Genomic DNA, 56,170 nt, shown 5'->3' on the forward strand with positions numbered 1-56,170 from the left:
ATGGCCTTCGCGCAGGGCGCCGGCGTCGCGGAATTCGTTGAGGACGTCTTCAGTGTTCATGAGAGCGTCCCTTAGACCCTGGAACCTTCGCCCTCAAGCGACCGATCTACGTCAGGTCGCAGTTCGGCTTCACTCCACCTTCCAGCAGCTTCTCCCAGACCGCCTCGGCGTCGTCGGCGAAGGTGAACAGCGCCATGTCCGAGGCCTTGACCATGCCGTGTTCGATCAGGGTGTCGAAGTTGATGACCGAGCGCCAATAGGCCTCGTCGAACAGGACGATGGGGATCGGCGGCGCCTTGTCGGTCTGGCGCAGGGTCAGGATCTCGAACAGTTCGTCCAAGGTGCCGAAGCCGCCGGGGAAGACCACCAGACCATTGGCCCGCATGGCCAGATGCATCTTGCGCATGGCGAAGTAGTGGAACTGGAAGGTCAGTTCCGGCGTCGACCAGGGGTTGGGGACCTGCTCGTGCGGCAGGGTGACGTTGAAGCCGATGGATGGAGCGCCCGCTTCGTGCGCGCCCTGATTGGCGGCCTGCATGATGCCCGGCCCGCCGCCTGTGGCGATGACGTTGTCGCGTACCTCGCCCGGCGAGCCGCGGAAGGCCCCGCCCCGCTCAGAGGCGATGCGGCCGAACAGACGCGCCTGCTCGTACCAATAGGCGTGGCGCCCGCCGCCGTTGGCGCCGACGCGGGCGCTGCCGAACACCACCAGGGTCGAACGCACGCCCCAGGCCTTCAGCGCCTCCTCGGCCTTCTCATACTCCATCAGGAAGCGCACGCCGCGCATCGACTCGCCCAGCAGGAAGTCCTGATCCAGGGCGGCCAGACGATAGGAGGGCGACGCCAGTTGAGCGGCGTTGGCGAGAGCTTGCTGTTCGGGAGACATTTCGGCCTTCAGTCAGACGCGCGGGCGATCAGCCGCGCGCGCGGTCCACGGTGTCGACGGACGGGTTGGCGCGCAGCGCCGCGATGATCATGGTGGCGTGACGCGCGTCCTCGACTTCCACGTCGATGTCCACATCGAAGAAGTCCTGCTGACGATGGGCCATCGACAGGTTCAGGATATTGCCGCCGGCCTCGCCGATAATGGTCGCCACCTGCCCCAACACGCCGGGCGCATTGCGGATGGTGGCGCGCAGGCGAGCCGAGGCCACGGCGTCCTGCTCGGCCTGCGGCGTCCACTGCAGATCCTGCCAGACGCTGTCGTCGTCGGCGAAGTCGGCCAGGGTCTGACAGTCGATGGTATGGACCGTCAGCCCCTTGTCAGGCTCCAGGATGCCGACGATGCGGTCGCCCGGCACCGGGCTGCAACAGGCGCCGAAATGGATGCTGACGCCGGGCGTCAGGCCGCTGCCGCGCACGAACAGACGCGCTTGATCATTGCCGATGCGTTTGCGCTCCGGCCCGGCCTTCAACTGCCCCTTCAGCGCCGGGAACATGGTCTCGGCGATCTTGGTCGCGGCCAGGCGGCCCCGGCCGATGGCGTCGAACATGTCCTCTTCGGTGGCGATGGCGTGGGTTTCCAGCACCGGCTTCAGCGAGACCTCGGCCAGCGACTTGCCCGCCCGTTCCAGCGTCTGCTCCAGCGTCGCCTTGCCCAGACGCACGAACTCGTCGCGCTCGGATGTGCGGATATGACGGCGGATGGCCGAACGCGCCCGGCCGGTGACCGTCAGGCTGCGCCAATCGGTCGGCACCTCGCGCTTGGTGCCGCGAATGATCTCGACCACGTCGCCGTTCTGCAGCGCCGTGCGCATCGGCTTCAGTTCGCCGTTGATCTTGACGCCCACCGCCGTGTCGCCGACCTCGGTGTGGACGGCGTAGGCGAAGTCCAGCGCCATGCCGCCGCGCGGCAGGGTGATCAGCGCCCCCTTGGGCGTGAAGACGAAGACCTGATCCAGGTACATTTCGAGCTTAGCGTGCTCGACCCAGTCCTCGCCGCCCTCGCCGTGCTCGATGACCTGAACCAGATGGCGCAGGTTCAGCAGCGGGTCGCGCCCGCCGTCGGCCTCCATCGCCTCGCGGTCAAAGCCGTAGGAATGGTTCTTGTAGGCCCAGTGGGCCGCAACCCCGTCCTCGGCCACGCGGTCCATGATCTCGGTGCGGATCTGCATCTCGATGCGCAGGCCGCCCGGGCCGACGACCGTGGTGTGCAAAGAGCGATAGTTGTTCGACTTCGGCGTCGAGATGAAGTCCTTGAACCGCTCCGGCACCATGGGCCAGGCGCGGTGGATGACGCCGAGCGCGCGATAGCAGTCGTCTTCGGCGTCGACGATGACCCGGAAGCCGTAGATGTCGGACAGGGACGAGAAGCCGACCGACTTGCGCTGCAACTTGCGCCAGATCGAATAGGGCGTCTTTTCGCGGCCCTTCACATGGGCGTGGATGCCGGCCTCGCTGAGGACCGTCTCGATTTCACGCGACACGCCTTCGATGGCGCGGCCGTGCTCCAGCTTCAGCGCCTCCAGACGGCGCTGGATGGCGACCCGCGCCGTGGCGTTCAGATGCTCGAACGCCAGTTCCTCCAGCTCCGAGGCGATGGAGTGGATGCCGATGGAACGGCCCAGCGGCGCATAGACCTCCAACGTCTCGCGGCTGATGCGCTCGCGCTTCTCCGGCTTGACGTACTGCAGGGTGCGCATGTTGTGCAGGCGGTCGGCCAGCTTGACCAGCAGGACCCGCACGTCCTTGGAAATCGCCAGGATGAACTTACGCAGGTTCTCGGCCTGGCGCGTGTGCTCGGCCTGAAGCTCCAACCGCGACAGCTTGGTCACGCCCTCGACCAGGACCGCGACCTCCTCGCCGAACATGGCGGCGATGTCGTCGCGCGTGGCCGAGGTGTCCTCGACCACGTCATGCAGCAAGGCGGTGACGATGGTCGCCGTGTCCAGCTTGTAGTCGGTCAGGATGCCCGCGACCTGGATCGGATGAGCGAAATAGGGATCGCCCGAAGCCCGCAACTGCGAGCCGTGCATCTTCATCGCATAGACATAGGCGCGGTTCAGCAGCGCTTCGTCGGCGGTGGGGTCATAGGCCTTGACCGCCTCGATCAGTTCGAACTGGCGCATGATCGGGGCGCGCTTGGCTTCAGACACTTGAGACTCGGAGACTTCAGACGACAACGGCGCCGCCCCGGAAAGGAGCGACGCCGTCTGGTCTATCTGATTCGCGACTTGGTCCGACGACGGGTCCGCGAGGGATCGCGCCGGAAGAATAGTTACGCCGTTGACTGGCTCAGCCGTCAGTAGCGTTCCTCCTGGCCGCCGTCCCGGTCGCTTTGCAGCGCGCGGATCAGTTCGGCTTCGGCCATGTTCATGTGCTGCGGCTCGGCCAGCAGGGCCACGACTTCGGCCTCATCCTCAGCCTCGGTGCGCTCGTCGACGCGTTGCAGCGTGGTGATGATGTTCTCGCGCAGTTCTTCCGGGACGACGGTGTCGTCGGCGATTTCGCGCAGGGCCACGACAGGGTTCTTGTCGTTGTCGCGGTCCAGCGTCAGAGGGGCGCCGTTGGCGATGTTGCGGGCGCGGTGACCGGCCAGCAGAACCAGACCAAAGCGGTTCGGAACCTTCTCGATGCAGTCTTCGACAGTGACGCGGGCCATGAAATTCCTCTGGCGGCAGGGAGAACCGCACAAAATATAGGGTTAGGCGTGATTGTGCAACGCCGCGAAGGCCGGAATGCGGCGCAAAACGCCTCAGTTCTTCCTTTGGGCCAGCGGATAGCTGATGATCAGCACCAGGTCCACCTCTCCCGTCTGACGGATGCCGACGACATTGCCGTCAAACAGATAGGCCGCATCCCCCGCACGCATCCTCGTCGTCACCCCGTCCGACGTCACCTCACCCTCGCCGCTGACGACGTAATAGACCTCGTCGTGGGCGATCGGGTGCAGACCAATGGCCGCGCCCGGATGCATGACCCGCTTGCGGAACTCCATCGCTCTGTTCGGCACGCCGTCGGAGATGCGATAGGCCGTGCTCATGCCCTCCCCGTTATGCGGCGGAACCTGACGAACCATGGTCTCCGCCTCGCGGATCACCACGCCGGTTCCCGACGGGGGTGAGGCGGGCTGGGCCTGCAGGACGACCAACAGGGCAAGGGTTGGCAGAAACATAACATTGTCTCCCGGTGTCATTTCTGACGAAGCTAGCCTGCTCCGGGATCAGGTCAACGGTTCAAAGGTCGCGCATCGACGCCGACGGTCGCCTGAGCCGCCAGGGTCGCCGCGTCGCCCTCGACCGTCGGATGCCGCCACGCCGGGGCGATCTCGGCCAAAGGCCCCATGACGAACAGGCGCTCGGCTGCGCGCGGATGCGGCAGGATCAGGCCGTCCAGATCGCCGCTCAACCGTCCATAGGCGATCAGGTCCAGATCCAGGGTGCGCGGCGCGTTGCGGACGCTGCGACGCCGATCGAAGACGTCCTCCATGCGCGACAGCTTGCTCATCAGGACGCCCGGATCATGATCGGTGCGCACGATGACCACTCCGTTCAGGAAGGGCGGATCGGTCGGATCAGGCCAGGCCTGCGAGGACCACCAGGACGAGCGGGCCAGAATATCGACGCCCTCAGCCCGGAAACGAGCCAGCGCGGCCTCCAGCGACTCTTCGCAGGACGCCCAGACGCCCTTGTCATTGCAGCCCAGGGCGACGATGACTGCGCCGTCCAGATCGAGGTCGCCTTCGGGGATTTCGGTCGGGACGCTCATATTCTCGACCATTTCCACGGACCCATACTTCATGACCGGCCACACGGGCGACCGCATCGCCTTGTTCATCGACGGCGCCAACCTCTATTCGGCGGCCCGCGCGCTCAACGTCGATCTCGACTTCAGAAAGCTGTCCGACTGGTTCGGCCAGAAGGGCCAGCTGGTGCGCGCCTATTATTACACGGCGGTGGTCGAGGGCGAAGAGTTCTCGCCTATCCGCCCCCTGGTCGATTGGCTCGACTACAACGGTTTCGCCGTGACGACCAAGCCGGTCAAGCGTTTCACCGACGCCCAGGGGCACAGCCGCATCAAGGGCAATATGGACATGGAGATCGCGGTCGACATGATGGAGCTGGCCCCCCGCCTGGACCACATGTTCCTGTTCTCGGGCGACGGCGACTTCCGCCGACTGGTCGAGGCCATCCAGGCCAAGGGCGTGCGCGTCACCGTGGTTTCCACCACCCGCAGCCAACCGCCCCAGATCGCCGACGAACTGCGTCGTCAGGCCGACGCCTTCATCGACCTGGCCGACGTCATGGTCCATTTCAGCAAGCCCAAGACCGCCATGAACCAGGGCGTCGCCCGCACCCTGGACCGGAGCGACCGGGCGTGAGCCGCGCCCTGAACCCGGAGCCAGCGCGCGACTGCCCCCTGTGCCCGCGCCTGGTCGCCTATCGTCAGGAAAACATTCGCCAGAATCCCGACTGGTGGAACGGCCCCGCCCCGTCGTTCGGCGATCCCAACGCCCGCCTGCTGATCGCGGGTCTGGCGCCCGGCCGCATGGGCGCCAACCGCACCGGCCGCCCCTTCACCGGCGACCACGCCGGCTGGCTGCTGTTCGACACCCTGAGGAAGACCGGCTTCGCGCACGGGACCTATGACCCCGACGGCCACGACGACCTGACCCTGGTCGACGCCATGATCACCAACGCCGTGCGCTGCGCCCCGCCGCTGAACAAGCCGACGGGCGATGAGGAAAACACCTGCCGTCCCTTCCTGATCGACCGACTGGCCGCCCTGCCCCGGCTGAAGGTGATCGTCACCCTGGGCGACGTGTCCCGGCGCAGCATCCTCAGAACGCTCGGCTATCCCGGCACGGCCATCCCCGCCGGGCACGGCGTCGAGGGCAAGGTCGGCGGCTACACCATCATCAACAGCTATCACTGCTCGCGCCTGAACACGAACACAGGCCGCCTGACGCCAGAAATGTTCGAGGAGATCTTCCATCGCGCCAAGGCGGCGCTGGAAGGCTAGATCAGCCGCCGCCGGCGACCTCGCCGGCCACCATCACCGGCGCCGAGGGTTCGCGGAAGTAGCGGTCGATGCCCTCGGCGACCGAACGCATCAAGCGACGGCGGGCGCGTTCGTCGGTCAGGACGCGCTCGTCCTCGGGATTGGTGATGAAGCCCATCTCCAGCAGGATGGCCGGCACGTCGGGCGCCAGCAGCACGGCCAGGCCGGCGTCGCGGTGGCTGCGGCGCAGCAGCGGATGGCTGTCGCCCTCCAGGTGGGTCAGCAGGATCCGCGCGAACTGGGCCGAGCGGTTCTGGGTGGCGCGCTGGGTCATGTCCAGCAGGATGCGGTCGACCGAGGGGTCGCGGCCCGGAAGGCGCAAGTCACGCTGCCAGTCGTCGCCGCGCGTATATTCACGCACCGCACGGCCCGCCCCCTGTTCCGACAGGGTATAGACGCTCGCCCCGCGCAGGGCCGGATCGGTTCCGGCGTCGGCGTGCAAGGAAATGAACAGATCAGCCCCCGCGTCGCGGGCGATCTGCACGCGGCGGCCGTGAATGACATAGACGTCGCTGTCGCGCGTCAGGCGCACGCGATAGCGGCCGGTGCGCTCGATGGCGGCCTTCAGGTCGCGTGCGGCGGCCAGGGTGACGGCCTTTTCCTGGGCATGAACGCCCTGAGCGCCCGGATCGCGGCCGCCGTGCCCGGCGTCGATGACGATCAGCGGCTTTTCCCGGCGGGCCTGCTCCCGACGCGGCGGCGCGCCGGCGGCGACCGCTGCGGCGGCGCCCGTGGCCTTCAGGTCGATGACATAGCGATAGTGCGAAACCCCGTCGCCCGGCGGCAGCAGGAAGCGGCGCTCGATCTCGGCGCCGCGCGCCAGGTCCAGACGGACGCGCGACGACGCGCCCGCCGATGTGACTTCATAGCCGCGCACCAGGCCCGAACCGGCGCCGTCCAATCCTCGCTTCGGCGCCACGTCCGACAGGGCCACGATGACGCGGCCGGTCGTGCCGTCCTCGATCACCTGGCCGCGCGTGGTCTTGCCCATGTCCAGCACGACCCGCGTGCGCTGGGCGTCGCCGCCGAAGCGGATGCCGGAAATCTGACCGTCCGGCCCAAAGGCCAGGCCGCGCCCAGCCGTCAGCACGACGGCGCAAATCACGACGAAGGCCAAGCCCGTCATCGCCCATTCACGCACGCCCCAACGGGACAGACTGTTACGCCACCGGCCGTACATGGACGGACTTCACCCTTCTGGTTCAGAAGGCGATCCTGAGCGGCGCGACTAAGGATTCCGTTAACACCTGTAACGGTTGTGGTTCTTTTATTTTCCGCCACATATGCCTATGATCTAGTCCGCTCGCGAACGATCGCGCCCTCTGCATGTTACCGCAGGGTCGGGCGCGCCCTCCTCGCAGCGCTGACTTTCACCTCATTCCGAGGATCGCCCGGCCTGGCCGACGATCCGAAGAACGGGTCCGGGGCGCGGCCTTGAACGGCGCGTTCGGACCCAGGACCGACAGAACCTCATGGGCCGACCCGCCTGCGCTCCCGACCGGCAGACCATTGCCGCTCTCGCACTTTGCGAGGGGATGACGCGCGCCCTGGCCCCCATTTCCATTCGGCGAGCCGCCCCCTTGTCCGCGGATGCATCCGCAGGGCCCGGCCTGGCGCGCCAGAGAGAGACTTTCCATGTCAAAGACAATGCTGATCGATGCGGCGCACGCGGAAGAAACCCGCGTCGCCATCGTGGACGGACGTCAGGTTGAAGAATTCGACTTCGAATCCACGGCCCGCCGCCAGCTTCGCGGCAACATCTATCTCGCCAAGGTCACTCGCGTAGAGCCCAGCCTGCAGGCGGCCTTCATCGAGTATGGCGGCAATCGTCACGGCTTCCTGGCCTTCAACGAAATCCACCCGGACTATTATCAGATCCCGGTCGCCGACCGCGAAGCCATCATGGCCGAAGCGAACTCGGACGACGACGATCACGACGATCTGGGCCGTGAAGGCGACGACGAGTCCGAAGGCGGACTGGCCGACGAGGAACGCCTGAAGCGTCGCCTGATGCGTCGCTACAAGATTCAGGACGTCATCAAGCGCCGCCAGATCCTGCTGGTGCAGGTCGTCAAGGACGAGCGCGGCGCCAAGGGCGCGGCCCTGACCACCTGGCTGTCGCTGGCTGGCCGCTACTGCGTCCTGATGCCCAACACCGGCAAGGGCGGCGGCATCAGCCGCAAGATCACCAACACCTCGGACCGTCGCCGCCTGAAGGCCGCCGCCTCGGCGCTGAAGGTGCCCAAGGGCATGGGTCTGATCATCCGCACGGCCGGCGCCAAGCGCACCAAGGCCGAGATCAAGCGCGACTATGAATACCTGCTGCGCCTGTGGGAGACGATCCGCGAGACGACGCTGAAGTCGAACGCCCCTGCCGTCATCTACGAAGAAGAAAACCTGGTCCGCCGCGCCGTGCGCGACATGTACGACAAGGACTTCGACGGCATCCAGGTCGAAGGCTTGGAAGGCTTCAAGGAAGCCCGCGACTTCATGCGCGTGCTGATGCCGTCGCAGGCCAAGAAGATCCACCTCTATCAGGGCTCCAAGCCGCTCTTCGCAGCCAATGGCATCGAAGAGGTCCTGACCCAGATCCACCAGCCGGTCGTGCCGCTGAAGTCGGGCGGCTATCTGGTCATCAACCAGACCGAGGCCCTGGTCGCCATCGACGTCAACTCGGGCCGCTCCACCAAGGAGCGCAATGTCGAGGCCACCGCCACCAAGACCAACCTGGAAGCCGCCGTCGAGGCCGCCCGCCAGCTGCGTCTGCGCGACCTCGCCGGCCTGATCGTCATCGACTTCATCGACATGGATGAAGGCAAGAACAACCGCGCCGTCGAGAAGGCGTTGAAGGACGCACTGGCCAAGGATCGCGCCCGCATCCAGATGGGCCGCATCTCGGGCTTCGGCCTGATGGAGATCAGCCGCCAGCGTCGTCGCCTGGGCGTGATCGAAGGCGCCACCGAGGTCTGCGCCTGCTGCCAGGGCGCTGGTCGCATCCGCTCGGCGGAAAGCGCCGCCCTGACCACCCTGCGCGCCGTGGACATCGAGGCGGGCCGCAACGGCGCCGGTTCGGTCAACCTGCGCGTCTCGACCGCCGTCGCCCTCTACATCCTGAACCACAAGCGCAGCTATCTGCAGCGCCTGCTGGAACAGCGCGGCCTGAACGTCGTCATCCAGATCGACGACAGCCTGGCTCAGGGCGAGCACGCCATTGAGCGCACCTCGACCAACGAGGACTTCATCCCGGTCGTCACCCATATCTCGGCCGCCGAGCTGGACGACGGCTTCGACGACAGCGCCTTCGACCATGAGGACGAAGACGAGGACGACGAGGTCATCGAAGGCGACGACGAGGACGACGCCGATCTGGACCGCGAAGACGGCGACGACGACGAAGCCCGCGAGCGTTCCGAGCAACACGACGGCGAAGGCCGAGGCCGTGGCCGCCGTCGCCGCCGTCGCGGCGGTCGCCGTGACGAGGAAACTTCCGACGAAGCCGGCTCGACCGACGTGGTCGCCGCCGAAGACGAGGACGACGACAGCGAGGCCGGCCGTCGCCGTCGTCGCGGCCGTCGCGGCGGTCGCCGCATGCGTGAAGACGGCGAACGCGACGCCTTCACCTGGGTACGCGGCCGCACGCCGTCGCTGGACGACCCCTACGTCTGGTTCGACCCGATCAACCCCGCCCCGCGCGGCGAACGCACTCCGGTCGAGGCCTCGGAAGCCGGCGACGTCATCGAAGCGACCGCCGAACGTCCCGAAGGCGAACGCGCCGAGCGCGAAGGCGGCCGTTCGCGCCGTCGTCGCGGTCGCGGTCGTGGTCGTGATCGCGGCGGTCTGCCCCACGAGGCCAAGGTCGAGGACCGCGCCGTCAACGAGGGGCTGCCCCCCGTCGGCTCGCCGGACACCCCGATCGCCACCGTCATCCCGACCGAGGACGTCGTCGCTGATGCGCCGGAACCCGTCGCCGAGATCATCGAAGCGCCCAAGCGTCGCCGCGTGCGCCGCAAGGCCAGCGCCGATGTCGCCGGCGAGGCCGTGATCGAAGCCCCTGCCGAGGCCGAAGTCGTGGCGGAAGCCCCGGTCGAGGCTGAACCGGTCGCCGTTCCGGCCCAACTCGACGTCGAGCCGGTGGTCGCCGCCAAGATCGAAGCGGCAATCGAACAGGCGCTCGAGCCAGAAACTGTGGCCGAAACCGCGCCCGAACCGGTCGCCGTCATCGAGCCGACGCCCGAACCGACCCCCGAGGTCGACGTGGCCGCCATCATCGCCGAAGATCCCAACCAGATCATCGCCCCGCCCGAGAAACCGAAGCGCGGCTGGTGGCGCCGTTGATCGGACACGATTAGGCTTGAAGACACGGGGGAGACTGTCGCTCTGGAGTACGTCATGACCAGGCTTCCCCGTGTCGCTACGCGTGTCGCAACCCGCATCCTCGTCTCGGCCACGGCCGCGGCGGCGATGCTGGCGACGGCCGGATCGGCCTCGGCCCAGAGCCTGATCCGCGACACCGAGATCGAGGGCATCATCTACGAATGGTCCGAGCCTGTGCTCGACGCCATGGGATTGGACCCTGCCGAAGTCGAAATCCTGCTGGTCAACGACAATGACCTGAACGCCTTCGCCACGCGCGGGCGCATCATGGGCCTGAACACCGGCCTGATCCTGCAGACCAAGACTCCCAACCAGCTTCTGGGCGTGATCGCCCACGAGGCCGGTCACATCAAGAACCGCCATACCCTGCGCGACGGCGCTCAGAACGCCGGCATGCAGCCGATGATCATGACCATGGCCCTGGGCGCCCTGGCCGCGATCGCCGGCGCGCCGGACGCGGGCGCGGCCCTTCTGGCCTCCAGCCAGTATTTCGGCACCCTGGGCGCCCTGCGCTACATGCAGAGCCAGGAAGGCGAGGCCGACATCACCGGCGCCCGCGCCCTGGAACGCGCCGGGGAATCCGGCCGGGGCATGGTCGAGTTCTTCGAGAACTTCCGTTCGCAGGAAGTCTTCTCGGACCAGCGCCGCTACCCCTATTTTCGCAGTCACCCCCTGTCGTCGCAGCGCATCGAATCTCTGCGCCGTCCGGTCGAAGCCGCCGCCCACTACAACCACCAGGACAGCCCCGAGCGGATGGCCCAGCACGCCCTGGTGGTCGCCAAGATCCGCTCCTTCATGGAATCGCCCAACGCGGCGCTGCGCGACTATCCGTCGTCCGACACCTCCCTGCCCGGCCGCTACGCCCGCGCCATCGCCTGGTATCGCGACGGCCAGACGGACAAGGCCCTGGACGCGGTCGACGCCCTGCTGACCGAACAGCCCGCCAATCCCTACTTCTGGGAGCTGAAGGGCCAGATCCTGTTCGAGGAAGGCCGCCCGGCCGAGGCCATCGGCGCCCATCAGAGGGCGGTTGAGCTGAAGCCCGACGCCCCCCTGTTGAAGATCAACCTGGCCCACGCCCTGATCGAGACCAATGATCCCGCCAATCTGGACGCCGCCGTGGATCAGTTGAAACGCGCGGTCGCCCTGGAGAAGGACAACTCCCTGGCCTGGCGCCTGCTGGGTCAGGCCTACGCCAGCCAGGGCAAGGAGGGCGAGGCCCGCCTGGCCTCGGCCGAATACTGGTTCGCCCTGGGCCGCACCGAACAGGCCAACCAGTTCGCCATGCGCGCCCGCGACATGCTGGACCGCAACTCCATCGAATGGCGCCGCGCCACCGACATCGTCCTGTCGTCCGGCGCCTCGGAAAAAGACATCACCGACGCCGAGCGCCGCAACGAGCAGCGCAACAATCGCGGCGTCATCCTGCCCAACACCTGACGCCGCCTGGCCGACCGATACCGAGACCCTCATGACCGACGACGCACGCCCCGACACGCCTCAAGCCCCGACGCCCGCCCCCAAGGGCAGCCTTCTGTCGTCGCTGTCCGGCAAGACGCTGGGCGGTGCGGCCCTGGCCGTCTCGGTGCTGGCGCTGGGCGTATCCGCCGTTCCCTATCTGACCGGCGGCGACTTCGGCGGACGCGTCCGCGCCTATCTGATCCAGAACCCGCAGGTGCTGGACGAGGTCCTGGCCGCGCGTCAGGCGAATGAGGAACAGTCCCGCGTCCAGACCATCAACGCCGCGGTCAAGGCCAACCCGGCCCTGCTGGCCCATGACGCGCGCGACCCCAGCTTCGGCCCTGCCGACGCCAAGGTGACGGTGATCGAGTTCTTCGACTTCCGCTGCCCGGGCTGCAAGGCCGTGGCCCACGACTATCGCGCCCTGATGGCCGCCCACCCCGAGGTCCGCTTCGTCTTCAAGGACTGGCCGATCCTGGACCGGGGCGACGACGTCACCTCGCAGTACGCCGCCCGCGCCGCGCTCGCGGCCCATCAGCAGGGCAAGTATCTGGAGGTCTACGACGCCCTGATGACCGAGCGCGCCCTAGAGCGCGCCGCCATCGACGGCATCCTGGCCCAGCACGGCGTCGACATGGCCAAGGCCCAGGCGGCCATCGCCTCGCCCGAGATGACGCGCCACGTCACCGACATCCACACGGTCGCCGCCACCATGGGCCTGCAGGGCACCCCGACCTTCTTCATCAACGGCAAAGCCAGCGCCAGCATCGAGCCTGCCGCCGTCGCCAAGATGATCGAAGACGCCAAGCGCTGATCTTTCCCGTCACCCTCGGGCTTGTCCCGAGGATGACGTCGCGCGGGTTAGGGCGCTAAGCCGCCGCCAGCGTCCGTTCGCCGCCGATCCATTCGACGTTCGAACGTCGGGTCGCTTCGGCGGCGGCTTCGGCGTTCCCCAGCGTCTTCTCAGCCTCGGCCAGGACGAAGTAGCTGTAAGGATCGCTGGGCCAGTCCTTCAGCAGTTCCTCGATCTTGGCCTTGGCCCCGGCCGCGTCGCCGCTGGCCAGCAGGGCGGCCGCCAGGCTGCGGCGCGTCGGATACCAGATGATCGGCGGATCGCCGCCCTCGTCGTCCATGGCCTGGATCTGCGCGGCGCGGGTGAAGGCGACGACGGCGGCGCTCGCATTGCCCTCGATCATGGCCGCCCGGCCTTCCAGAATGCGCTGGGACAGTTCGGTGAAGACCGCTCGCTGCTCGGCCATCGGCCCGGTGAAGGGCGTGGCTTCGCGCAGGGCCTTGATGGCCTCCGCCTCGGCCCGCACGGCGACGGCGTCGCCGGCCCGCGCCGCCGCCTCGCCCCGCGCATAACGCCAACTAATGCGCAGCAGAGGATGGGTCGCCGGCGGCTCCTTCAGCGCCGCCACCTGTTCCGGCGTGCCGAAGCGGCCATAGAGGGCATAGGCGTTGTTGGCGACGATCTGGCGCCAGTATTCCTGGGTCCCAATGTTGGGATAGGTGGCCAGGAACCAGTCGGCGAGCTTCAGCCCCTCCTCGCCGCCCCCGGCCATCAGGGCGCCGCCCATGCCGAAGTGGATGTTGTGGGCGTGCAGCCGCATCGCCGGCACCCCGCCCGGCGGCTTGGCCAAGGCGTCATAGCGCCGGTCCAGCGCCACGGCGTTGACGTTGCTCTCCATCGCATCCCGATAGCGGCCGACGCGGTAATAGGTATGGGACGGCATATGCACCAGGTGGCTAGCCGCCGGGGCCAGCAGGGCCAACCGCTCGCCGTAGGGAATGGCCTTGTGCGGGTCGTCCGACCATTCCGTCAGGTGGATATAGAGGTGGATCGCACCCGGATCGTTTGGGTCCTTGGCCAACGCCTGCTCCAGCAGGCCCATGGCACGCGGGATGGCCGGATCAGCCGCCTTGCCCTCATCGTCCCACCATTCATCGGCGGCCAGCAGCCAGGCGTCGGCGGTGATGTTGGCGATGGCGACGTCGTCGGGATTCTGACGCGCGATTCGGTCCATACGCGTAGCGAAGCGGTCGGCGCGGCTCTTTTCCGAACCGGAATAGCGCTGGATCAGGGCGTCGATCATCTGACGCTGCACCGGCGTGGCGTCGCGGGCCAGACGGCGGGCGTCGCGGGCGGCGCGGCGAGCGGCGTCTATGGAGGCCTTGTCCTGCCCTCCGCCGTTCAGATTGGGACCGATGGCCCAGCCCTCGCCCCAGGCGCACATGCCGCAGGACGGGTCCAGCGCCCGCGCCTTGCGGAAGGCCCGCACCGATTCGGTATGTTCAAACGCCCAGCGCAGCCGCACGCCCTGGTCGAACCAGGCCTGAGCCTCGGGGTTGGTTGTATCGACCTTGAAGCCGCCGGTTCCAAAACCCTCGACCATGACGATCTCGCTGACCGGCGCAGTTTCGAGAGCCGAGCCGCCAGGACCGCAGACCTGCGGCTGGTCCAGCAGGTCGCGCACGGCCTTGTCCGCCGTCGCGTCCGCCACCGCCATCGGCCCAATCATGCAGGCCGCCAAGGCCGTGCAGGCCATCCATCCCAAACGCATCTTCAATCTCCCCGTCACGCCGAGGAGATTGCGCCGTTCGCCAAGCCGACGGCAAGAGCGCCCGTGTCGCAGCCCCCTAGATCAGGCCTGCCAGCGGCGACGACGGATCGGCATAGAGGCGCTTCTTCATGCGCCCGGCCAGATAGGATTCTCGCCCGGCGATGACCGCGTGCTTCATGGCGCTGGCCATCAGCAGCGGATCGCGCGCCTCGGCGATGGCGGTGTTCATCAGCACGCCGTCGCAGCCGAGCTCCATGGCGATGGCGGCATCCGACGCCGTGCCGACGCCGGCGTCGACCAGGACCGGCACCTTGGACTGCTCGACGATCAGGCGGATGTTGATGGGGTTCTGCACGCCCAGGCCCGAGCCGATCGGCGCGCCCAGCGGCATGATGGCCACCGCGCCCGCGTCCTCCAGCTTGCGCGCATAGACGGGATCGTCGGTGCAATAGACCATGACCTCGAAGCCCTCGGCGGTCAGCAGCTTCAGAGACCGCAGGGTCTCTTCCATGTCGGGGAAGAGGGTGCGCTGGTCCGACAGGACCTCCAGCTTGACCAGGGTCCAACCGCCGGCCTCGCGCGCCAGACGCAAGGTGCGCACCGCATCTTCGCCGGTGAAGCAGCCCGCCGTATTGGGCAGATAGGTGTATTTCTTCGGGTCGATGAAGTCGGTCAGCACCGGCTGGTTCGGATCGGTCAGATTGACCCGGCGCACCGCCACGGTGACGATCTCGGCGCCCGAGGCCTCGGCCGCCGCCGCGTTCTGGGCATAGTCCCGGTACTTGCCGGTGCCCACGATCAGGCGCGAGTTGAAGGTGCGGCCGGCGACGGTCCAGCTGTCGGTGCGGGGGGCTGTATCGGTCATGCCCCTGACCTAGCGCCACGCTGCGCCGGGGGGAAGCGGCGTTGCCGGATTTGATCTCCTGCCCTTCCCATCCCGCTCATCCCGGCGGACGCCGGGATCCAGTCCTTTGGCGACAGGTCCGCCGTTCAAAGGTTGCGTGTGAGGCTCTCACTGGATCCCGGCGTCCGCCGGGATGAGTGGAGTTCAAAAGGAAACCTCAGCCCCCACCCACGAACTGCACCAGCTCAATTTTGTCGCCCTCAGCCAGCGCCGTCTCGCCGTGCAGCGAGCGCGGCACGATCTCCAGATTGCGCTCGACCGCCACCTTCTTGGGGTCCAGCGACAGCTCCTGAACCAGGCCCAGAATGGTCGTGGCGGCGGTGTCCCGCCCCTCGCCGTTGACTTCGATACGCAAACTGTTCGCTCCAAGGTGTCGACGGCACAGCCGCGCGACCGCGATAATGCCGACTTGGCCCCCAGACTACAAACCCCCGCCGATCGACATTGCCCCCCATGGCGGATCATGGCCTTCTCGATCATCGGACAGTCGAGGCCCTCGATGATCACAACTATTTCCCAAGGGATCGTCCTCTTGACCGGCGTCTGGCTGATCGGCATCAGCCTCATGATGCTGGCGGCGCCGCGTCGCGCGTTGCGAGCCCTCAGCGCCATGGGCGGTTCGAACGCAGTCCACTTCGGGGAGCTGGGCCTGAGGCTGCTTGTCGGGATCGCCTTTGTGCCGGCTGCGGCGATGTCGAAGGCCCCAATGGCGATCTCGGTGATCGGGTGGTTTCTGGCCGCTTCCGCCGTCGCGCTGATGATCCTGCCGCGTCGTTGGCACAGCGCCTATTCGACCTATTGGGCCGGTCGCATCCCCGTCTTGGCGGTTCGCCTGATGGCGCCCCTATCGGTGATCGCGGGCATCGTCCTGATATGGATCGTGGTCTGATCGCTCCGCCCCGCCTGCCCTGGCGTCAACCTTTTCACCCACCCGCTTTGCGCCGCGCCACACCTGAGCTACAACGCGCGCTCGATTCCGCGCGGACACGGCGCGCCTGTTTTGCGAGCGAATGCCCGAAACCCTCACCCTCTATGTCCTGAACGGGCCGAACCTGAACCTCCTGGGGGTTCGGGAGCCGGACATCTATGGCCACGAGACCCTGGCCGATGTGCAGGCCCTGTGCGAAGCCGCCGCCGAGGGCGCGCGCGTGGTCTTCCGCCAATCCAATCACGAAGGCCAGCTGATCGACTGGATCCATGAGGCGCGCCTTGAGGCTAGCGCCCTGGTGATCAATCCGGCCGCCTTCACCCATACCTCGGTGGCCCTGCTGGACGCGTTGAAGACGCTCAGCGTCCCCGTCGTTGAATGCCACCTGTCGAACCCCGCCGCGCGCGAGGATTTCCGGCGTCATTCCTATGTTTCGCTGGTTGCGACCGGCGTCATTTCGGGCTTCGGCCCCCACAGCTACGAACTGGCCGTCAAGGCCGCTCTTCGGCTGGCCCAAAAACGTTCCACGGAACGCGCGGCGGCCGGGGCTCGTTCGCCCAAGATCTAAAGAGAGACAGAACCATGTCCGACGACAAGCACAAGAACGAAGGCATCGACGCCGGCCTGATCCGCAGCCTGGCCGACATCCTCAACGAAACCGACCTGACCGAGATCGAGGTCGAGCGCGGCGAACTGCGCATCCGCGTCGCCCGTGAAGTGACCATGACGGCCGCCGCGCCGATCCAGTACGCCGCCGCTCCGGTCGCTCACGCCGCGCCGGCCGCGGCTGCCCCGGCCTCGATGCCGTCGGACCCCGCCACCATCGTCTCGCGCAAGGGCGAAGAGGTGAAGTCGCCGATGGTCGGCACCGCCTACCTGCAACCCTCGCCGGAAGCCCCGCAGTTCGTGAAGCCGGGCGACAAGGTCAAGAAGGGCCAGACCCTGCTGATCGTCGAAGCCATGAAGACCATGAACCCGATCCAGGCCCCGCGTGACGGCGTCGTGTCGGAAATCCTGGTCGGCGACGCCCAGCCGGTCGAGTTCGGCGAAGCCCTGGTCCTGCTGGAAGCCTGAGACCGGATATGTTCACCAAGGTCCTGATCGCCAACCGCGGCGAAATCGCCCTGCGCATCCACCGGGCGTGCAAGGAGATGGGCATCTCCACCGTCGCCGTGCACTCCGAAGCCGACCGCGGCGCCATGTGGGTGCGGCTGGCCGATGAAAGCGTCTGCATCGGCCCGGCCCCGGCGGCCAAGTCCTATCTGAACATCCCGCAGATCATCGCGGCGGCGGAAATCACCGGCGCCCAGGCGATCCACCCGGGCTATGGCTTCCTGTCGGAAAACGCCCGCTTCGCCGAGATCATCGAGGCCCACGGCCTGACCTTCATCGGTCCCAAGCCCGAGCACATCCGGGTCATGGGCGACAAGATCACCGCCAAGAAGACGGTCATGGACGCCGGCATCCCCGTCGTCCCCGGCTCTGACGGCGAGGTCGAGACCGTCGAGGCCGCCATCGAGGCGTCCAAGACCATCGGCTTCCCCCTGATCGTCAAGGCCGCCGCCGGCGGCGGCGGTCGCGGCATGAAGGTCGCCCTGACCGCCGATGATCTGATCGAGGCCGTGCAGACGGCCCAGACCGAGGCCAAGGCCGCCTTCGGCAACGGCGCTGTCTATATGGAGCGCTACCTCCAGAAGCCGCGCCACATCGAGATTCAGGTCATCGCCGACAGCCACGGCAACGTCGTCCACCTGGGCGAGCGCGACTGCTCGCTGCAACGCCGCCACCAGAAGGTGCTGGAAGAGGCCCCCTCGCCCGCGCTTTCCGCTGAAGGCAGAAAGAAGATCGGCGAGACGGTCAACAAGGCCATCGCCGCCATCGGCTATCTAGGCGTCGGCACCATCGAGTTCCTGTGGGAAGACGGCGAGTTCTTCTTCATCGAGATGAACACCCGCCTGCAGGTCGAACACCCGGTCACGGAAATGATCACGGGCGTCGATCTGGTCCGCGAACAGGTCCGCATCGCCGCCGGCCTGCCGCTGTCCTTCACGCAGGACGACATTCATTTCGAAGGCCACGCCATCGAGGTGCGGATCAACGCCGAAAACGCCGAGACCTTTACTCCCTCGCCAGGCACCATTACGGACTTCCATGCCCCCGGTGGCCTGGGCGTGCGTCTGGATAGCGCCATCTACGCCGGCTATTCGATCCCGCCCTACTACGACAGCCTGATCGGCAAGCTGATCGTCCACGGTCGCGATCGCGAGGAAGCCCTGGCCCGCCTCAAGCGCAGCCTGGGCGAAATGGTCATCGGCGGCGTCGACACCACCATCCCCCTGTTCCAGAAGCTGCTGCAGGAGCCGGACATCCTGTCGGGCGACTACGACATCCACTGGCTGGAGAAATGGGCCGCCGCCCAGAAGGCCAAGGCCTAACCCCCCTTGGACGAACCCGAGTTCAGCGCCAGCAGCCCCTCCAGCGTCTTCGGACCCGAGGAGTTGCTGGCCTGCTACGCTCGCGGCGTCTTTCCGATGGCCGAGGCGCGCGACGATCCGCGCGTCTTTCTAGTCGAGCCGGACCAGCGGGGCGTCGTCCCGCTGGATCGCTTACACATCCCCGCCCGCCTGCGCCGCACCGTCCGGGGCGAGCCGTTTCAGGTGCGGGTCGACACGGCCTTCGCCGCCGTGCTGGACGCCTGCGCCGCCTCCATGCCGGGGCGCGAGGACACCTGGATCAATGATCCGATCCGCCGCCTCTATCTGGAACTTCATGCACGCGGCCACGCCCACAGCCTGGAATGCTGGCAGGACGAGGTCCTGGTCGGCGGTCTCTATGGCGTGACCCTGGGCGGCGCCTTCTTCGGCGAGAGCATGTTCAGCCGGGCGCGCGATGCGTCAAAGGTCGCCCTGGTGCATCTGGCAGCGCGGCTGCGAAAGGGTGGCTGGGCCTTGCTGGACGCCCAGTTCCTGACCGAGCATCTCAGCCAGTTCGGCGCCGTGGAGACGCCGCAGGCAGTCTATCTGCGACTGCTCAAGCCTGCCCTGCGTCTGACGCCTGACAAATCGGCCCTGATCACGCCCCTGACGGGCGTTGAGGCCGTGGCCTATGCCTTACAGCCGACCACCCAGGCGTCATAGATCGGGTGTTGCAGGCCGCTGACGGCCGGCGATGAGGCGAACATCCAGCCCTTGAAGATCTGACGCGCCTCGGTCGGCACGACGACGCCGCGCGGCTGCACACCGACTTCCAGATAGGCGATGGCGTCCTCGGTCTGCTCATCAGAGGCCGAGACCTCGCAGGCGCGGACGCTGAAGATCAGGGTCTTGTTGAAGCGTACCGGACGACCGCCGACCTCGACTTCGAACCGCATGGATTCGGCCGTGACCTTGTCGATCGCCTGGATGACGGCCACAGGACGACGCTGACGACGGCCAGGGACGGCGGCCGGCTCGGTCGCCGGCTTGGGCGCCTCGACCTCGGCCTCGAGCGGAGCGTCTTCCTGAACAGCAGCGATCTCGGCTTCGGGCGTCACGACAACGACAGGCGTGCCGGGCGCCGCGGTCGGAGCCGCCGTCGAAGGCGCGGTTCCTTGCACAGGCGCCGGCGTCGGCGTTTGCGGCGGCGTGGCCTGCGGGTTCTGCAGCGGCGTGCGATTGGTGTCGCGCAACAGGTCCCCGACCGGGTCCGGAACCGGCACGGCGTCCTGCGGCAGTTCCATGAGGGCGCTGGTCATGCCGGCGCCCGCGACCGCCAGTCCCGCCACGGCCACGCCGACAAGCAGGAGGCGGCGTGCGGTCATTCCGGGCTCCAGGCCTGGTAGTCGCCGGTGGCGGCGGGGCGCTTGCCTTCATTGGCCAGCGAGCCCTGCGGACGCCACGCCATCGGCGTGCCCGTCAGGTTGGGCAGGTGATCCTTTTCCCAGGCGCGGCGCGGCAGCGGCTTCTCGACCGGGGTCTCGTCATAGGTGTAGCGCAGCCAGCCCTGCCATTCCGGCGGAACCTTCGACGCCTCGGCATAGCCGTCATAGATGACCCAGCGACGCTTGCGGCCGTCATAGCTGACGTTGTCGCGCGACTGGTAGTAGCGGTTGCCGAACTCGTCCGTGCCGACCAGTTGGCCGCGTTTGCCGACGGTGAACAGGGTGCCGATCGTGGCGCCGTTCCACCAGGTGAAGATCTTGCTCAGCACGTCGTCGAACCTACTCGAATCCCGTCGCCCGGGGAGGTCCGGCGACGCGGCGCGATCATAGAAACCGCAGCCGCCCGCGTCCAGCCCGAGACCTGCATAGAGGAGCGCTGCTCGACATCAACATCTTGGGGGTAACCCGCCCCAAGGCCCCAAGATTTATTGAAACGCCTTTCGAGGCGTCGTTAATGTCGCGATCAGGACACGCGCGGAGACGTCTGATGCGCATCAAGCCCCGTTTCGCCCCCCTCGCCGCGCCCCTGGCGCTGGAGCCCCGCCTGATCGAACGCCCCGGCGTCATGACGCCGACGCTGGCGCCCGCCGACTGGTCCGACGCGCGCGTAGAAGCCTGGCTGGACTGGGCCGAGCGCCTACCGACCGACCTGCCCCAGGACGCCGCCGCGCCCGATCAGGACGAGACCGCCTTCCTGAACGGCGCCGCCGACCGCTGGGCGCACCGGCTCGGCGCCTGGGGTCGCGCCCATGGCCTGTTCGACAGCGCGGCCGACGCCGAGACCTTCGCCGACGAACTCGCGGCCATCTTGCTGCTGGGCCTTGCCGCACCGGGCGCGAATGACGCCTCAGCGTCCGCCGCCTCGACCTACCTGTCCCTGAGCGACCCCGGCGCCGCGCGCCGTCTGACCGACCTGACCGCCGCCCGACGTGGCGAACGCCTGTCCAGCCGCGCCGCTGAGGCCCTGTCCGACGCCCTGAAGGCCGTCGCCGAGGCCGTGAACCGCTGCGATGGCCCGCGCGAGGCCTGCGCCGATCCCGCCGCCAATCCGGCCCTGGCCCGCGCCGCCCTGATCGCCCGGCGCTGCGGCGCCGATGACGCCGACATCATTCGCGCCGTCGAGGGCGAAAGCCCCGCCGTCGCCCTGCCCGTCCCGACCGCCCGGATCGTGACGCCGGTCCTGGCCCCGCGTGACAGCATCGCCTCGGGCGGCCCCGAAGCCCTGACCGTGGCCGAGGCCGCGCTGGAAGGCGATCTGGCCCTGACCTTCTCGCCGCACGACGCCGAAGCCCTGGGCGACGCCGGGCTGGAAGCCCGAGCGGCCCTGCTCCTACCTCAGCTGGCGGCCCGGAGCGGGGAAACCTTCGATGACGCCCTGGACGACCTGACCCGCCTGCTCGTCATCGCGCTCGAGATCGAAACCTCTGTCGGCTTCTGTCCCGACGCCGCGACCGCCCGGCGTCGTCAGACTGTTCGGCCCATCGCCCTGGGCCTCTCGGGCCTGGCCGACTGGGCCGTGGCCAAGGACGCCGAGACCGCCTCGACCCACGCCGCCTCGGCCGGCGCTCGGGTCTCCGCCGCCGCCAACGCCGCCTCCAGCGAACTGGCCGCCCGTCTTGGCCCCTGCGCCGAGTGGGAGGTCGTCAAGGACGAGGCCGCGCACCTGGCCCGAGAGCGCGGCCAGGACGAAGCCGTGCAGGCCCGCCATGGTCGCCGCCACGCCGCCATCAGCCTGTTCGTGCGCGACACCGAACTGGATCTGCGTCTCGGCGCCTCGCCCTTCAACGCTGTCGACCTGTTCCAGACCGAGGACGGCGAGACCGAACGTCGACTGCGTCCTGCCCTGGCCCGCGCCATCGCCCGCGCCGGTGGCGACGTCGAGGACGCCGAGCGCCGACTGTTCGGCCGTCGCACCCTGATGGGGACGCCCGGAATCAATCATTCCGCCTTGCGCGATCTGGGCTTCACCGATGTGGAGCTGGAAGCCGTCGAACTGGCTCTGAGCCAGACCGACCAACTGGCGACCGCCTTTGCCCCGCCCGTGCTGGATGCGGGCTTTGTCGGCGATGTCCTGGGCCTGTCGGTCGAGGATGGCGCGGACCTGCTCCCTCGCCTGGGCTTTGATCCGTCCGCCATCGAGGCGGCCCGCGCCGCGGCCTTCGGCCATGCCGACCTGTCCGACTGGACCGCCGCGCCCGAGGCCCTGCGCCCCCTGTTGGCCGCCGGTCCCGCCGCTTTCGAAGCCGAACTGCGCCGCGCGATCGAGCCCTTCAGCGACACGCCTGACGCGACGCCGGACCTGATCGACTGGCGCGCCGGGCCGCTTCAGGCCGCCCGCGCCCTGGGCCAGGCCGCCCGCGACGGCCGCCGCGCCGTCGTCCTGCGCCGCGCCGCCGCGCCCGCCGACTTCCATCTCGAACTGCCCGAGCTCGACGCCCCGGCTCAACGCCGCGCCGAGCCGGAGGCCCGCACCGTCGAACGGGTCGTGGAGAAGGTCATCGAGCGCGACCGCACCCGGCGCAAACTGCCCGACCGCCGCAAGGGCTATATCCAGAAGGCGGCCGTCGGCGGCCACAAGGTCTATATCCACACCGGCGAATATGAAGACGGCGAACTGGGCGAGATCTTCATCGACATGCACAAGGAAGGCGCCGCCTTCCGTAGCCTGATGAACAATTTCGCCATCGCCATCTCGATCGGCCTGCAATACGGCGTGCCGCTGGACGAATTCGTCGACGCCTTCGTCTTCACCCGGTTCGAGCCCGCCGGACGCGTCACCGGCAATGATTCGATCCGCTCGGCGACCTCGATCCTCGACTACATCTTCCGCGAACTGGGCGTCTCCTATCTGGAGCGCCAGGAACTGGCCAACGCCGAGCCCGAGAACAACCCCGACGGCCTGGGCGCGGCGGCGACGAACGACGCCGAGCCGGTGCCGGCGGCGCGGTTCATCTCCAAGGGATTTGCGCGCGGCGCGGCGCCCGACAACCTCGTCGTCGTCCCATTTGGACGCAAGGCCGAGACGCCGCGCGACGCCGCCCCGACAGAGGCCGTCGCCTGCCCGGCCTGCGGCGACTTCAGCCTGCAGAATCGCGGCGGCGGCTGGATCTGCGACACCTGCGGCGCCGCCCCACAGATGCAGGGTTGAGACAAGCCGCCATTCGGCCCGCTTCTTGCTAGACAGGGGCAAAGCCCCGGAGCCCTCGCATGAACCGTCTCGCTATCGCACTCGTCGCCTCGCTCGTCGCCGCCACGGCCCTGCCCGCCGTCGCCCAGAACGCCTCGCAGATCAGCCGCGTGCGCGGCGGCGCCAGCTGCCCCGGCTGCAACCTGTTCCAGGGCGACTTCTCGGGCATGGAGGTACGCGGCCTCAACCTGGCCGGCGCCCGTCTGCGTCAGGCCGACCTCAGCCTGACCGTCATGAACCGCACCCGTTTCTCGCGCGCCGACATGCGCGACGTGGAAGCCTATGGCGGCGTCTTCTCGGGCTCCAACTTCGCCGGCGCAGACCTGACCAACGCCAGCTTCGTCGGCGCCTATCTGGACGGCGCCACGCTGTCGGGCGCCAGGCTCAGCGGAACCAACCTGTCGGGCGCCCAGTTGGCGCGGGCGGTCGGCCTGACCCAGGGCCAGCTCAACCAGGCCTGCGGCGACGATGCGACGGTCCTGCCGTCGGGCCTGCGCATTCCAGCCTGCTGAAGGTCGCCTTCGTTACCGCGATTTAAGTAGGGTTATTCGGGCGATGGGCGCATCTAGGTAGCGTAATGAAACGCCCGCTCACCCTCCTCCGTCGCCTGGCTCCCGCAGCCGCCGCCCTTTCCGGTGGACTGGCCGGCGCCCTGGTCGCCGCGCCGGCCTTCGCCGGGGTTGTGAACCTGTCGCAGATGCAGGATCGCGACGTCGCCCGCATGGTTTCGCTGGGCGGCAGTTGCAACCGCTGCGAACTGTCGGGCCGCGACCTCTCGGGCGCCACCTTTACGGGCGCCAGCTTCACCAACGCCACCCTGGTCGGCGCCACCCTGCGCGGGGCTGAGTTGGTCGGCTCGAACTTCGCCGGCAGCGACTTCAGCCGTGCCGACATGCGCGGCGTCGAAATGGTCGGCGCCAACTTCCTCGGCAGCACCTTCACCAGCGCCAACCTGACCGGCGCGGAAGCCACCGGCGCCAACCTGATCAACACCAATTTCCAGGACGCCAACCTGTCCTCGGCCGAGTTGAACGGCGTCAACTTCAATCGCGCCGTCTTGATCCGCACCAAGTTCAACAGCAGCGAGATGTTCGGCTCCACCCTGGCCAATGTCCGCGCGGTCGGGGCCGACTTCTCCAACGCCGAAATCAACGCCTCCAACCTGACGAACGGCGTGTTCGACAACGCCAAGTTCAACAATGCTTCGTTGGACAGCGCTCGCCTGACGGGCGCCAGCTTTGATCGCGCCAACTTCTCGGGCGCTTCGATGAGCCGGACCGATATTCGCGGCGCCGACCTGTCCGGCGCGCGAGGCCTGACCCAGGATCAGGTGCAGGAGGCCTGCGGCGACGGCGCGACGCGCCTGCCGGGCGGCCTGACCGTGCGGTCGTGCGGCGGCAGCCGCATCCGCGTCATCCGCACGCCGCCGGCTCCTCCAACGCCCCCCGCGCCTCCGATCCCGCCGCGTCAGCGCAATCTGGTCATCGCCTCCGGCCACTAGGCGCTAATAGCCAAACAAAAAAGGGCGGCCCGCGAAGGCCGCCCTTTCCAATTCGACCGACAGTCGCCGCCTACTTCAGCGGCAGGGCCGTGCGGATCGACAGTTCCTTCAGTTGCTTGTCGGCGGCCTCGGCGGGCGCGCTCATCAGCAGGTCCTGGCCCTGCTGGTTCAGCGGGAAGGCGATGACCTCGCGGATGGCCGTCTGGTTGGCCAGCAGCATGACGATGCGGTCGATGCCGGGGGCCAGACCGCCGTGCGGCGGGGCGCCGAATCGGAAGGCGTTCAGCATGCCGCCGAACTGCTCCTCGACCACCGAGGCGTCATAGCCGGCGATCTCGAAGGCCTTCAGCATGATCTCGGCCTTGTGGTTCCGGATCGCGCCCGAGCACAGCTCATAGCCGTTGCAGACGATGTCGTACTGATAGGCGCGGATGGTCAGCGGATTCTGCGTCTCCAGCGCCTCCATGCCGCCCTGCGGCATCGAGAAGGGGTTGTGGCTGAAGTCGACCTTCTTCTCTTCTTCCGACCATTCGAACATCGGGAAGTCGACGATCCAGCAGAACTTGAACTGCTCTTCGTCCACCAGCTTCAGCTCTGTGCCGACGCGGGTGCGGGCCAGGCCGGCGAACTTGGCGAAGACCGACGGCAGGCCGGCGGTGAAGAAGGCCGCGTCGCCCTTGCCCAGACCCAAGCTTGCCATCAGGGCCTCGGTCGGCTCCTGACCCAGGTTCTTGGCGATCGGGCCGCCCCAGGCCTGCTGGTCATCTGACCAGAAGATGTAGCCCAGGCCCGGCTGGCCCTCGCCCTGCGCCCAGGAGTTCATGCGGTCGCAGAAGGCGCGCGAACCGCCGGTCGGCGCCGGGATGGCCCAGACGGCGTTGGCGGCGTCGGCGCCCAGGATCTTGGCGAACAGGCCGAAACCGCCGTCACGGAAGTGGTCCGACACGTCCTGCATCTTGATCGGGTTGCGCAGGTCCGGCTTGTCCGAACCGTACCACTTCATCGACTGCGCATAGGTCAGACGCTCAAAGCCCTTGTGCTCGAACGTGTCGCCGAAGTCGTTGGTGAAGGTGTGCGTCCCGTCGATCGGCGACACCGGCTTGCCTTCGCCGAACTCGTTGAAGACGCCGTTCATCAGCGGCTCGATGGCGGCGAAGACGTCTTCCTGGGTGACGAAGCTCATCTCGACGTCGAGCTGGTAGAATTCCAGCGAGCGGTCGGCGCGCAGGTCTTCGTCGCGGAAGCAGGGCGCGATCTGGAAGTAGCGGTCGAAGCCCGACACCATCAGCAGTTGCTTAAACTGCTGCGGGGCCTGCGGCAGGGCGTAGAACTTGCCCGGATGCATACGCGACGGCACCAGGAAGTCGCGCGCCCCTTCCGGCGACGAAGCCGTCAGGATCGGGGTCTGGTACTCCAGGAAGCCCTGCTCGACCATGCGCTGGCGGATCGAGTGGATCACCTTGGAGCGCAGGACGATGTTCTTGTGCAGGGTCTCGCGACGCAGGTCGAGGAAGCGGTTCTTGAGGCGGATTTCCTCAGGATATTCCGGCTCGCCGAAGACCGGCAGCGGCAGTTCGGCGGCTTCCGACAGGACCTCAACCGACAGGACGCGGACTTCGATCTCGCCGGTCGGCAGGTTGGCGTTGGTCGTCTCGGCCGAGCGGCTGACCACTTCGCCGTCGATCTTGATGACGCTTTCGGCGCGCAGACGCTCGACGGCCTCGAAGCCCGGCGTCTCCGGGTGCAGCACCAGCTGGGTCAGGCCGTAGTGGTCGCGCAGGTCGATGAACAGCAGGCCGCCGTGGTCGCGCTTGCGGTGAACCCAGCCTGACAGACGAACATTCGCGCCCGCATCCGTCGAACGGAGGGCGCCGCAGGTATGGGTGCGATAGGCGTGCATGATCGGATATCGTCTGAAAACGGCTGTAGAACAGCGTGAATTAGGAGGGGCGAAAGGCCCATCATCGCCCCGGAAAGTCAAGGCTGGCGGCTAAATCCACAGCGCCGCGCGGTTGTCCACCGCCGCCGGGAACCTGCCCACAGCGCGCTGGACGGCCTCTGCTATGGTCTGCTCATGACCGCACTCGGTTCCGACATCCAGCAACTGCGCCTGCCCCTGCGGCAGGAGGCGTCGCAACGCGCGGCCGATTTCGTGGTGTCCGAATCCAATTCGGCGGCGACCTCGGTGCTGGCGACCTGGCCCGAGATGGCCGGTTCGGTCCTGTCGATCTTCGGCCCGCCTGGCAGCGGCAAGAGCCATCTGGCCGCTGCCTGGGTCGAGCGCACCGGCGCGGTCGCCCTGCACGGCGCCGAGGCCGCCCTGGTCGATCCGCTGGAGCTGGAGGGCCGGTTCGTCCTTCTGGACCGCGCCCAGGACGCCGACGACGAAAGCCTGTTTCACCTGATCAACCTGACCCAGTCCGGCGGCGGCGCCCTCTTGCTGGTGTCGCGCGATCCGCCGGCCGCCTGGGCCTGCGACCTGCCCGACCTACGCTCGCGCCTGAACGCCATTCGCACCGTGGGCATAGACGCGCCCGACGACGCCGTGCTGGGGGCCATGCTGAAGCGCGCCTTCGCCACACGCAACATCACGCCGGGTGACGAGGTCATCGACTATCTGGCTCGCCGCATCGACCGCTCGGCCGGCGCGGTCGAGCGCATCGTCGACCAGTTGGACGCCTATCACCGCCCGGTCACGCGCGTTCTGGCCCGCCAGGTTCTCGGCGACAGCGACGAGATGTCTGACTGATTGCGCCACATCGCGGTTGCAGCCGTCACAGGGCCGCGCGACAACAGTCAAATGACTGAAATCGCGCCCATCGCCGTCGACACCACCGGTGAGGAAGTCCCCTCCTCGCGCGCCCCGCAGCTGGAGCTGTCGGAGGCCCTGATGACCTCGCCCGAGCGCTTCATCAACCGCGAGCTGTCCTGGCTGGCCTTCAACGGGCGCGTACTGGAAGAGGCCGCTAACGAGGGCCATCCGCTGCTGGAGCGGGTCCGCTTCCTGTCCATCTCGGCCAACAACCTGGATGAGTTCTTCATGACCCGCGTGGCGGGCCTGAAGGGTCAGGTGCGCGAGCGCGTCCGCGTTGTCTCGCCCGACGGCCTGACGCCCGCCGAACAGCTGGAGCAGGTCAACGCCGCCGCCGGGGGGCTAATGGCCGAGCAGCAGCGCCGCTGGCGCGTCCTGCGCAAGGAGATGGCGACCGCCGGCATCGAGGTGGTCGAGGCCGCCAAGATCACTCGCACCGAGCGCGAGCGGCTGGAACCCGAGTTCCTCAATCAGTTGTTCGCCGTTCTGACGCCCATGGCGATCGACCCGGCCCACCCCTTCCCCTTCCTGCCCAACCTCGGCTTCTCGCTGGCGCTGAAGCTGCGCCGCAACAGCGACAACCGCGTCCTCTACGCCCTGGTGCCGGTGCCGACCCAGGTGCGGCGCTTCTGGGCCCTGGCGACCGACGGGCGTTCGGCGCCGGGCCGCAAGCGGTACGTCTCGCTAGAAAACCTGCTGTTGCTCTTCATCGACCACCTCTTCCCGGGCTGCGAAATCCTGGAAAAGGGCCTGTTCCGCCTGATCCGCGACTCGGACATCGAGATCGAGGAAGAGGCCGAGGACCTGGTCATGGAGTTCGAGGAAGCTCTGAAGCAGCGCCGCATGGGCTCGGTCGTCCGCATCAAGATCCAGGCCTCCATGCCCGAGGACCTGCGCGACTTCATCATCGCCGAACTGCACGCCCAGCCACAGGACGTGGTTCTGGTCGAGGGGATGCTGGGCCTGGCGCAACTGGCCGAACTGATCCCCGGCGGCCACCCGGACCTGAAGTTCAAGGGCTATGAGCCCCGCTATCCCGAGCGCGTCCGCGACAACGGCGGCGACATCTTCGCGGCGGTTCGCGAAAAGGACATGCTGATCCACCACCCGTTCGAGAGCTTCGACGTGGTGGTGCAGTTCCTGCGTCAGGCAGCGCGCGATCCCAACGTCATCGCCATCAAGCAGACCCTGTACCGGACCTCCAAGGACAGTCCCATCGTCGCCGCCCTGATCGAGGCGGCCGAGAACGGCAAGAACGTCACCGCCCTGATCGAGCTGAAGGCGCGCTTTGACGAAGAGGCCAATCTGCGCTGGGCGCGGCAGATGGAACGCGCCGGCGTCCACGTCGTCTTCGGCTTCGTGGAATACAAGACCCACGCCAAGCTGAGCGTCGTCGTGCGTCGCGAGGGCGACGCCCTGCGCACCTACTGCCACTTCGGCACCGGCAACTATCACCCGACGACGGCCAAGATTTACACCGACCTCAGCCTGTTCACCTGCAACCCCGTCCTGGGCCAGGATGCGACGCGGGTGTTCAACTACATCACCGGCTATGCCGAGCCGGACGAGTTGGAAGCCCTGGTCGTCTCGCCACTGAACATGAAGACCAGCCTGCTGGAAATGATCGGCAAGGAGATGTCGGCCGCCGCCAAGGGCAAGCCCGCCGCCATCTGGGCCAAGATGAACGCCCTGGTCGATCCCGAGATCATCGACGCCCTGTATCGCGCCAGCCAGTGGGGCGTGCGTATCGAACTGGTCATCCGCGGCATCTGCTGCCTGCGCCCCGGCGTACCGGGTCTGTCGGAGAACATCCGGGTCAAGTCGATCGTCGGCCGCTTCCTGGAGCACAGCCGCATCATCGCCTTCGCCAACGGCCACGACCTGCCCAGCAACAAGGCCCGCCTCTACATCTCGTCCGCTGACTGGATGCCCCGCAATCTGGACCGCCGGGTCGAGCTGATGACCCCGATCCTGAACGCCACGGTCCACGATCAGGTGCTGGATCAGATCATGGTCGCCAACCTGAAGGACGACGCCCAGAGCTGGACCCTGGCCGCCGACGGAACCTATCACCGCGTCACGCCCTCCGGTCCTGAACGTCCCTTCTCGGCCCACAAGTATTTCATGACCAATCCCAGCCTGTCGGGCCGCGGCCGCAAGGTGAAGACCCTGCCCGGCGCCCTGTCCTACGCGGGCCTCAAGGCCCGGAAGCGCCGCTGATGGGCGTCGAGGCCGAATATCCGTCGCGTCAGATCGCCGTCATCGACATCGGCTCCAACTCGGTGCGTCTGGTTCTCTACCGGCTGGAAGGCCGGGCCGTCTGGACCATGTTCAACGAAAAGGTCCTGGCCGGCCTGGGCCGCGATCTGGCGGCGACCAAGCGCCTGTCCGTGCCCGGCGTCGTCTCGGCCATGACGGCCCTGCGCCGCTTCGCCGCCGTCATCGAGGGGGTCCAGCCGGACCAGACCATCATCGCCGCCACCGCCGCCGTGCGCGAGGCCGAGGACGGCGCGGAGTTCTGCGCCCGCGTGGCCGCCGAGACGGGCCTGCAGGTCCGCGTCCTCAGCGGCGAGGAGGAAGCCCGTTATTCCGCGCTCGGCGTCCTGGCCGGCGCGCCCGGCTCGCACGGCGTGGCCGCCGACATGGGCGGCGCCAGTCTGGAGCTGACCCGCATCGGCAACGGCGGGCGCAACCGCCCGCTGGACAAGGGCGTGACCCTGCCCCTCGGCCCCTTCGCCCTGACCGATCCCAAGGGTTTCGACGTCGATCGCCTGCGCTCGCGCATCGCCAAGCGGCTGGCCCCCGTGGCCGAGGCCTATGCCACGACCGACCTGCACGCCGTCGGCGGGGCCTGGCGCAGCCTGGCCCAGATGCACATGGCCATGACCGACCATCCGCTACGGATCGTCCACGAATACGCCATGAGCGCCGCCGACGCGCGTGATCTGGCCCGGCTGGTGGCGCGCCAGTCCAAGGCCTCGCTGGAGAAGCTGCCGGGCGTCTCCAAGCGCCGGGCCGAGACCCTGCCCTACGCCGCCCTGGTGCTGGACGGCCTGATCGAGGCCCTGGGCCTGAAATCCATCACCTTCTCCGCCTGGGGCGTGCGCGAGGGCCTGCTCTACGCCGGTCTGTCCCCCGAGATGGCGGCGGTTGATCCCTTGCTGGCCGGCTGTTCCGCCTGGGGCGGCCGTCAGGGCGTGGACCCGGCCCTGCCGCGTGCCCTGGACGGCTGGCTGCAACCCGTCGTCTCGGCCATGCCCGAGGCCTTCGGCGAGGAACGCGACGCCCTGCTGACCGCCTCGGTCTGTCGCCTGGCCGACCTCGGCGCCCGGCTGCACCCCGACCACCGCGTCGATCTGGTCTTCGATCAGGTGTTGCGCTCGCCCATTCCGGGGCAAACCCATGCCGAACGCGCCTTCCTGGCCGTGGCCATGAACGCCCGCTATGGCGGCGAGGCCAAGACCCCCTCGCCCGGCACCGTGGATCGTCTGCTGTCGGCGGCCGGTCAGAAGCGCGCCCGCGCCCTGGGCCTGGCCATGCGACTGGCCTGCGACCTGTCGGGCCGCTCGCCGCAACTGCTGGCCAACGCCGCCGCCACGGTCGAGAAGGGCGCGCTGCGCATCACGGCGGCCGAGGGCTACGCCGACATGCTGCTGGGCGAACAGACCCGCCGCCGCGCCAAGGCCCTGGCCGAGGCCATGAACCTGACGCTGAAAATCTAGAGGGAACGATCCCATGCCCGTGACCGGAATCGGCGGCTTCTTCTTCCGCTCAAAGGACACCAAGGCCCTGGCCGACTGGTATCTGACCCACCTCGGCGTCGGGGCGCCGGAAAACGTCTGGATCTGGAATCAGGAGGCGGGACCGACCGTCTTCGCCCCGTTCAAGGAAGACAGCGACTATTTCGCCGCCGACCATCGCTGGATGCTGAACCTGCGGGTCGAGGGTCTGGACGACCTGATCGCCTCGCTCAAAGCCGCGGGGATCAAGGTCATCACCAAGCCGGAATGGGACGCCACCCCCGAGATCGGACGCTTCGCGCGCATCCATGACCCCGAGGGTAATCCGATTGAGCTGTGGGAGCCGGCGTCGCCGCCGGCTTAAGTCCCTAGCCTTCGATTTCGACGACTTCGACCCGCGAGCCGTTCAGCACCAGGGCGATCTCGCCCTTCTTGAGCTTCAGCGCGTCTTCGCCGAACAGCTGACGGCGCCAGCCCTTCATGGCTTCGACGTCGGCGTTGTCGTCGTTGGCGATCTTTTCCAGATCGGCGACGTTAGCGATCAGCTTGGTGGCCACGCCAGCGTTGTCGCTCTTGGCCTTCAGCAGCACCTTCAGCAGTTCGACCACCGAGGGCGGGGCCGGCTGGCTGTGCGCCGGGCGTTCCAGCTTGGGTGCATGGGCTTCCGGATCAGCCAGAACGCGCTTCAACTCGGCGGCCAGTTCCAGACCCAGGCGTGAACCGCCAAAGCCCTTGGGCACCGAACGCAAGCGGTTGAAGGCCTCGGGATCGGTCGGAGCCTGGACCGCGATCTCGTCGATGCCCTCATCCTTCAGGATGCGGCCGCGCGGCTGGTCGCGTTCCTGGGCCGCGCGTTCGCGCCAGACGGCGACGGCGACGAAGGCGGCCAGATACTTGGCGCTGAACTTCTTGGGCTTCAGACGCTTCCACGCGTTCTCGGGCGTGGTGTCATAGAGGGCCGGATCGGTCAGGGCGCCCATTTCGGACATGACCCAGTCCAGACGGCCTTCCTTCTGCAGGCGGTCGCGCAGCTTGGGATAGAGGGCGGCCAGGTGGGTCACGTCGCCCAGGGCATAGACCAGTTGCGCGTCGCTGAGCGGGCGGCGCGCCCAGTCGGTGAAGCGGCTGCCCTTGTCCAGTTCCTGACGCAGCATCTGGCGGACCAACTGCTCATAGCTGACCTGGTCGCCGAAACCGGCGGCCATGGCGGCGACCTGGGTGTCGAACATCGGCTTGGGCATGGCGCCCAGGCGGTTGAAGATTTCGACGTCCTGACGGGCGGCGTGGAAGACCTTGATGATCGATTCGTCGCGCAGCAGCGCGAGGAAGGGCTCCAGGTCCAGATCCTCGGCCATCGGGTCGATGATGGCGGCGTCCGTCGGCGAAGCGGCCTGGATCAGGCACAGCTTGGGCCAGTAGGTCGTCTCGCGCATGAATTCGGTGTCAACCGTGATGAACGGGGCCTTGGCCAGCCGTTCGCAGAAGTCGATTAGCGCGTCATTGGTGGTGATTGGCGTCATTCCGATGCTATAGCCCCGCGCGACGCCGTCGTGGCAAGAGCGCTGCGACAGATTTTCGCCCCCGATTTCGAGCCGTGACCGATGAGCGACACCCCCGAAGCCCTGAAAAACGGCCTCACCTACGCCGATGCGGGCGTGGATATCGACGCCGGAGAAATGTTGGTCGACGCGATCAAACCCCTGGCCAAGTCGACTCGTCGCCCCGGCGCCGAGGCTTCGCTGGGCGGATTCGGCGCCCTGTTCGACCTGAAGGCCGCCGGTTTTGAAGACCCGCTGATCGTCACCACCACGGACGGCGTCGGCACCAAGCTGAAGATCGCCATCGAGACCGGCCGTCATGACGGCGTGGGCGTCGATCTGGTCGCCATGTGCGTCAACGACCTGCTGGCGCAGGGCGCCGAGCCGCTGATGTTCCTGGACTACTACGCCACGGGCAAGCTGGACGTGGACGCTGCGCGCCGCGTCGTCGCCGGCATCGCCGAGGGCTGCCGCCAGTCGGGCAGCGCCCTGGTGGGCGGCGAGACGGCCGAAATGCCGGGCATGTATTCGGGCGGCGACTATGATCTGGCCGGCTTCTCGGTCGGCGCGGTCGAGCGCGGTCAGGTCCTGCCCTATCTGGACCAGCAGAAGGCCGGCGACATCATCATCGGCCTGGCCTCCTCGGGTCCGCACTCGAACGGCTATTCGCTGATCCGCAAGGTGGTCGAGAAGTCCGGCCTGGCCTGGGGCGACGACGCCCCCTTCGCCAAGGATAAGACCCTGGCCCAGGCCCTGATGGAGCCGACCCGCATCTATGTGAAGCCGGTCCTGCCGCTGATGAAGGCCGGTCTGGTCAAGGGCGCGGCCCACATCACCGGCGGCGGTCTGATCGAAAACCCGCCGCGCTGCATCGCCGAGGGCCTGCAAGCCGCCTTCGACTGGAACGCCTGGTCCCTGCCCCCGGTCTTCGAGTGGCTGGGCAAGGTCGGCGGCATCTCCGACCACGAACTGCGCCGCACCTTCAACTGCGGCGTCGGCTTCATCCTGATCGTCTCGCCGGAAAACGCCGAGCCGGTCCTGGCCGCCCTGCTGAACGCGGGCGAGGAAGCCTTCATCTGCGGACAGCTGGAAGCCGCCTGAGCTCCCAGCGTTTGAAACGACAAAGGCCCCGGTCGCGAGACCGGGGCCTTTTTCTTTGGTCGCCCTTTAATCCGCTCACCCCGGCGGACGCCGGGGTCCAGTGCGAACCTCAGACACCGAAGCCTGAAGCCAAAGGACTGGATCCCGGCGTCCGCCGGGATGAGCGGGAAGAAAGTACCTCTACCGAACCCCGCCGTTCTGGGTCTCGTCGTAGAACTTCGCCAGATCGACGTGCAGTTCCTCGAGCGCCTTGCGGCTCGTGTACATCATGTGCCCGCCCTCATAGTAGGTGAACTCCAGGTTCTGGCGCAGCCTGGGCTCGAGCATCATCTGGGCCAGGTCGTACTCGGTCGAGAAGAAGGGCGTGGCGGCGTCATAATAGCCGTTCAGCGCCAGCACCTTCAGGTGCGGATTGCGCCGCATCGTCGTCGCCAGGTCCACCGCCGTGTTCGGCGTCGTCTGCGGACCGCCGACCGGCGGACGGTGGCTCCAGTTCCAGTTGAAGCCCGGCAGGCCGCGCGCCGACTGGCGATAGTCCATGTCCGTCCGGTAGTTCAGCGTATTGGCGATGTAGTCGTTGAAGACGCCGAAATAGGCCCCGGTGATGGCGCTGCTAGACGGGTCTTCCTCGGGCGAACCGCCCACGGCGTCGGCGTCCATGCCCAGATAGCGAGTATCCAGACGGCCGATGGTCTCGCGCCGATCCCGCAGCAGCTCCTTGCGGAACGGCGACAGTTCCACCCGCAGGTTGGCGTTGTCGATGAAGGTCGGCGAGACGCCGATCAGTTCGCTCATCTGCTGGGCGATCTGGGCGCGCTCGGCGTCCGAAATCATGTGCCCCTTGGCCAGGGCCGCCGCATAGGGGCCCATGGCGAAGTCGCGCGCCCGCTGAACATGGGCTTCGACCGTGGCCGGACGGTTCGGCACCTTGTTATGATACCAGGCCGTCGCCGCATAGGTCGGCAGCAGGGTGATGAAGTTCTGCGCATAGCCGGGCTGGCGCACGCCGTAGTTCATGATCGACGACAGCAGGATGACGCCGTTCAGCGACATGCCCCGGTCTTCCAACTGATGCGCCACCGCACCTGTGCGCAGGGTGCCATAGCTTTCGCCCAGGACGTATTTGGGGCTGGACCAGCGGTTGAACTTGCTCGTGTAGCGCATGATGGCGCGCGTAAAGGCGTCGGCGTCCTGATCCACGCCCCAGAAGGCCGAACCGGGCGTCTCGGCCAGAGGGCGCGAATAGCCGGCGCCGACCATGTCGATGAAGACCAGGTCGGTCTTGTCCAGCAGGGTCATGTCGTTGGGGCCGACGTTGAAGGGCGCCGGACGCTCGACCACCGGATCATCCGTCAGCACCCGCACCGGGCCAAACGCCCCCATGTGCAGCCACACCGTCGGCGAGCCCGGCCCGCCGTTATAGAGATAGGTCACCGGACGCCGCCCGACCGGCTGCCCGTCCAGGGTATAGGCGACGTAGAACAGGCTGGCCGTCGGCATTCCGGCGTCGTCGCGGATGGTCAGGGTGCCGGCCGTGGCCTTGTAGCGCATGGTCCGGCCGTGGGCGGTGATCGAATGGCTGGTCGTCACCTCCTTCTCTTCCGGCGTGGCGCGGGCCCAGTTGCGCTCCACCTGCTCTGCATTAGCGTTGCGCAGACGATCAGCAGCCGAACGGACCGGGCCGGAGCCGCCGCTGGACGCTTCCTGAGCCATGGAAACCATAGGCACAGCCAAGATCGCCGTCGCGCAGACAGCGGTAAGCAGATGACGCATTGTGAAACTCCCCCTCACGCGCCGGACAGCCCGGCGCCGGGACGCTAGCCCCAAGCCTGCCCCTCCGGCAACGGACTTTATAACGGTCTGATCCGCGGCCCGAACAACGACATGGGCTTGCCAAGCGACGCCGACCGCCGCATCCCTCGCCTCCTCCCCATCCCGACACGCTCGAGCCGCCGCCATGCCGACCGAAAACGCGCAGCCCCCGTTCCCGAGACCGAAGACACGCGTGGCCGTGCTGATCTCCGGCTCCGGCACCAACATGGCCTCGCTGATCGCAGCGGGTCAGGCGGCGGACGCCCCCTATCAGGTCGCGGTCGTCGTCTCCAACATCGCCGAGGTGGCCGGCCTGGACAAAGCCCGCGCCGCCGGGGTCGAGGCCCTGACGGTCGAGCACAAGCCCTTTGGCAAGGATCGCGAGGCGCACGAACGCGCCATCGACGCCCTGCTGGTCGAGCGAAACATCGAGGTCATCGCCCTGGCCGGCTACATGCGGCTGCTGACGCCCTGGCTGGTGCAGAAATGGGCGGGACGGATGCTGAACATCCATCCTTCGCTTCTGCCCCTCTATCCCGGCCTGAACACCCACGCCCGCGCCATCGAGGCCGGCGACCTTGAGGCGGGCTGCACCGTCCACGTCGTCACCGAGGGCGTCGATGAAGGCCCCGTCCTGGGTCAGGCCCGCGTGCCGATCCTGCCCGGCGACACGCCCGACGCCCTGGCCGAACGGGTCAAGGCGGCCGAGCACAGCCTCTATCCCCAGACCCTGGCCGCCTTTGTCGCGCGATGAGGCGACGTTTCCTGAACTATTTTTAATGCGACAGGCGGTCGCAGGCAGGAGCAGTTTCCCCGCGAACGATCGGACCGACCCCGTCGGCGACCGCTCGCCTGTTCCACATGGGAAGACCCGATGTCCAAGACCCGCCTGATGGGCGCCGCCGGCCTGGCGCTCGCCTTCGCGTTCTCCGCTCAAGCCGCCTCAGCCCAGAACGCCCACGCCGGCCACGCCGGCCACACCGCCGCTGCGGCTGACGCCCCGCAAATCCATCCCTGGGGCTTTGACCTGAACGGTCGCGACCTGGCGGTGAAGCCGGGCGACGACTTCAACGAATACGCCAACGGGACCTATCTGCGGAACACCGAGATTCCCTCGGACAAGGCCCGCTTCGGCCCGTTCGATGTCCTGTACGAAAACGCCCAGAGCCAGCTGAAAGCGATCATCGAGGCCAGCGCCGCCAACCCGACCAACGCCAATGCGCAAAAGGTCGGCGCCCTCTACGCCAGCTTCATGGACGAGGCCCGCGTCAACCAGCTGGGCGCCCAGCCCCTGGCCGCTGACCTGGCCGCCGTGCGCGCCGTCTCCGACCACAGCGGCATGGCCCGCCTGATGGGCGAAAGCCACGCGGGCTTCGGCGGCTCTCTGTTCGGCGTCGACGTGTTCGAGGACCTGCAGAACCCCAACCTCAACTCCGCCTACATGGGCCAGGGCGGCCTGGGCCTGCCCGACCGCGACTACTATCTGAAGGCCGACTTCGCGCCTCAGCGCGAGGCCTATGTCGCCTATGTCACCCGCGCCCTGACCGCCGCCGGCTGGTCGAACCCAGCCCAGGCCGCCGCCGACATCCTGGCCTTCGAGACCAAGGTCGCCGAAAAACACTGGACCACGGTCGAGCGCCGCCAGATCGACAAGATCTACAACCCGGCCCCGACCGGCGACCTGGCCAAACTGGCCCCCGGCTTTGACTGGACCGCCTTCCTGCAAGGCGCCCAACTCAGCAACGTGCCGACCATCGTCCTGATGGAAAACACCGCCATCCCCGGCATCGCCCAGGTCTTCGCCGACACCTCCCTGGACACGCTGAAGGCGTGGGAAGCCTTCCAGATCGTCGATCAGGCCGGCCCCTATCTGTCCGACGCCTTCGTGAACTCGCGCTTCGAGTTCCGCGGCAAGACCCTGCGCGGTCAGCCCGAGAACCGTCCGCGCTGGAACCGCGGCGTCGCCCTGGTCGATGGCCAGCTGGGCGAGGTTCTGGGTCAGGAGTACGTCCGCCTGCACTTCCCCGCCTCGTCCAAGACCCAGATGGAGGCCCTGGTCGCCAACCTCAGCGCCGCCATGACCGAGCGCCTGAAGAACCTGGACTGGATGAGCGAGCCGACGCGCGAACAGGCCCTGCTCAAGATGTCCAAGTTCGGGGTGAAGATCGGCTATGCAGACAAGTGGCGCAGCTATGACGGCCTGGAGCTGTCGGCGGGCGACCTCTACGGCAACGTCGAGCGCGCCTCGGCCTTCGACTGGGCCTGGAAGCGCGGCAAGATCGGCCAGCCGGTCGATCCGCTGGAATGGGGCATGACGCCCCAGACGGTAAACGCCTACTACAACCCGCCGCGCAACGAGATCGTCTTCCCGGCCGCCATCCTGCAGCCGCCCTTCTTCGACCCGAACGCCGATCCGGCGGTCAACTACGGCGGCATCGGCGCCGTGATCGGCCACGAGATCACTCACGGCTTCGACGATCAGGGCCGCAAGTCGGACGCCAACGGCGTGCTGCGCGACTGGTGGACGCCGGAAGACGCCGCCCGCTTCGAGGAGCGCGCCAAGGTCCTGGGGGCCATCTACAACGCCCAGGAGCCCATTCCCGGCACCCACATCAACGGCGAGCTGACGATGGGCGAGAACATCGCGGATCTGGGCGGTCTGCTGATGGCGCTGGACGCCTATCACCGCAGCCTCAACGGCCAGCCGGCCCCGGTCATCGACGGCCTGACGGGCGATCAGCGTGTCTTCCTCGGCTGGGCCCAGGTCTGGCGCGAGAAGTCGCGTGAGGCGGCCCTCAAGGAGCAGCTGACGACGGACCCGCACTCGCCGGGCGCCGCCCGCGCCGCCACCCCGCCGCGCAACATCGACGCCTGGTACGCCGCCTTCGGCGTCACGCCTGATCAGGCCGAGTTCATCGCCCCGGAAAGCCGCGCCCGCATCTGGTAGGCGCGTCTCCTCGCTGACAAAGGAAAGGGCGTCGGCTTCGCGGCCGACGCTCTTTTTCTTGCCTGGCGCGGCACACGCCTATTCCGCCGTCATCCTCGGGCTTGACCCGAGGATCGGACTGTCCGTCTGCGCGACACCTGAAGAGTCCAGCGCGCCGCTTCGCTCGATCCTCGGGTCAAGCCCGAGGATGACGGCGATGGGAGCATGGCAAAAGAAAAGCCCGCCTCCGTTTCCGAAGGCGGGCCTTTCAATCGCTGAGCCAGGCCGCACAAGGCGGCCTGTTCAAACCTTAGCCAACGATGTCGGCGTCGGTGAAGAACTGGGCGATTTCGATGCCGGCGTTTTCCAGCGAGTCCGAACCGTGGACCGAGTTCTCGCCGATCGACAGGGCGAACAGCTTGCGGATGGTGCCTTCGGCGGCGTCGTTCGGGTTGGTGGCGCCCATGACTTCGCGGTATTTGGCGACGGCGCCTTCGGCTTCCAGGACCTGCACGACGACCGGCTCGGCGATCATCTGCGAGACCAGTTCGCCGTAGAAGGGACGCTCGGCGTGCACTTCGTAGAACTTCTTGGCTTGGGCTTCGGTCAGCTTGACGCGGCGCTGGGCGACGATGCGCAGGCCGGCGGTTTCGATGACGGCGTTGATCGCGCCGGTCAGGTTGCGGCGCGTGGCGTCGGGCTTGATGATCGAGAAGGTGCGTTCGGTCATGGGAAGACTCTTTGCGGTTTGGTAGTTTGAGGGTCGCGGGCTTATAGCGGCGCCCTCCCCGCTTTCCAACCGCCACCTCAACGTCAGACGCTTTCCATGCTCCAGATCACCAACCTGACGTTCAACGCCTGGGGCCGCCAGTTCCTCGACGACGCCTCCGTCAGCCTGCCGCCGGGCTCCAAAGTCGGCCTGGTGGGCCGCAACGGCATCGGCAAATCGACCCTGTTCAAGCTGATCCTTGGCGAACTGGCCGCCAATGGCGACGAGGTCAGCCTGCCCAAGACCGCCCGCGTCGGCTCGGTGGACCAGGAACACCCGGCCACCCCCGACAGCGTGCTGGACACGATTCTGGAAGCCGACGTCGAGCGCCACGAACTGATGAGCCGGCTGGAAACCGCCGAGCCGGAAGAGATGGGCGAGATCTGGGCGCGTCTGATCGACATCGACGCCGACTCGGCCCCGGCCCGCGCCGGCGAAATCCTGGCCGGCCTCGGCTTCAGCCAGGAGGACCAGCAGCGCCCCATGTCCGAGTTCTCGGGCGGCTGGCGCATGCGCGTGGCCCTTGCGGCGGCCCTGTTCGCCGAGCCGGACATGCTGCTGCTCGACGAACCGACCAACTACCTCGACCTGGAAGGCGCCCTGTGGCTGGAAAGCCGCCTGCAGAAATACCCGCACACGGCCCTGATCATCAGCCACGACCGCGAACTGCTGAACAACTCCTGCACCCACATCCTGCACCTGGCGAGCCGCAAGCTGGAGCTCTACACGGGCGGCTACGACATGTTCGGGAAGGCGCGCGCTGAAAAGGCCCGCCTGCAACTGTCGGCCAAGGCCAAGCAGGACGCCGAGCGCGCCCACCTGCAGGCCTTCGTGGACCGCTTCAAGGCCAAGGCCTCCAAGGCCGCCCAGGCCCAGTCGCGGATGAAGCGCCTGGCCAAGATGGAGCCGGTCTCGACCACCATCGAGGAGCGCGTCGCCCCCTTCACCCTGCCCTCGCCGCCGCGCCCGCTGGCGCCGCCGCTGATCCGCCTGGAACGCGCCAACGTCGGCTACGAGACCGGCAAGCCCATCCTGCGCAATCTGAATCTGCGCATGGACCTGGACGACCGTATCGGCCTGCTGGGCGTCAACGGCGCGGGCAAGTCGACTTTCGCCAAGATGATCGCGGGCGCCCTAACCGTGTCCGAGGGCGAACTGCACCGCGACAAGAAGATGCGCGTGGGCTGGTTCCACCAGCATCAGATCGAGGCCATGGACCCGACCGACACTCCGCTGGAGATCATCCGCCGGGCCATGCCCGACGCCAGCGAAAGCAGCCGCCGATCCAAGCTGGCCCAGTTTGGTCTGGGCTTCGAAAAGCAGGAAACCACGGTCGACAGCCTGTCGGGGGGCGAACGCGCCCGTCTGCTGCTGAACATGGTGGCCATGGACGCCCCCCACGTCCTGATCCTCGACGAACCGACCAACCACTTGGACATCGACAGCCGCCGCGCCCTGCTGGACGCGCTGAACGACTACAGCGGCGCCGTCATCCTGATCACCCACGACCGCTCGCTGATGGAGCTGGTGGCCGATCGCCTGTGGCTGGCCGCCGACGGCACGGTGAAGCCCTATGAGGGCGACATGGACGACTATCAGAAGTTCGTCCTCGACCGCGCCAAGGCCGCCGCCGTCAAGCCGAGCCAGATCAAGCAGGAGGCCGCAGCCGCAGCCCCCGCTCAGGGCGGCAAGAAGAAGAACGACAAGAAGTCCGGCCCTTCGCCCTCGACCCTGCGTCACGCGGTCAAGAAGGCCGAGGAGCGCATGGCCGCCCTGGCCGCCGAGGTCGCCCGCATCGACGACGACCTGGCCAACGCCGCCGTCTCCAATCCCAAGGCCCTGGAAGGCCTGACGCGCGCCCGCGCCAAGACCCAGGGCGATCTGGAGGCCGCCGAAGCCGCCTGGATGGAGGCCGAGGAAGCCCTGGCCGCCGTCTCCTGACGACAAGAGAGTCCTGATGACCAAGCCCATCCAGTTCACCAAGGAAGAACGCACCGCCATCGGCGGCCGCATCCGCGACTTCTTCGCCAGGGAGCTGGATCAGGACATCAGCCAGCTTCAGGCCGAGATGGTGCTGGACTTCTTCGGCGGCCAGATCGGCGGCTGGTTCTACAATCGCGGTCTGGCCGACGCCCAAGCCGTGGTCACGGCCAAGGCCGAGGACATCGCCGACGCCATCTACGCCCTGGAACGCGAAAGCGGGACGGGCCGCTAGACCCGCCCCGCTCTGGCGTCTTTCAGATGCGACGTTCGATCAGCCGCAGCTGACGCGCGTCACGACATTGGTCTGGTCGTCGTAGGTGAAGGTCACGCGGTTCTCGCGATAATCCATCGTCGCGGCGCAGCTGCTGCACAGGACGCGGAAGATGCGGCCCTGCGGCGCGTCTGCGGGAATGACCGAACGATTGCGGCCGACATATTCCTGATAGTCGCTGGCCTTGCAGGCCACGGGGGTCGGCTCGCCGCCCGGCGCGACCTCCTGGGTCGGCGCGCAGGCCGAAAGCGCCACAGCGCCCGCGAAAGCCGTCAGCATCAGCATGGTCTTCATGGCGTCCCTCTCCGTTGCCGGCCCTAGCCGCAGCTCACGCGCTCGACGATGCCGGTCTGCTGGTTGTAGAAAATATTCAGGCGGTACGGCGAATAATCTTCGGTGACGGGACAGGTGGTGCAGGCCACCCGACGGTTCACCACATCCACCGGAACGGGAATCTCGGTTCGTGGTTTCCCGACCAGCCATTGCAACTCGCCGGCCTTGCACATGTCAGCGTCGACGGAACGCACGCCCGGCTCGGACAAGTAGGGGCGCTCGGTAGAGGAGGTGCGCGGTGCGCTCGTCGGCTGGCTGGGTCGCGTCGGCGGCGGAGAAGCGCAGGCCGACAGGGCGATCAGCCCCACGCCCAGGATCAGGCCGCTTTTTCCCAGCGTCCTTCGTCCGTCTGTTTCCAGTAGGCCAGGTTGGCGTTGGCCGCCTTCAGGCTGCGCCAGCGTTCGCGCGCCTGTTGCAGCGCCTGTTCGTTGCGACCGTCGAAAATGATGAAGCACCGCTCGTACCCTTCCGTGGCCCCCAGCTCTGACTCATCGACGATGAACAGCGCCTGAGCACCATTCAGGTTCTCGCCCGATTCGGACAGAAGGATGGGTTGGCGGGCGGCTTGGCCTTCCGACGCCAGGCCATGCGGCAGGAAGCTGTCGTCGCGATAGGTCCACAGGTGCTCGTCGATGTCGTCGAGGCGGTGCGAGACCGCCCCGCGCACCAGGGCGCGCCAGCCCCGCTGGAGGGTCTTCTCCAGCAGGCCCGGCAGCACCTGATCCAGCGTCGAGCGCTCCAGGTGGTAGAACCAGATTTCCGGCTTGGCGTCAGACACCCGGCCCTACCCCTTCAAGGACGTGCTTCAGCCTTCGTAGTGATCGGCGACCATACGGTCGAGCAGACGCACGCCATAACCCACGGCGCCGTCCGGCACGGTCGGGTTCTTGGAGTCCTTCACCCAGGCGGTCGAGGCGATGTCGATGTGCGCCCACGGCGTGCCGTTGGTGAAGCGTTGCAGGAACAGGGCGGCGGTGATCGAGCCGCCAGCGCGGCCGTTGCCCATGTTCTTCACATCGGCGATCGGGCTGTCGATGTGACGATCGTATTCCGCAGGGATCGGCATCCGCCACGACTTCTCGCCCACCTTCGGACCGGCGTCGGCGATATTGGCGGCCAGTTCGTCGCTGTTGGTGAAGACGCCCGCGTATTCCAGGCCCAGGGAAATGATGATGGCGCCCGTCAGGGTGGCCAGGTCGACCATGAATTTCGGCTTGAAGCGGTCCTGCGTGTACCAGAGGGCGTCAGCCAGGACGAGACGGCCCTCGGCGTCGGTGTTCAGCACCTCGATGGTCTGGCCCGACATGGAGGTCACCACGTCGCCCGGACGCTGGGCGGCGCCGTCCGGCATGTTCTCGACCAGGCCCAGAACGCCGACGACGTTCACCTTGGCCTTGCGGCCGACCAGTGCGTGCATGAGGCCGGCCACAGCGGCGGCGCCGCCCATGTCCCACTTCATCTCTTCCATGCCGTCGGCGGGCTTCAGGCTGATGCCGCCGGTGTCGAAGCAGACGCCCTTGCCGACGAAGGCGATGGGAGCCTCGCCTTCCTTGCCGCCGTTCCATTGGATGACGGCCAGCTGGCTTTCACGCACCGAGCCCATGCCGACGCCGAGCAGCGAGCCCATGCCCAGCTTCTCCATCTCGGCCTCGCCCAGGATCTCGACCTTGGCGCCCAGTGCCTCCAGTTCCTTCACGCGGCGCGCGAACTCGGCCGGATACAGGATGTTGGCGGGCTCTGACACCAGGTCGCGCGCGAACAGCACGGCGTCCGCCACGGCCGACAGCGGCTGGAAGGCGGCCTCGGCGGCCTTCACGTCCGAGGTCACGACGCGCACGGTCGTCACCGACGGGATCTTCTCAGCCTTCTGCTTGGTCAGATACTTGGCGAAGCGGTAGGCGGCCAGGCGCACGGCGAAGGCGACGCGCGCGGCCTGTTCGGCCGACAGGTGGGCGGCGTCGACGGTCAGGACTTCCGCGCCCGACAGCTTGGCGGCGTGATAGGCGGCGGCGGCGGCGGTCTCGATGGCCAGGTCGTCGAACTTGTCAGCCGCGCCCGCGCCGACCAGCAGCACCGAATTGGCGTCGACGCCGGCCGGGGCCGCGACCGTCAGGTGGCTGTTGGCGGCGCCGGTGAAGCGGCTGTTGGCCATGGCCTTGGTCAGAGCGCCCGAGGCGGCGGCGTCCAGGGCCGAGCCCGTGCCGGCCAGCGCGCGGCCATCGTGAACCAGGACGGCAAGGATTTGAGCGGCGCTGGGGGAAGCGACGAACTCGATTTTCATGAAACCTACTCCAGGCCGAGGTTCTGTGCCCCGGTCGTGCTTGAATCAGACATAACGCAGCGGCTGTTTCACCGTCGCGTTGGGATGTGTATTACATGGCCCGCATCGCTCGCGGCTGCAACTCGCTCGCTCCCGAAACACTTTCTTTCCCGACCATGACGCTGATTCAGGGCTATCTTTTCCGCCAGATCGGTCTGCCCGTCGTGGCGGCGTGCGCGGCGCTGGCCGGAATCGGCCTGCTGAGCCAGAGCCTCGACCAGCTCGAGGTCATCGTCGAGCGCGGCCAGAGCATCTGGGTCATGGCCAAGCTGACCCTGCTGGCCCTGCCTCAACTGATCGCCGTCATCCTGCCCATCGGCCTGTTCGTCGGCGCCCTGATCGCCCTGACGCGGCTGCAGCGCGAACAGGAACTGACCGCCGCCTACGCCGCGGGCGTCAGCCGCTGGTCGCTGATCCGACCCGCCGTCCGCATCGCCGTCATCGTCGCCGTGGTCGCCCTGATCACCAATGTCTTCGTCCAGCCCTGGGCCCAGCGCGAGGCGCGCCGTCAGGCCTTCGCCATCCGCACCGATCTGGCCGCCCTGCTGGTCGAGGAAGGCCGTTTCGTCCAGGGCCCGGGCGGCCTGACCGTCTATGTGCAGCAGATCGAGCAGAACGGCCTGCTCAAGAACCTGTTCGTCTATCTGGATAACGGCAAGACGGTCACGACCTGGGACGCCGAAACCGCCCGCTTCGGCCGCGTCGACGGCCTGCCCGTCCTGACCATGCAAAACGGGTCGATGCAGCGTTATTCGTCGCGCGACGTGCTGAACCAGCTATCGTTCGACCAGCAGGTGTTCGACCTGTCGCCCTATACCAAGACGACCGAGCGTATCCGCTTCAAGCCGTCGGACATGTGGCTGACGGAACTGTTCGACCCCACGCCCGCCCAGTTGGAAAGCGCGGGGACGCGCGGCGAGCTTCTGGCCGAGGCCCATTCGCGCCTAGCCTCGCCTCTCTACGCCCTGGCGGCCATGGCCCTGGCGCTGACGGCCATCCTGGGCGGCTCCTTCAGCCGCACCGGCTACAGCGGCCGAATCGCCAAGGCGGCAGGCGTCTTCCTGGTGGTGCGCGTGATCGGCTACGGCCTGGTCGCCGCCAGCGCCTGGAACGGCGCGCTGAACCTGCTGCAATACCTGCTGCCGCTCGGCGTCAGCTTCCTGGCCCTGCGCCTGCTGTTTCGTGCTCTGAAGCCGCATCGTCGGCGCGTCTGGGCGCCCTATGAGCGTTTCAAGGCGAGGTTCGCATGAGGGTCCGTCTCGGCCGCATCGAGCGATATGTCCTGGCCCAGCAGCTTCGCGCCCTAGCGGTCGCCCTGGCCATCATCTCCGCCCTGGTGATGTTGATCGACTTCGTCGAGGTGTCGCGCGGGCTGAACTCATCCGGCGAACTGTCGAGCGCCCGCATCTTCGGCCTGGTGCTGTTGAAGTCGCCCAGCGTCATCATCCAATTGCTGCCCTTCGTCTTCCTGTTCGGAACCCTGGCGGCCTTTGTCGGGCTGAACCGACGCAGCGAGTTGATCGCCATGCGCGCGGCGGGCATTTCGGCCTGGCGCTTCGTGCTGCCCGCCGCCGGCGCCGCCCTGGTGCTGGGCGTGCTCAGCGTCACCGTCTTCGGTCCCATGGCCGCCGCCGGCGACGGCCTGTGGCAACGCGAACGCGGCCGCATCTCCGGCTCGACGCCCGGCTCCGACGCGCTGCAGGCCGTCTGGCTGCGCGAGGGCGACGCCGCGCGTCAGATGATCATTCGCGGCGCACGGCAGGACCCCGCCAGCGGCCGCCTGCTGGACGCCAGCTTCTTCATCTACACCACCACCCCCGACGGGCGGCGCAGCTTCACCGAGCGGATCGACGCGGCTACGGCCTCGCTGACCGCCGGCCGCTGGCGCCTGACCGAGGCCACTGGCGCCCAGACCGGCCAGCGCGCGGTGCGCTACGCCACGCTCGATCTGCCGTCGAACCTGGCGGACAAGGAGGCGTTCCAGCGCTTCGCCCGGCCCCAGTCGACCCCCTTCTGGTCGCTGCCCAACCAGATCCAGCGAATCGAGGACGCCGGTTTCGCCTCGACCGCCTATCGCCTGCGCCTGCAACAACTGCTGGCCACGCCGTTGATGTTCGCCGCCATGTCGATTCTGGCCGCCGCCTTCTCGCTGCGCCTGATGCGACTGGGCGACCTGGCCCGGATGGCGGTGGCCGCCGTGGTGCTGGGCTTCGCCTTCTTCTTTGTGAACCAGTTCTCGGCGGCCATGGGCTCGGCCGAGGTCGTGCCGCCCTTCCTGGCCGCCTGGCTGCCGCCTGTCTTGACGGCGCTCGCCGCCTTTACCTTGCTGTTCTATACCGAAGACGGCTAATCGGACGGTTTCCGGTCGCCCGGCAATGAGTGGATTCCGCATGAGTGATCGCCGCACATCCCGAGAGGGAGCCCTGCGCGCCCGGCTCCTGGCCGGTGCAGCCGTGATCGCGTGCATGCCCGCCCTGCCCGCCCTGGCCCAGGATGGCGCGCCCGCCGCGTCGCCGGCCGCGATTCCAGCGACGACGCCCCAGGCCGCCGACACGCCCGGCTCGGACGGCCTGACGCCCGGCAGTCTCTATGTGCACGCCGACGCCGCCAGCCGTGAGGGCGATGTCGTGACCGCCAGCGGGACACCCGACGACCGCGTCTATGCCCGAACGCGCGACCACAGCATCCGCGCCGAAACCCTCACCTATGATCTGAAAAGCGGCGTCGCCACCGCCGCCGGCCATGCCGAGCTGGCCGCGCCCGACGGCACGGTCGTCCACGCCAGCCGCATTGAACTGGATTCCGACTTCAAGGCCGGCGTGGCCACAGACCTGGCCATGCGCCTAGCCAACGGCGCCAGCCTTATGGCGGCGACCGCCGTTCGGCGCTCCGAGAACGTCAGCGAGCTGAACCGTGTCATCTTCACGCCCTGCCCGATCTGCGACGTCAACGGCCCCAAGCAGCCCAGCATTTCGATTCAGGCCGACAAGGCGGTTCAGGATCAGGACCTGCGCGCCATCCTGTATCGCAACGCCGTCTTCCGCGTCGGCGGCGTGCCGATCTTCTACCTGCCGGTTTTCGCCCATCCCGATCCCAGCGTGGACCGGGCCTCGGGCTTCCTGACCCCCTTCCTGGACTATGACGAGGGGCGCGGCGGGTCGGTTGAAATCCCCTATCTCCACGTGGTGTCGCCTTCGGAAGACTGGCTGATCAGTCCGCAGATCAACACTGAGGTCGCCCCCCTGCTGAACCTGCAATGGCGGCGGCGATTCGACAGCGGCACGATCGTCGTGCGCGGCGGCTATACCTACGGGCGCAACTTCGGCGACTTCGATCAGGACGGCGACGGCGCCGCCGAAAGCAATGTCCGCTTCGGCGACCGCACCAATCGCAGCTACCTGCTGGCCCACGGCAAGTTCGACCTCGAGGGCCCCTGGCGCTGGGGCTTCACCGCCGAGCGCACCTCGGACAAGACCCTGTTCGACCGCTACAACGTGCGCGACACCTATCAGGACAACGGTCTCTACTATGGCGACCGTCGTCGCCTGATCAGCCAGCTCTACGCTGAACGTCAGACCCAGCGGTCCTATCTGTCGGTCGCCGCCTTCTCGATGCAGAGCCTGCGGGTCGCCCGCTTCGATCCGGTGACGCCGGCGCTGAACGTTTTCGAGGACGACAAGACCCTGCCTCTGGTCGCGCCGCTGATCGACGCGCGGTGGGAGCCTGAAGGTCCCGTCTTCGGCGGACGTCTGCGACTTCGCGGCTCCGCCGTCGCCCTGACCCGCGACGCCTATGTCGGTTCCCCCACCCTGGCGCCCGAGTTGATTCCGCCCGGCTCGACCGACGGACTGCCCGGCGTCGACAGCCGCCGCATCAGCGGCCAGGTCGATTGGCGCCGCACGATCATCTCGCCCATGGGCCTGCGCTGGGAGCCGTTCGTGGACGCCCGCGTCGATGTCTATTCGGTGGATGACCTGCCGCCGATGATGGGCGTCGATTCGGACGTATTCACGCGCGGTCGCGCCAGCGCCGGGGTGGACGTCAGCTACCCCCTCTATCGCCGTCTCAGCGCTGCTTCGGATCTGATCCTGGAGCCTATGGCCCAGCTTTCGGCCTCGACCGACGCCGACCTTGATCCGCGCATCCCCAACGAGGACAGCCAGACTCTGGAGCTGGACCACAGCTCGCTGTTCCGCATGGATCGTTTCCCCGGCTACGACCTGATGGAAGGCGGCCTGCGCTTCACCGCCGGCGCCCGGGCCACTTTGCGCTGGGACGACAAACGCTCGGCCAGCCTGTTCATCGGCCGCAGCATTCGCGCCGACGATCAGGACGAGTTCCTGACCCCGATCCCGGACGACCCCACGCGCCTCTATGACCCCTCGGGTCTGGCCGATCGCACCTCCGACTGGGTGGTTCAGGCGACCTTCTCGCCCTCCGACCGCATTCGCGGCTGGTTCCACGCCACGATCGACCCCAACGGCGAGATCCGTCGCGGCGAGACCACGGTCGACGGCCGCTGGGGCCGCCGCAACCTGGCCAGCCTCAGCTACATCATCGACCGCTCCAACCCGGTGTCGGGCCCGCTGAACCGCAACTATGAGTTCGTCCAGCTCTCGGGCGAGCAGTTCATCTATGGCAACTGGGGCGTGGCCGTGAACGGCATCGCCGATCTGGAACGTGACATCATCACGCGCTCGGAAATCGGCCTGCTGTTCGACGACGACTGCTTCCGGGTCGAGCTGGGTTGGCGCCGCGACAACACTCGTGTGCGGCCGACCGGCCCCTCCGAGGGCGTCTATATTCGTCTTAACCTCGCCACTTTTGGAGGTTCAGGCTATGAATGAAGTGATATGCGCTAAGCATGGCGTGCAGGGGCGTGCGCCCTCCCTGGTTCAGGGTCGTCGATGACGCTGCTGGACCGGACCGAGACCGCTTTAGGGAATCAGGACTGACGATGGGTTTGATGCGTTATACGACGGGCGTGGCCATGGCCGCCCTCATCGCCGGTTCGGCTGTCGGTCAGTCCGCCGCGCAGACGACGCCTGCCCAACCGGCTCAGGCTCCGGCCGCGGGAACCCTGAACCCGGCCGCCGAGGACGCGCCGCAACGTGCGACCGCCGCGCCGCAATTCCGCCTGGCCGACGGCATCATCGCCACCGTCAACGACCGCATCATCACCGGCTACGATCTGCGCCAACGGATGCTGGTCATCATGGCCATGTCGCAGATTCAGCCCACCGAAGAAAACATCGCCGCTATCCAGCAGCAGGCGCTCAACGACCTGATCGAGAAACACCTTCAGGACGCAGAAATCGCCAAGTTCGAGTCGCTGAAGATCAGCGATCAGGAAATCGACCAGGAGATCGCCGGCATGGCCCGCGAGGCCGGCACGACGCCGCAGAACTACATGGCCTTCCTGGAACAGGGCGGCATCCGTCCGCAGCCCTTCCGCGAGCAGTTGCGCACTGAGATCGGCTGGCGCGATCTGGTCGGCGGGCGTTTCCGCGACCGCGCCAGGGTCAGCCGCACCCAGGTCGATCAGGCCATGCGCCAGCTGACCGAGGCCGCCACCAAGCCCCAATATCTGGTCGGCGAAATCTATCTCGAGGCCAGCCGCGTCGGCGGCATGCAGGAAGCCATGAACGGCGCACGCCAACTGGTGCAGCAGATGGTCCAGGGTGCGCCCTTCATGGCCGTCGCCCGTCAGTTCTCCGCCGCCCCGTCAGCGGCGCGCGGCGGCGACGCTGGCTGGGTGGTCCAGGGCACGATCCAGCCGGCGCTGGAAACCGCGATGGAATCCCTGGCTGTCGGCCAGTTGTCGAACCCCATCCCCGTCGATGGCGGCGTCTACATCCTCTACATGCGCGACAAGCGCTCCGGCGCAGCCACCAGCCTGGTTCAAATGAAGCAGGTCATGATCGAGCTGCCGGAAACCGCCACGGAAGCCCAGGTCACCGCCGCGACCCAGCGCCTGGAAGCCCTGCGCGGCAGCCTGACCTGCGACAACATCCTGGAACGCGCCCGCGCCGAGCAAGGCATGCTGGGCGCCGACCTGGGCGAGAGCGACGTGGCCAACCTGCTGCCGCAGTTCCAACAAGTCGCCCGTTCGGCTGAGATCGGCTCGGTCAGCAGCGCCGTGCGCAGCCCCTTGGGCGTTCACCTGCTGGCCGTCTGCGGTCGTCGCCTCGGCGGCCCCGAGGCGCCGTCGCCCCAACAGGTAGAGTCCCGCCTGCAGAATCAGAACTACGCCATGCTGGGCCGCCGCTACCTGCGCGACCTGCGGGCCGACGCCCTGATCGAGATCAAGCAGTAATGACGATCCGGCCGCTCATCGTCACGATGGGCGATCCCGCCGGCGTGGGGCCGGAGATCATCGCGCGCGCCTGGCCCGTCTTGGCCACGCAGCCCGGTCCCCTGGCCCCCGTCGTTCCCTTCGCCGTCATCGGCGACGCCGACGTCCTGGCGGCCCAAGGCGCCAAGATGGGCGTGAAGGTCGAGCAGGTCTTCAGTCCGTCCGACGCCGCCGCCGTCTTCGGCCGCGCCATTCCGGTCCTGCACGCCCCGGCCCCCGCGCCGGTCACGCCGGGCCAGCCCGACCCGCACAACGCCCCCGCCGTGGCCGACTGGATCGAGCGGGCGGTCGACCTGACCCTGTCGGGCGAGGCATGCGGGATCGTGACGGCCCCCATCGCCAAGGCGCCCATGTACGCCTCCGGCTTCCGCTTCCCCGGCCACACCGAGTTCATCGCCGAACTGACCGCCGACATGCCGTTTTCCGGCACGCGCGGCCCGGTCATGATGCTGACGGCCAAGGACCTGCGCGCCTGTCTGGTGACCATCCACGTCCCCATCGACCAGCTGCCCGAGCTGATCACGGCCGACCGCGTCATGCGCGTCGCCCGCGTCGTCCACGAATCGATGAAGCGCGATTTCGGCATCGCCGCGCCGCGCCTGGCCCTGGCCGCCCTGAACCCCCACGCCGGCGAAGGCGGCGCCATCGGCCTGCAAGAAATCGAAGTGCTGCGTCCCGCCGCTGCGGCCCTGCGCGCCGAGGGGCTGAACATCACCGATCCCCTGCCCGCCGACACCCTGTTCCACGATGAGGCTCGCGCCCGCTATGACGCCACCGTCTGCCTCTATCACGATCAGGCCCTGATCCCGGTCAAGACGCTGGACTTCTGGGGCGGGGTCAACGCCACGCTCGGCTTGCCTATCGTCCGCACCTCGCCTGACCACGGCACCGGCTTCGACATCGCCGGCAAGGGCATCGCCCGCGCCGACAGCTTCATCGCCGCCGTGCGACTGGCTTCAGAGATGGCGGCGGCGCGCGCCACGCGCTGATTTTTCCGCCCATCCCCGCGGAGGCGGGGACCCAGCAAGAGCCTCATTCGTTCCGTCCAGCCATTCCAGCGGACAAACCCTCAACCTTTGAGTATGAAGCTCAAGCACTGGGTCCCCGCCTCCGCGGGGATGAGCGGATGGAGTTTCAGTGGCTGACGCCCTGCCGAGTTTACGCGAAACGCTCGACGCCCACGGCCTTCTGGCCAAGAAGAGCTTCGGCCAGCACTTCCTGCTGGACCTCAATGTGACGCGAAAAATCGTCCGCTACGCTGGTCCGTTCGACGGCCGCGCGGTGATCGAGGTTGGCCCCGGCCCCGGCGGCCTCACCCGCGCCATTCTGGAAAGCGACGCGGGCAAGGTGGTGCTGGTCGAGAAGGACCCGCGCTTCATTCCCCTGCTCAGCGAACTGGACGACGGCTCCGGCCGCCTGACCATCGTCGAGGGCGATGCGCTCAAGGTCCGCGAGGCCGAACTAGTCGAAGGCCCCGCCCATCTGGTCTCCAACCTGCCTTACAACGTCGGCACGCCCCTGCTGATCAAGTGGCTGACCGGCCCCTGGCAACCCTGCGCCCTGACCCTGATGTTCCAGAAGGAGGTGGCCGAACGTGTCGTGGCCGCCCCCGGCGACGACGCCTATGGCCGCCTGGCTGTCATCACCCAGGCCGTGGCCGAGGCCCGGATCGTCATGCACCTGCCCGCCGCCGCCTTCACCCCGCCGCCCAAGGTGGCCTCGGCGGTCGTGCACGTGGTTCCGCTGGCCGATCGCCCCTCGCCCGAGCGCCTGAAAAAGCTGGAGCGCGTCACCGCCGCCGCCTTCGGTCAGCGCCGCAAGATGCTGCGCTCCAGCCTGAAGCAACTCGGCGGCGCCGCCCTGTGCGAAGCCGCCGGCATCGAACCCGACGCCCGCGCCGAAGTCATCGACATCGCCGGCTTCCTCCGCCTGGCCGACGCCCTGAAGTAAAGCTTGCCATGACCGTTGAAATCGAACCCTTCCGCGCCATCAGCGTCAGCCGACTGGCCCATGAGCTGAAGGCCCAGGGCCGCTCTATCATCCACATGGAGTTCGGCCAGCCCTCGACCGGCGCGCCCGCCGCCGCCATCGCCCAGGCCCACCGCATCCTCGACAGCGAGCCTGGCGGCTACTGGGAAAGCCCGGCCCTGCGCGCCCGCGTCGCCAAGCTTTACGACGACCGCTACGGCGTCACCGTCGATCCCGAGCGAGTGGTGATGACGGCGGGCGCCTCGCCCGCCCTGGTGCTGGCCCTGATGATGCGCTTCCAGCCCGGCGATCGCGTGGCCATCGCCCGTCCCGGCTATGTCGCCTACCGCAACACGCTGAAGGCCCTGCACATGGAGCCGGTCGAGATCGACTGCGGCCCCGAGGTGCGCTTCCAGCTGACCGCCGAGGCCCTGCGCGCCCTCGCCCCCGCGCCTGCCGGCGTCATCATCGCCAGCCCCGCCAACCCGACCGGCACCATCATCCCCGAGGCCGAACTGAATGCCATCGCCGAGGTCTGCCGCGAGCGCAACATCTCGGTCATCTCGGACGAGATCTACCACGGCCTGTCCTACACCGGCCCGACCCCGTCCATGCTGCAGTTCGAGCCGAACGCCTTGATCGTCAACAGCTTCTCCAAATACTGGAGCATGACGGGCTGGCGTCTGGGCTGGCTGATCCTGCCCGAGGCCGAGGTGCCGCAGGCCCGCGCCCGCGTCGGCAACATGTTCCTGACTCCCGCGACGCTCAGCCAGCACGCCGGTCTGATCGCCATGGACGAGGAAGAGGAGCTGGAGGCCAATATCGACGTCTATCGCGCCAACCGCGCCCTGATGCTCGACGCCCTGCCGGCCATGGACCTGCGCTCCATCGCCCCGCCCGACGGCGCCTTCTACATCTACGCCGACATCGGCCACCTGACCGACGACAGCATCGGCTTCTGCGAGGCCCTGCTGCGCGAAACTGGCGTCGCCACCGCCCCCGGCGTCGACTTCGACCCGGTCAACGGCCACCGCTTCATCCGCTTCAGCTTCGCCGTCTCGACGCCCCAGGTCGAAGACGCCCTGGCCCGCATCAAGCCCTTCTTCGCGGCGCGAACGGCGGCCGCCGAGGAACGGCTCAGCGCCTAGGGGCGTTCGTCAGGGCCCGAAACCTTCGGAGCCTTCATGTCGAAATCGCGTCTCGTTGCTTCCGTCGCCCTGCCCTTCGCCTTGGTCGCGCTGACCGCCTGCGGATCGCCCGCCGAGACGCCAAAGCAAGAACAACCGCCCGCTGCCTCGGCCCCTCCCGCATTGACACGCGAGGCCATCGAGGCGGCGGTGTTCAAGGCCGCCCCGTCGCCCCAGGCGAACGGACAGACGACGCCCGTCGCGCCCGATCCCGCCGTCGCCCGCGCCCAGATCCTGCTGGACCGCGCCAACTTCTCACCGGGCGTCATCGACGGTCTGGGCGGCGACAACACCCGTCAGGCCATCGCCGCCTTCGAGAAGGCCGCTGGTCTGCCCGAGGACGGCGCATTGGACGCCGAGGTCTTCCGCCGTCTGACCGCAGGCGACAACGACAAGGTGCTGGCCGACTACGTCATCACCGCCACCGACCTGACCGGCCCCTTCATTGGGCAGGTCCCGTCCGACCTTCAGGCCATGTCGAAGCTCGCGACCGTCGGATACGCCACGCCGCTGGAAGCCCTGGCTGAGAAGTTCCACATGACCGAGGGTCTGCTGCGCGCCCTCAACCCCGGCGTCGACTTCGGCAAGGCGGGCCAGACCATCATCGTCGCCGCCGTCGCCCAAACCAATCTGTCCGGCGACGTGGCCCGCATCGTAGTGGACAAGACCGAACGCTCGGTCCGCGCCTATGACGCCAATGACGGGCTGCTGGCCTTCTATCCCGCCACCATCGGCAGTTCCGCGCGCCCCGCGCCCTCAGGCGACCTGAGCGTGGTCGGCGTCGCGCCCGAGCCCAACTACACCTACGACCCGGACCGGGTCAGCTATGATCGGGGCGACCGCAAGGTCGTCGTGCCGCCAGGGCCAAACAATCCCGTCGGGTCGGTGTGGATCGACCTGTCACGCGACACCTATGGCATCCACGGCACGCCGGACCCGTCCAAGGTCGGCAAGACCTTCTCCAGCGGCTGCGTGCGCCTGACCAACTGGGACGCCGAGCAGCTGGCGTCTCGGGTCAAGCCGGGCGTGCGGGTGGTCTTCCGCTAGTCCCGGTCACCCCGGAAGCAGCGCAACCCGCTGGAATCGAGGCCTAGACCACTTCCTTCATCAGCGCGCCCTTGTAGGCCTCGACCCACAGGTTGCGGTGACGGCGGCTGCGCTCGGCGTGATAGATGTGGGCCAATTCGGCGTAGGAGCGGTCGAAGTCCTCATTGACCAGGACGTAGTCGAACTCGTCGCAATGCTCGATCTCGCCCTTGGCGTTGGCGACGCGGCGCTCGATCACGTCCTCGGCGTCCTGCGAACGCGTCACCAGGCGGCGGCGCAGTTCTTCCAGGCTGGGCGGCAGGACGAAGACGCGCACGGCGTCGCCGGGGCATTTCTCGGCCACGTCCCGGGCGCCCTGCCAGTCGATGTCGAACAGGACGTCGCGGCCCTCGGCCAGGGCGCGATCCACCGGGGCGCGCGGCGAGCCGTAGCGGTTGCCGTGCACGTCAGCCCATTCCAGGAAGGCGTCGGCGTCGATCAGACGCTGGAATTCCTCGTGGGTGACGAAATGATAGTCGCGGCCGTCGACCTCGCCCGGACGAATGCCGCGCGTGGTCATGGACACCGACAGCTCCAGCCCCTTGTGGTCGGCCATCAGGCGGCGGCACAGCGACGTCTTCCCGGCCCCCGACGGACTGGCCACGATCAGCAGGACGCCACGGCGGGGGGTGCGGTTATTCGACATTCTGAACTTGTTCTCGAAGCTGCTCGATGACGGCCTTCAGTTCGAGGCCGATTCCGGTGAGCGGCGTGGTAGCGGATTTCGAGCAGAGCGTGTTCGCTTCGCGCATGAATTCCTGCATCAGGAAGTCGAGTTTTCGCCCGGCGGGGGGTTGCTGCAACAGTGTGCGAGCCGAGGCGACGTGCGCGGTCAGGCGATCCAACTCCTCGCGCACATCCGCCTTGGTCGCCAGGGCTGCGGCTTCGAGGAAGATTCGCTCGTCCAGACCCGGCGCGTCGGGGGCCAGTTCGCTGATGCGGCGCGTAAAGCGTTCGCGGATCGCCTCGGTCTGGCTTGAGGCCTCCAGTTCGGCGCGCGCGACCAGGGCCTCGATGGTCCCGACGAAGTCGTGGATGACCGGCGTCAGTTGCTCGCCCTCGCGCTGACGCGACAGCTTCAGGGCGTCCAGCGCCTGTTCGATGGTGACCGCAACGGCGGCCTCGACGGCG

General features: G+C 67.7%; 52 protein-coding genes (2 of these 52 running past the window's edge). 30 read left to right on the top strand and 22 right to left on the bottom strand.

Features of this window, described 5'->3' with window-relative positions:
* From pyrE to folK, 6 genes are all read right to left on the bottom strand, one after another.
* Positions 1-60 carry the 5' end (the start) of an orotate phosphoribosyltransferase gene (gene pyrE / locus ACR9FL_RS10600; RefSeq protein WP_436355547.1) on the bottom strand. 525 nt of this gene lie to the left of the window's left edge, so 60 of the gene's 585 nt are visible here — the first part of the coding sequence; it begins with the start codon at positions 58-60; its stop codon lies off the left edge, out of view.
* Positions 61-106: 46 nt separating this feature from the next.
* Positions 107-886, bottom strand: a complete 780-nt coding sequence (locus tag ACR9FL_RS10605; protein WP_436355548.1) for a TIGR00730 family Rossman fold protein — start codon at positions 884-886, stop codon at positions 107-109.
* Between the two features lie 28 nt (positions 887-914).
* Positions 915-3,068 (bottom strand): RelA/SpoT family protein, encoded by a 2,154-nt coding sequence (locus ACR9FL_RS10610; protein WP_436358142.1) that lies wholly within the window; start codon positions 3,066-3,068, stop codon positions 915-917.
* Positions 3,069-3,241: 173 nt separating this feature from the next.
* On the bottom strand, positions 3,242-3,601 hold the full coding sequence (gene rpoZ, locus ACR9FL_RS10615) for a DNA-directed RNA polymerase subunit omega (protein ID WP_296177494.1): 360 nt from the start codon (positions 3,599-3,601) through the stop codon (positions 3,242-3,244).
* Between the two features lie 93 nt (positions 3,602-3,694).
* Complete coding sequence (locus tag ACR9FL_RS10620; protein WP_436355549.1) at positions 3,695-4,114, bottom strand: cupin domain-containing protein; 420 nt, start codon at positions 4,112-4,114, stop codon at positions 3,695-3,697.
* A gap of 53 nt (positions 4,115-4,167) precedes the next feature.
* Positions 4,168-4,740, bottom strand: a complete 573-nt coding sequence (folK, locus tag ACR9FL_RS10625) for a 2-amino-4-hydroxy-6-hydroxymethyldihydropteridine diphosphokinase (RefSeq protein ID WP_436355550.1) — start codon at positions 4,738-4,740, stop codon at positions 4,168-4,170.
* On the opposite strand from folK, the gene ACR9FL_RS10630 reads away from it, so the two are divergent.
* Entirely contained in the window at positions 4,739-5,320 is a 582-nt protein-coding gene (locus tag ACR9FL_RS10630) for an NYN domain-containing protein (protein ID WP_436355551.1), read from the top strand. The two genes, folK and ACR9FL_RS10630, sit on opposite strands and share 2 nt — an antisense overlap.
* Positions 5,317-5,961, top strand: coding sequence for a uracil-DNA glycosylase (locus tag ACR9FL_RS10635; protein ID WP_436355552.1), 645 nt, complete (start codon positions 5,317-5,319; stop codon positions 5,959-5,961). The genes ACR9FL_RS10630 and ACR9FL_RS10635 overlap by 4 nt, the downstream gene beginning before the upstream one ends.
* 1 nt (position 5,962) lies before the next feature.
* Here ACR9FL_RS10635 and ACR9FL_RS10640 read toward each other — a convergent pair whose 3' ends face one another.
* A complete protein-coding gene (locus ACR9FL_RS10640; RefSeq protein WP_436355553.1) occupies positions 5,963-7,126 on the bottom strand; it encodes an N-acetylmuramoyl-L-alanine amidase family protein in 1,164 nt (387 codons plus the stop codon).
* A gap of 509 nt (positions 7,127-7,635) precedes the next feature.
* On the opposite strand from ACR9FL_RS10640, the gene ACR9FL_RS10645 reads away from it, so the two are divergent.
* From ACR9FL_RS10645 to ACR9FL_RS10655, 3 genes are read left to right on the top strand one after another with little or no spacing between them, the layout of a single operon-like run.
* Complete coding sequence (locus ACR9FL_RS10645; RefSeq protein ID WP_436355554.1) at positions 7,636-10,335, top strand: Rne/Rng family ribonuclease; 2,700 nt, start codon at positions 7,636-7,638, stop codon at positions 10,333-10,335.
* Positions 10,336-10,389: 54 nt separating this feature from the next.
* Positions 10,390-11,814, top strand: coding sequence for a M48 family metalloprotease (locus ACR9FL_RS10650; RefSeq protein ID WP_436355555.1), 1,425 nt, complete (start codon positions 10,390-10,392; stop codon positions 11,812-11,814).
* A gap of 31 nt (positions 11,815-11,845) precedes the next feature.
* Positions 11,846-12,649, top strand: coding sequence for a thioredoxin domain-containing protein (locus ACR9FL_RS10655; protein ID WP_436355556.1), 804 nt, complete (start codon positions 11,846-11,848; stop codon positions 12,647-12,649).
* Between the two features lie 55 nt (positions 12,650-12,704).
* Here the strand turns inward: ACR9FL_RS10655 and ACR9FL_RS10660 are convergent, their stop codons facing one another.
* The 3 genes from ACR9FL_RS10660 to thiS all read right to left on the bottom strand — a co-directional run bounded on the left by ACR9FL_RS10660 (position 12,705) and on the right by thiS (position 15,658).
* Positions 12,705-14,399, bottom strand: a complete 1,695-nt coding sequence (locus ACR9FL_RS10660) for a hypothetical protein (RefSeq protein ID WP_436355557.1) — start codon at positions 14,397-14,399, stop codon at positions 12,705-12,707.
* Positions 14,400-14,475: 76 nt separating this feature from the next.
* A complete protein-coding gene (locus ACR9FL_RS10665) occupies positions 14,476-15,264 on the bottom strand; it encodes a thiazole synthase (protein ID WP_331034275.1) in 789 nt (262 codons plus the stop codon).
* A 196-nt stretch (positions 15,265-15,460) separates the two neighbouring features.
* Positions 15,461-15,658, bottom strand: a complete 198-nt coding sequence (thiS, locus tag ACR9FL_RS10670; protein ID WP_292082571.1) for a sulfur carrier protein ThiS — start codon at positions 15,656-15,658, stop codon at positions 15,461-15,463.
* Between the two features lie 144 nt (positions 15,659-15,802).
* Between thiS and ACR9FL_RS10675 the strand changes: the two genes are divergently transcribed.
* From ACR9FL_RS10675 to aat, 5 genes are all read left to right on the top strand, one after another.
* Entirely contained in the window at positions 15,803-16,192 is a 390-nt protein-coding gene (locus tag ACR9FL_RS10675) for a hypothetical protein (RefSeq protein WP_436355558.1), read from the top strand.
* Positions 16,193-16,313: 121 nt separating this feature from the next.
* Positions 16,314-16,799 carry a type II 3-dehydroquinate dehydratase gene (aroQ, locus tag ACR9FL_RS10680; protein ID WP_436355559.1) on the top strand — a complete coding sequence of 162 codons (486 nt, stop codon included), beginning with the start codon at positions 16,314-16,316 and terminating at the stop codon, positions 16,797-16,799.
* Positions 16,800-16,813: 14 nt separating this feature from the next.
* Entirely contained in the window at positions 16,814-17,305 is a 492-nt protein-coding gene (accB, locus tag ACR9FL_RS10685) for an acetyl-CoA carboxylase biotin carboxyl carrier protein (protein ID WP_105563990.1), read from the top strand.
* An 8-nt stretch (positions 17,306-17,313) separates the two neighbouring features.
* Positions 17,314-18,666, top strand: coding sequence for an acetyl-CoA carboxylase biotin carboxylase subunit (gene accC / locus ACR9FL_RS10690; RefSeq protein ID WP_436355560.1), 1,353 nt, complete (start codon positions 17,314-17,316; stop codon positions 18,664-18,666).
* A 96-nt stretch (positions 18,667-18,762) separates the two neighbouring features.
* Positions 18,763-19,368 (top strand): leucyl/phenylalanyl-tRNA--protein transferase, encoded by a 606-nt coding sequence (gene aat, locus ACR9FL_RS10695; protein ID WP_436358144.1) that lies wholly within the window; start codon positions 18,763-18,765, stop codon positions 19,366-19,368.
* On the opposite strand, the gene ACR9FL_RS10700 is transcribed toward aat, so the two are convergent.
* Positions 19,335-20,030 carry a DUF2155 domain-containing protein gene (locus ACR9FL_RS10700; RefSeq protein ID WP_436355561.1) on the bottom strand — a complete coding sequence of 232 codons (696 nt, stop codon included), beginning with the start codon at positions 20,028-20,030 and terminating at the stop codon, positions 19,335-19,337. The genes aat and ACR9FL_RS10700 overlap by 34 nt on opposite strands.
* A complete protein-coding gene (locus ACR9FL_RS10705) occupies positions 20,027-20,419 on the bottom strand; it encodes an NADH:ubiquinone oxidoreductase subunit NDUFA12 (protein ID WP_296177036.1) in 393 nt (130 codons plus the stop codon). The genes ACR9FL_RS10700 and ACR9FL_RS10705 overlap by 4 nt, the downstream gene beginning before the upstream one ends.
* A gap of 218 nt (positions 20,420-20,637) precedes the next feature.
* On the opposite strand from ACR9FL_RS10705, the gene ACR9FL_RS10710 reads away from it, so the two are divergent.
* From ACR9FL_RS10710 to ACR9FL_RS10720, 3 genes are all read left to right on the top strand, one after another.
* Complete coding sequence (locus ACR9FL_RS10710; protein WP_436355562.1) at positions 20,638-23,298, top strand: TSCPD domain-containing protein; 2,661 nt, start codon at positions 20,638-20,640, stop codon at positions 23,296-23,298.
* A 59-nt stretch (positions 23,299-23,357) separates the two neighbouring features.
* On the top strand, positions 23,358-23,849 hold the full coding sequence (locus ACR9FL_RS10715; RefSeq protein WP_296177039.1) for a pentapeptide repeat-containing protein: 492 nt from the start codon (positions 23,358-23,360) through the stop codon (positions 23,847-23,849).
* A 65-nt stretch (positions 23,850-23,914) separates the two neighbouring features.
* A complete protein-coding gene (locus ACR9FL_RS10720) occupies positions 23,915-24,838 on the top strand; it encodes a pentapeptide repeat-containing protein (protein WP_296177040.1) in 924 nt (307 codons plus the stop codon).
* Positions 24,839-24,908: 70 nt separating this feature from the next.
* Here ACR9FL_RS10720 and aspS read toward each other — a convergent pair whose 3' ends face one another.
* The gene (gene aspS, locus ACR9FL_RS10725) at positions 24,909-26,738 is read right to left on the bottom strand and encodes an aspartate--tRNA ligase (protein ID WP_436355563.1); all 1,830 of its coding nucleotides are present in this window, start codon (positions 26,736-26,738) and stop codon (positions 24,909-24,911) included.
* Positions 26,739-26,912: 174 nt separating this feature from the next.
* Between aspS and ACR9FL_RS10730 the strand changes: the two genes are divergently transcribed.
* Genes ACR9FL_RS10730 through ACR9FL_RS10745 form a run of 4 tightly spaced genes read left to right on the top strand, consistent with a single transcriptional unit; the run spans position 26,913 to position 31,754 of the window.
* On the top strand, positions 26,913-27,587 hold the full coding sequence (locus ACR9FL_RS10730) for a chromosomal replication initiator DnaA (RefSeq protein WP_436355564.1): 675 nt from the start codon (positions 26,913-26,915) through the stop codon (positions 27,585-27,587).
* A gap of 51 nt (positions 27,588-27,638) precedes the next feature.
* Entirely contained in the window at positions 27,639-29,870 is a 2,232-nt protein-coding gene (locus ACR9FL_RS10735; protein WP_436355565.1) for an RNA degradosome polyphosphate kinase, read from the top strand.
* Positions 29,870-31,372: a Ppx/GppA phosphatase family protein gene (locus ACR9FL_RS10740; protein ID WP_436355566.1), complete on the top strand. Its 1,503-nt coding sequence runs from the start codon at positions 29,870-29,872 to the stop codon at positions 31,370-31,372. The genes ACR9FL_RS10735 and ACR9FL_RS10740 overlap by 1 nt, the downstream gene beginning before the upstream one ends.
* 13 nt (positions 31,373-31,385) lie before the next feature.
* A complete protein-coding gene (locus ACR9FL_RS10745) occupies positions 31,386-31,754 on the top strand; it encodes a VOC family protein (protein ID WP_436355567.1) in 369 nt (122 codons plus the stop codon).
* A 4-nt stretch (positions 31,755-31,758) separates the two neighbouring features.
* On the opposite strand, the gene rnd is transcribed toward ACR9FL_RS10745, so the two are convergent.
* A complete protein-coding gene (rnd, locus tag ACR9FL_RS10750; protein WP_296177950.1) occupies positions 31,759-32,910 on the bottom strand; it encodes a ribonuclease D in 1,152 nt (383 codons plus the stop codon).
* Positions 32,911-32,991: 81 nt separating this feature from the next.
* Here rnd and purM point away from each other — a divergent pair, with 81 nt between their 5' ends.
* Entirely contained in the window at positions 32,992-34,029 is a 1,038-nt protein-coding gene (gene purM / locus ACR9FL_RS10755) for a phosphoribosylformylglycinamidine cyclo-ligase (protein ID WP_436355568.1), read from the top strand.
* Positions 34,030-34,209: 180 nt separating this feature from the next.
* Here purM and ACR9FL_RS10760 read toward each other — a convergent pair whose 3' ends face one another.
* Positions 34,210-35,802: a S10 family peptidase gene (locus ACR9FL_RS10760; protein ID WP_436355569.1), complete on the bottom strand. Its 1,593-nt coding sequence runs from the start codon at positions 35,800-35,802 to the stop codon at positions 34,210-34,212.
* A 184-nt stretch (positions 35,803-35,986) separates the two neighbouring features.
* Between ACR9FL_RS10760 and purN the strand changes: the two genes are divergently transcribed.
* Both purN and ACR9FL_RS10770 read left to right on the top strand, forming a co-directional pair.
* Complete coding sequence (gene purN / locus ACR9FL_RS10765) at positions 35,987-36,595, top strand: phosphoribosylglycinamide formyltransferase (RefSeq protein WP_436355570.1); 609 nt, start codon at positions 35,987-35,989, stop codon at positions 36,593-36,595.
* Between the two features lie 120 nt (positions 36,596-36,715).
* Positions 36,716-38,788 carry a M13 family metallopeptidase gene (locus tag ACR9FL_RS10770; protein ID WP_436355571.1) on the top strand — a complete coding sequence of 691 codons (2,073 nt, stop codon included), beginning with the start codon at positions 36,716-36,718 and terminating at the stop codon, positions 38,786-38,788.
* Between the two features lie 289 nt (positions 38,789-39,077).
* On the opposite strand, the gene ndk is transcribed toward ACR9FL_RS10770, so the two are convergent.
* The gene (gene ndk / locus ACR9FL_RS10775) at positions 39,078-39,497 is read right to left on the bottom strand and encodes a nucleoside-diphosphate kinase (protein WP_436355572.1); all 420 of its coding nucleotides are present in this window, start codon (positions 39,495-39,497) and stop codon (positions 39,078-39,080) included.
* A 96-nt stretch (positions 39,498-39,593) separates the two neighbouring features.
* Between ndk and ACR9FL_RS10780 the strand changes: the two genes are divergently transcribed.
* Together ACR9FL_RS10780 and ACR9FL_RS10785 are read left to right on the top strand one after the other, a co-directional pair.
* Complete coding sequence (locus tag ACR9FL_RS10780) at positions 39,594-41,477, top strand: ABC-F family ATP-binding cassette domain-containing protein (protein WP_436355573.1); 1,884 nt, start codon at positions 39,594-39,596, stop codon at positions 41,475-41,477.
* A gap of 16 nt (positions 41,478-41,493) precedes the next feature.
* Complete coding sequence (locus ACR9FL_RS10785) at positions 41,494-41,751, top strand: DUF2164 domain-containing protein (protein ID WP_436355574.1); 258 nt, start codon at positions 41,494-41,496, stop codon at positions 41,749-41,751.
* 39 nt (positions 41,752-41,790) lie between these two features.
* On the opposite strand, the gene ACR9FL_RS10790 is transcribed toward ACR9FL_RS10785, so the two are convergent.
* Genes ACR9FL_RS10790 through ACR9FL_RS10805 form a run of 4 tightly spaced genes read right to left on the bottom strand, consistent with a single transcriptional unit; the run spans position 41,791 to position 44,404 of the window.
* A complete protein-coding gene (locus ACR9FL_RS10790) occupies positions 41,791-42,084 on the bottom strand; it encodes a hemolysin (protein ID WP_296178231.1) in 294 nt (97 codons plus the stop codon).
* A 23-nt stretch (positions 42,085-42,107) separates the two neighbouring features.
* Positions 42,108-42,431 carry a hypothetical protein gene (locus ACR9FL_RS10795; protein WP_436355575.1) on the bottom strand — a complete coding sequence of 108 codons (324 nt, stop codon included), beginning with the start codon at positions 42,429-42,431 and terminating at the stop codon, positions 42,108-42,110.
* Between the two features lie 8 nt (positions 42,432-42,439).
* Entirely contained in the window at positions 42,440-42,901 is a 462-nt protein-coding gene (locus ACR9FL_RS10800; protein WP_296178227.1) for a DNA polymerase III subunit chi, read from the bottom strand.
* Between the two features lie 27 nt (positions 42,902-42,928).
* On the bottom strand, positions 42,929-44,404 hold the full coding sequence (locus ACR9FL_RS10805; RefSeq protein ID WP_436355576.1) for a leucyl aminopeptidase: 1,476 nt from the start codon (positions 44,402-44,404) through the stop codon (positions 42,929-42,931).
* Positions 44,405-44,499: 95 nt separating this feature from the next.
* On the opposite strand from ACR9FL_RS10805, the gene ACR9FL_RS10810 reads away from it, so the two are divergent.
* From ACR9FL_RS10810 to ACR9FL_RS10845, 8 genes are all read left to right on the top strand, one after another.
* Positions 44,500-45,693 (top strand): LptF/LptG family permease, encoded by a 1,194-nt coding sequence (locus ACR9FL_RS10810; protein WP_296178223.1) that lies wholly within the window; start codon positions 44,500-44,502, stop codon positions 45,691-45,693.
* Positions 45,690-46,793 carry an LPS export ABC transporter permease LptG gene (gene lptG / locus ACR9FL_RS10815; RefSeq protein ID WP_436355577.1) on the top strand — a complete coding sequence of 368 codons (1,104 nt, stop codon included), beginning with the start codon at positions 45,690-45,692 and terminating at the stop codon, positions 46,791-46,793. Before ACR9FL_RS10810 ends, lptG begins: the two co-directional genes overlap by 4 nt.
* Before the next feature lie 115 nt (positions 46,794-46,908).
* Positions 46,909-49,290 carry an LPS-assembly protein LptD gene (locus tag ACR9FL_RS10820; protein WP_436355578.1) on the top strand — a complete coding sequence of 794 codons (2,382 nt, stop codon included), beginning with the start codon at positions 46,909-46,911 and terminating at the stop codon, positions 49,288-49,290.
* A gap of 110 nt (positions 49,291-49,400) precedes the next feature.
* Positions 49,401-50,759 carry a peptidylprolyl isomerase gene (locus ACR9FL_RS10825; protein WP_436355579.1) on the top strand — a complete coding sequence of 453 codons (1,359 nt, stop codon included), beginning with the start codon at positions 49,401-49,403 and terminating at the stop codon, positions 50,757-50,759.
* Positions 50,759-51,787, top strand: a complete 1,029-nt coding sequence (gene pdxA / locus ACR9FL_RS10830; RefSeq protein WP_436355580.1) for a 4-hydroxythreonine-4-phosphate dehydrogenase PdxA — start codon at positions 50,759-50,761, stop codon at positions 51,785-51,787. The genes ACR9FL_RS10825 and pdxA overlap by 1 nt, the downstream gene beginning before the upstream one ends.
* 148 nt (positions 51,788-51,935) lie before the next feature.
* Complete coding sequence (gene rsmA, locus ACR9FL_RS10835) at positions 51,936-52,748, top strand: 16S rRNA (adenine(1518)-N(6)/adenine(1519)-N(6))-dimethyltransferase RsmA (protein ID WP_436355581.1); 813 nt, start codon at positions 51,936-51,938, stop codon at positions 52,746-52,748.
* 8 nt (positions 52,749-52,756) lie between these two features.
* Complete coding sequence (locus ACR9FL_RS10840) at positions 52,757-53,914, top strand: pyridoxal phosphate-dependent aminotransferase (RefSeq protein ID WP_436355582.1); 1,158 nt, start codon at positions 52,757-52,759, stop codon at positions 53,912-53,914.
* Positions 53,915-53,950: 36 nt separating this feature from the next.
* Entirely contained in the window at positions 53,951-55,000 is a 1,050-nt protein-coding gene (locus ACR9FL_RS10845; RefSeq protein ID WP_436355583.1) for a L,D-transpeptidase family protein, read from the top strand.
* 43 nt (positions 55,001-55,043) lie between these two features.
* On the opposite strand, the gene gmk is transcribed toward ACR9FL_RS10845, so the two are convergent.
* Positions 55,044-55,685: a guanylate kinase gene (gmk, locus tag ACR9FL_RS10850; protein WP_296177278.1), complete on the bottom strand. Its 642-nt coding sequence runs from the start codon at positions 55,683-55,685 to the stop codon at positions 55,044-55,046.
* A protein-coding gene (locus tag ACR9FL_RS10855) for a YicC/YloC family endoribonuclease (protein ID WP_296177281.1) crosses the window boundary here: on the bottom strand, positions 55,675-56,170 show its 3' portion. The gene runs 392 nt beyond the window's last position; the window shows 496 of its 888 coding nt (coding positions 393-888); its start codon lies off the right edge, out of view; its stop codon occupies positions 55,675-55,677. The genes gmk and ACR9FL_RS10855 overlap by 11 nt, the downstream gene beginning before the upstream one ends.

The organism is Brevundimonas sp. CEF1 (genome assembly GCF_051353055.1).
Lineage (GTDB): Bacteria > Pseudomonadota > Alphaproteobacteria > Caulobacterales > Caulobacteraceae > Brevundimonas.

What these genes read in the sequence shown, in the direction of transcription:
- ACR9FL_RS10605 (WP_436355548.1), bottom strand. Translation starts at nt 886, where the DNA reads ATGTCTCCCGAACAGCAAGCTCTCGCCAACGCCGCTCAACTGGCGTCG.
- ACR9FL_RS10610 (WP_436358142.1), bottom strand. Translation starts at nt 3,068, where the DNA reads ATGCGCCAGTTCGAACTGATCGAGGCGGTCAAGGCCTATGACCCCACC.
- rpoZ (WP_296177494.1), bottom strand. Translation starts at nt 3,601, where the DNA reads ATGGCCCGCGTCACTGTCGAAGACTGCATCGAGAAGGTTCCGAACCGC.
- ACR9FL_RS10620 (WP_436355549.1), bottom strand. Translation starts at nt 4,114, where the DNA reads ATGTTTCTGCCAACCCTTGCCCTGTTGGTCGTCCTGCAGGCCCAGCCC.
- ACR9FL_RS10630 (WP_436355551.1), top strand. Translation starts at nt 4,739, where the DNA reads ATGACCGGCCACACGGGCGACCGCATCGCCTTGTTCATCGACGGCGCC.
- folK (WP_436355550.1), bottom strand. Translation starts at nt 4,740, where the DNA reads ATGAAGTATGGGTCCGTGGAAATGGTCGAGAATATGAGCGTCCCGACC.
- ACR9FL_RS10640 (WP_436355553.1), bottom strand. Translation starts at nt 7,126, where the DNA reads ATGACGGGCTTGGCCTTCGTCGTGATTTGCGCCGTCGTGCTGACGGCT.
- ACR9FL_RS10645 (WP_436355554.1), top strand. Translation starts at nt 7,636, where the DNA reads ATGTCAAAGACAATGCTGATCGATGCGGCGCACGCGGAAGAAACCCGC.
- ACR9FL_RS10650 (WP_436355555.1), top strand. Translation starts at nt 10,390, where the DNA reads ATGACCAGGCTTCCCCGTGTCGCTACGCGTGTCGCAACCCGCATCCTC.
- ACR9FL_RS10655 (WP_436355556.1), top strand. Translation starts at nt 11,846, where the DNA reads ATGACCGACGACGCACGCCCCGACACGCCTCAAGCCCCGACGCCCGCC.
- ACR9FL_RS10660 (WP_436355557.1), bottom strand. Translation starts at nt 14,399, where the DNA reads ATGCGTTTGGGATGGATGGCCTGCACGGCCTTGGCGGCCTGCATGATT.
- ACR9FL_RS10665 (WP_331034275.1), bottom strand. Translation starts at nt 15,264, where the DNA reads ATGACCGATACAGCCCCCCGCACCGACAGCTGGACCGTCGCCGGCCGC.
- ACR9FL_RS10675 (WP_436355558.1), top strand. Translation starts at nt 15,803, where the DNA reads ATGATCACAACTATTTCCCAAGGGATCGTCCTCTTGACCGGCGTCTGG.
- aroQ (WP_436355559.1), top strand. Translation starts at nt 16,314, where the DNA reads ATGCCCGAAACCCTCACCCTCTATGTCCTGAACGGGCCGAACCTGAAC.
- accB (WP_105563990.1), top strand. Translation starts at nt 16,814, where the DNA reads ATGTCCGACGACAAGCACAAGAACGAAGGCATCGACGCCGGCCTGATC.
- accC (WP_436355560.1), top strand. Translation starts at nt 17,314, where the DNA reads ATGTTCACCAAGGTCCTGATCGCCAACCGCGGCGAAATCGCCCTGCGC.
- aat (WP_436358144.1), top strand. Translation starts at nt 18,763, where the DNA reads ATGGCCGAGGCGCGCGACGATCCGCGCGTCTTTCTAGTCGAGCCGGAC.
- ACR9FL_RS10700 (WP_436355561.1), bottom strand. Translation starts at nt 20,030, where the DNA reads ATGACCGCACGCCGCCTCCTGCTTGTCGGCGTGGCCGTGGCGGGACTG.
- ACR9FL_RS10710 (WP_436355562.1), top strand. Translation starts at nt 20,638, where the DNA reads ATGCGCATCAAGCCCCGTTTCGCCCCCCTCGCCGCGCCCCTGGCGCTG.
- ACR9FL_RS10715 (WP_296177039.1), top strand. Translation starts at nt 23,358, where the DNA reads ATGAACCGTCTCGCTATCGCACTCGTCGCCTCGCTCGTCGCCGCCACG.
- ACR9FL_RS10720 (WP_296177040.1), top strand. Translation starts at nt 23,915, where the DNA reads ATGAAACGCCCGCTCACCCTCCTCCGTCGCCTGGCTCCCGCAGCCGCC.
- aspS (WP_436355563.1), bottom strand. Translation starts at nt 26,738, where the DNA reads ATGCACGCCTATCGCACCCATACCTGCGGCGCCCTCCGTTCGACGGAT.
- ACR9FL_RS10730 (WP_436355564.1), top strand. Translation starts at nt 26,913, where the DNA reads ATGACCGCACTCGGTTCCGACATCCAGCAACTGCGCCTGCCCCTGCGG.
- ACR9FL_RS10735 (WP_436355565.1), top strand. Translation starts at nt 27,639, where the DNA reads ATGACTGAAATCGCGCCCATCGCCGTCGACACCACCGGTGAGGAAGTC.
- ACR9FL_RS10740 (WP_436355566.1), top strand. Translation starts at nt 29,870, where the DNA reads ATGGGCGTCGAGGCCGAATATCCGTCGCGTCAGATCGCCGTCATCGAC.
- ACR9FL_RS10745 (WP_436355567.1), top strand. Translation starts at nt 31,386, where the DNA reads ATGCCCGTGACCGGAATCGGCGGCTTCTTCTTCCGCTCAAAGGACACC.
- rnd (WP_296177950.1), bottom strand. Translation starts at nt 32,910, where the DNA reads ATGACGCCAATCACCACCAATGACGCGCTAATCGACTTCTGCGAACGG.
- purM (WP_436355568.1), top strand. Translation starts at nt 32,992, where the DNA reads ATGAGCGACACCCCCGAAGCCCTGAAAAACGGCCTCACCTACGCCGAT.
- ACR9FL_RS10760 (WP_436355569.1), bottom strand. Translation starts at nt 35,802, where the DNA reads ATGCGTCATCTGCTTACCGCTGTCTGCGCGACGGCGATCTTGGCTGTG.
- purN (WP_436355570.1), top strand. Translation starts at nt 35,987, where the DNA reads ATGCCGACCGAAAACGCGCAGCCCCCGTTCCCGAGACCGAAGACACGC.
- ACR9FL_RS10770 (WP_436355571.1), top strand. Translation starts at nt 36,716, where the DNA reads ATGTCCAAGACCCGCCTGATGGGCGCCGCCGGCCTGGCGCTCGCCTTC.
- ndk (WP_436355572.1), bottom strand. Translation starts at nt 39,497, where the DNA reads ATGACCGAACGCACCTTCTCGATCATCAAGCCCGACGCCACGCGCCGC.
- ACR9FL_RS10780 (WP_436355573.1), top strand. Translation starts at nt 39,594, where the DNA reads ATGCTCCAGATCACCAACCTGACGTTCAACGCCTGGGGCCGCCAGTTC.
- ACR9FL_RS10785 (WP_436355574.1), top strand. Translation starts at nt 41,494, where the DNA reads ATGACCAAGCCCATCCAGTTCACCAAGGAAGAACGCACCGCCATCGGC.
- ACR9FL_RS10790 (WP_296178231.1), bottom strand. Translation starts at nt 42,084, where the DNA reads ATGAAGACCATGCTGATGCTGACGGCTTTCGCGGGCGCTGTGGCGCTT.
- ACR9FL_RS10805 (WP_436355576.1), bottom strand. Translation starts at nt 44,404, where the DNA reads ATGAAAATCGAGTTCGTCGCTTCCCCCAGCGCCGCTCAAATCCTTGCC.
- ACR9FL_RS10810 (WP_296178223.1), top strand. Translation starts at nt 44,500, where the DNA reads ATGGCCCGCATCGCTCGCGGCTGCAACTCGCTCGCTCCCGAAACACTT.
- lptG (WP_436355577.1), top strand. Translation starts at nt 45,690, where the DNA reads ATGAGGGTCCGTCTCGGCCGCATCGAGCGATATGTCCTGGCCCAGCAG.
- ACR9FL_RS10820 (WP_436355578.1), top strand. Translation starts at nt 46,909, where the DNA reads ATGCCCGCCCTGCCCGCCCTGGCCCAGGATGGCGCGCCCGCCGCGTCG.
- ACR9FL_RS10825 (WP_436355579.1), top strand. Translation starts at nt 49,401, where the DNA reads ATGGGTTTGATGCGTTATACGACGGGCGTGGCCATGGCCGCCCTCATC.
- pdxA (WP_436355580.1), top strand. Translation starts at nt 50,759, where the DNA reads ATGACGATCCGGCCGCTCATCGTCACGATGGGCGATCCCGCCGGCGTG.
- ACR9FL_RS10840 (WP_436355582.1), top strand. Translation starts at nt 52,757, where the DNA reads ATGACCGTTGAAATCGAACCCTTCCGCGCCATCAGCGTCAGCCGACTG.
- ACR9FL_RS10845 (WP_436355583.1), top strand. Translation starts at nt 53,951, where the DNA reads ATGTCGAAATCGCGTCTCGTTGCTTCCGTCGCCCTGCCCTTCGCCTTG.
- gmk (WP_296177278.1), bottom strand. Translation starts at nt 55,685, where the DNA reads ATGTCGAATAACCGCACCCCCCGCCGTGGCGTCCTGCTGATCGTGGCC.